General features: G+C 44.5%; 51 protein-coding genes and 1 pseudogene (2 of these 52 cut by a window edge). 6 read left to right on the top strand and 46 right to left on the bottom strand.

All coding sequences use genetic code 11. The features are described from left to right. The 12 genes and pseudogenes from ACFQZR_RS11650 to galU form a co-directional block, all read right to left on the bottom strand. A protein-coding gene (locus ACFQZR_RS11650; protein WP_379345943.1) for an S-layer homology domain-containing protein crosses the window boundary here: on the bottom strand, positions 1–258 show its beginning. Its footprint begins 2049 nt before the window's first position; the window shows 258 of its 2307 coding nt (coding positions 1–258); it begins with the start codon at positions 256–258; its stop codon lies off the left edge, out of view. 282 nt (positions 259–540) lie between these two features. Continuing rightward, a pseudogene (gene tagH, locus ACFQZR_RS11645) lies at positions 541–1305 on the bottom strand (teichoic acids export ABC transporter ATP-binding subunit TagH); the annotation flags it as partial. 14 nt (positions 1306–1319) lie between these two features. Then, positions 1320–2123, bottom strand: coding sequence for an ABC transporter permease (locus ACFQZR_RS11640; RefSeq protein WP_379345941.1), 804 nt, complete (start codon positions 2121–2123; stop codon positions 1320–1322). After that, entirely contained in the window at positions 2120–3406 is a 1287-nt protein-coding gene (locus ACFQZR_RS11635) for a nucleotide sugar dehydrogenase (RefSeq protein WP_379345939.1), read from the bottom strand. Before ACFQZR_RS11635 ends, ACFQZR_RS11640 begins: the two co-directional genes overlap by 4 nt. A gap of 238 nt (positions 3407–3644) precedes the next feature. Next, positions 3645–4670 (bottom strand): accessory Sec system protein Asp2, encoded by a 1026-nt coding sequence (locus tag ACFQZR_RS11630; protein WP_379345937.1) that lies wholly within the window; start codon positions 4668–4670, stop codon positions 3645–3647. A 16-nt stretch (positions 4671–4686) separates the two neighbouring features. Next, on the bottom strand, positions 4687–6672 hold the full coding sequence (locus ACFQZR_RS11625) for an alginate lyase family protein (RefSeq protein WP_379345935.1): 1986 nt from the start codon (positions 6670–6672) through the stop codon (positions 4687–4689). Between the two features lie 51 nt (positions 6673–6723). Continuing rightward, positions 6724–8859, bottom strand: coding sequence for a glycosyltransferase (locus ACFQZR_RS11620; protein WP_379345933.1), 2136 nt, complete (start codon positions 8857–8859; stop codon positions 6724–6726). Between the two features lie 12 nt (positions 8860–8871). After that, on the bottom strand, positions 8872–11037 hold the full coding sequence (locus ACFQZR_RS11615; RefSeq protein WP_379345931.1) for a CgeB family protein: 2166 nt from the start codon (positions 11035–11037) through the stop codon (positions 8872–8874). Beyond that, complete coding sequence (locus ACFQZR_RS11610) at positions 11034–11453, bottom strand: hypothetical protein (protein WP_379345929.1); 420 nt, start codon at positions 11451–11453, stop codon at positions 11034–11036. Before ACFQZR_RS11610 ends, ACFQZR_RS11615 begins: the two co-directional genes overlap by 4 nt. Further along, on the bottom strand, positions 11454–12752 hold the full coding sequence (locus ACFQZR_RS11605) for a glycosyltransferase (RefSeq protein WP_379345927.1): 1299 nt from the start codon (positions 12750–12752) through the stop codon (positions 11454–11456). Then, entirely contained in the window at positions 12706–13950 is a 1245-nt protein-coding gene (locus tag ACFQZR_RS11600; protein WP_379345925.1) for a glycosyltransferase family 4 protein, read from the bottom strand. The genes ACFQZR_RS11605 and ACFQZR_RS11600 overlap by 47 nt, the downstream gene beginning before the upstream one ends. Before the next feature lie 49 nt (positions 13951–13999). Then, positions 14000–14896: a UTP--glucose-1-phosphate uridylyltransferase GalU gene (galU, locus tag ACFQZR_RS11595; protein ID WP_379345923.1), complete on the bottom strand. Its 897-nt coding sequence runs from the start codon at positions 14894–14896 to the stop codon at positions 14000–14002. 578 nt (positions 14897–15474) lie between these two features. On the opposite strand from galU, the gene ACFQZR_RS11590 reads away from it, so the two are divergent. Together ACFQZR_RS11590 and ACFQZR_RS11585 are read left to right on the top strand one after the other, a co-directional pair. Beyond that, a complete protein-coding gene (locus tag ACFQZR_RS11590) occupies positions 15475–16140 on the top strand; it encodes a hypothetical protein (RefSeq protein WP_379345921.1) in 666 nt (221 codons plus the stop codon). Between the two features lie 107 nt (positions 16141–16247). Beyond that, the gene (locus tag ACFQZR_RS11585; RefSeq protein WP_379345919.1) at positions 16248–17339 is read left to right on the top strand and encodes a M24 family metallopeptidase; all 1092 of its coding nucleotides are present in this window, start codon (positions 16248–16250) and stop codon (positions 17337–17339) included. A 112-nt stretch (positions 17340–17451) separates the two neighbouring features. On the opposite strand, the gene ACFQZR_RS11580 is transcribed toward ACFQZR_RS11585, so the two are convergent. From ACFQZR_RS11580 to ACFQZR_RS11570, 3 genes are read right to left on the bottom strand one after another with little or no spacing between them, the layout of a single operon-like run. Further along, the gene (locus ACFQZR_RS11580; RefSeq protein WP_379345917.1) at positions 17452–18420 is read right to left on the bottom strand and encodes a sugar phosphate isomerase/epimerase family protein; all 969 of its coding nucleotides are present in this window, start codon (positions 18418–18420) and stop codon (positions 17452–17454) included. 21 nt (positions 18421–18441) lie between these two features. Beyond that, complete coding sequence (locus tag ACFQZR_RS11575) at positions 18442–19527, bottom strand: Gfo/Idh/MocA family protein (protein WP_379345915.1); 1086 nt, start codon at positions 19525–19527, stop codon at positions 18442–18444. Positions 19528–19578: 51 nt separating this feature from the next. Next, positions 19579–20337, bottom strand: coding sequence for a sugar phosphate isomerase/epimerase family protein (locus ACFQZR_RS11570; RefSeq protein WP_379345913.1), 759 nt, complete (start codon positions 20335–20337; stop codon positions 19579–19581). A gap of 130 nt (positions 20338–20467) precedes the next feature. Here ACFQZR_RS11570 and ACFQZR_RS11565 point away from each other — a divergent pair, with 130 nt between their 5' ends. Next, a complete protein-coding gene (locus ACFQZR_RS11565; RefSeq protein WP_379345911.1) occupies positions 20468–21310 on the top strand; it encodes an AraC family transcriptional regulator in 843 nt (280 codons plus the stop codon). A gap of 123 nt (positions 21311–21433) precedes the next feature. After that, complete coding sequence (locus tag ACFQZR_RS11560) at positions 21434–21877, top strand: DUF441 domain-containing protein (RefSeq protein WP_379348803.1); 444 nt, start codon at positions 21434–21436, stop codon at positions 21875–21877. Between the two features lie 62 nt (positions 21878–21939). Here ACFQZR_RS11560 and ACFQZR_RS11555 read toward each other — a convergent pair whose 3' ends face one another. From ACFQZR_RS11555 to iolD, 13 genes are all read right to left on the bottom strand, one after another. After that, entirely contained in the window at positions 21940–22701 is a 762-nt protein-coding gene (locus ACFQZR_RS11555) for a sugar phosphate isomerase/epimerase family protein (RefSeq protein ID WP_379345909.1), read from the bottom strand. After that, positions 22691–23662, bottom strand: coding sequence for an aldo/keto reductase (locus ACFQZR_RS11550; RefSeq protein ID WP_379345907.1), 972 nt, complete (start codon positions 23660–23662; stop codon positions 22691–22693). The genes ACFQZR_RS11555 and ACFQZR_RS11550 overlap by 11 nt, the downstream gene beginning before the upstream one ends. Then, on the bottom strand, positions 23663–25135 hold the full coding sequence (locus ACFQZR_RS11545; RefSeq protein WP_379345905.1) for a leucyl aminopeptidase family protein: 1473 nt from the start codon (positions 25133–25135) through the stop codon (positions 23663–23665). Further along, complete coding sequence (locus ACFQZR_RS11540; RefSeq protein ID WP_379345903.1) at positions 25132–26082, bottom strand: carbohydrate kinase family protein; 951 nt, start codon at positions 26080–26082, stop codon at positions 25132–25134. Before ACFQZR_RS11540 ends, ACFQZR_RS11545 begins: the two co-directional genes overlap by 4 nt. Positions 26083–26120: 38 nt before the next feature. Beyond that, positions 26121–27131 (bottom strand): LacI family DNA-binding transcriptional regulator, encoded by a 1011-nt coding sequence (locus tag ACFQZR_RS11535; protein WP_379345901.1) that lies wholly within the window; start codon positions 27129–27131, stop codon positions 26121–26123. 12 nt (positions 27132–27143) lie between these two features. Continuing rightward, a complete protein-coding gene (locus ACFQZR_RS11530; protein WP_379345899.1) occupies positions 27144–28034 on the bottom strand; it encodes a CehA/McbA family metallohydrolase in 891 nt (296 codons plus the stop codon). Positions 28035–28058: 24 nt separating this feature from the next. Next, positions 28059–28985, bottom strand: a complete 927-nt coding sequence (locus tag ACFQZR_RS11525) for a carbohydrate ABC transporter permease (RefSeq protein WP_379345897.1) — start codon at positions 28983–28985, stop codon at positions 28059–28061. Positions 28986–29064: 79 nt separating this feature from the next. After that, on the bottom strand, positions 29065–30813 hold the full coding sequence (locus tag ACFQZR_RS11520) for an extracellular solute-binding protein (protein WP_379345895.1): 1749 nt from the start codon (positions 30811–30813) through the stop codon (positions 29065–29067). 45 nt (positions 30814–30858) lie between these two features. After that, the gene (locus ACFQZR_RS11515) at positions 30859–31806 is read right to left on the bottom strand and encodes an ABC transporter permease (protein ID WP_379345893.1); all 948 of its coding nucleotides are present in this window, start codon (positions 31804–31806) and stop codon (positions 30859–30861) included. Positions 31807–32060: 254 nt separating this feature from the next. Next, complete coding sequence (locus ACFQZR_RS11510) at positions 32061–32771, bottom strand: glycerophosphodiester phosphodiesterase (protein WP_379345891.1); 711 nt, start codon at positions 32769–32771, stop codon at positions 32061–32063. Between the two features lie 29 nt (positions 32772–32800). Then, positions 32801–33802, bottom strand: a complete 1002-nt coding sequence (iolC, locus tag ACFQZR_RS11505) for a 5-dehydro-2-deoxygluconokinase (protein ID WP_379345889.1) — start codon at positions 33800–33802, stop codon at positions 32801–32803. Beyond that, positions 33777–34622, bottom strand: coding sequence for a 5-deoxy-glucuronate isomerase (iolB, locus tag ACFQZR_RS11500; protein ID WP_379345887.1), 846 nt, complete (start codon positions 34620–34622; stop codon positions 33777–33779). The genes iolC and iolB overlap by 26 nt, the downstream gene beginning before the upstream one ends. Before the next feature lie 17 nt (positions 34623–34639). Then, complete coding sequence (iolD, locus tag ACFQZR_RS11495) at positions 34640–36505, bottom strand: 3D-(3,5/4)-trihydroxycyclohexane-1,2-dione acylhydrolase (decyclizing) (protein ID WP_379345885.1); 1866 nt, start codon at positions 36503–36505, stop codon at positions 34640–34642. 195 nt (positions 36506–36700) lie between these two features. Between iolD and ACFQZR_RS11490 the strand changes: the two genes are divergently transcribed. Further along, positions 36701–37885, top strand: a complete 1185-nt coding sequence (locus ACFQZR_RS11490; RefSeq protein ID WP_379345883.1) for an MFS transporter — start codon at positions 36701–36703, stop codon at positions 37883–37885. Positions 37886–38259: 374 nt separating this feature from the next. Here ACFQZR_RS11490 and ACFQZR_RS11485 read toward each other — a convergent pair whose 3' ends face one another. From ACFQZR_RS11485 to ACFQZR_RS11440, 10 genes are all read right to left on the bottom strand, one after another. Beyond that, positions 38260–38397, bottom strand: coding sequence for a hypothetical protein (locus ACFQZR_RS11485; RefSeq protein ID WP_169445382.1), 138 nt, complete (start codon positions 38395–38397; stop codon positions 38260–38262). Positions 38398–38448: 51 nt separating this feature from the next. Continuing rightward, positions 38449–40005, bottom strand: a complete 1557-nt coding sequence (locus ACFQZR_RS11480; RefSeq protein WP_379345880.1) for a flotillin lipid rafts scaffold protein FloT — start codon at positions 40003–40005, stop codon at positions 38449–38451. Between the two features lie 15 nt (positions 40006–40020). After that, the gene (locus ACFQZR_RS11475) at positions 40021–40539 is read right to left on the bottom strand and encodes an NfeD family membrane protein (protein ID WP_379345878.1); all 519 of its coding nucleotides are present in this window, start codon (positions 40537–40539) and stop codon (positions 40021–40023) included. Between the two features lie 150 nt (positions 40540–40689). Beyond that, positions 40690–41853 (bottom strand): iron-containing alcohol dehydrogenase, encoded by a 1164-nt coding sequence (locus tag ACFQZR_RS11470; protein ID WP_379345876.1) that lies wholly within the window; start codon positions 41851–41853, stop codon positions 40690–40692. Positions 41854–42041: 188 nt separating this feature from the next. Further along, a complete protein-coding gene (locus ACFQZR_RS11465; RefSeq protein WP_379345874.1) occupies positions 42042–43334 on the bottom strand; it encodes a homocysteine synthase in 1293 nt (430 codons plus the stop codon). Between the two features lie 100 nt (positions 43335–43434). Beyond that, positions 43435–43899: a MarR family winged helix-turn-helix transcriptional regulator gene (locus ACFQZR_RS11460; RefSeq protein WP_379345872.1), complete on the bottom strand. Its 465-nt coding sequence runs from the start codon at positions 43897–43899 to the stop codon at positions 43435–43437. An 86-nt stretch (positions 43900–43985) separates the two neighbouring features. Continuing rightward, a complete protein-coding gene (locus tag ACFQZR_RS11455; protein WP_379345870.1) occupies positions 43986–44855 on the bottom strand; it encodes a hypothetical protein in 870 nt (289 codons plus the stop codon). Next, positions 44852–46453 carry a UDP-glucose--hexose-1-phosphate uridylyltransferase gene (locus ACFQZR_RS11450; RefSeq protein WP_379345867.1) on the bottom strand — a complete coding sequence of 534 codons (1602 nt, stop codon included), beginning with the start codon at positions 46451–46453 and terminating at the stop codon, positions 44852–44854. Before ACFQZR_RS11450 ends, ACFQZR_RS11455 begins: the two co-directional genes overlap by 4 nt. A 4-nt stretch (positions 46454–46457) precedes the next feature. Then, positions 46458–47444, bottom strand: coding sequence for a UDP-glucose 4-epimerase GalE (gene galE / locus ACFQZR_RS11445; RefSeq protein WP_379345865.1), 987 nt, complete (start codon positions 47442–47444; stop codon positions 46458–46460). 20 nt (positions 47445–47464) lie between these two features. After that, positions 47465–48646, bottom strand: coding sequence for a galactokinase (locus ACFQZR_RS11440; protein WP_379345863.1), 1182 nt, complete (start codon positions 48644–48646; stop codon positions 47465–47467). Positions 48647–48839: 193 nt separating this feature from the next. On the opposite strand from ACFQZR_RS11440, the gene ACFQZR_RS11435 reads away from it, so the two are divergent. Further along, positions 48840–49721 carry an AraC family transcriptional regulator gene (locus ACFQZR_RS11435; protein ID WP_379345861.1) on the top strand — a complete coding sequence of 294 codons (882 nt, stop codon included), beginning with the start codon at positions 48840–48842 and terminating at the stop codon, positions 49719–49721. Between the two features lie 49 nt (positions 49722–49770). On the opposite strand, the gene ACFQZR_RS11430 is transcribed toward ACFQZR_RS11435, so the two are convergent. The 8 genes from ACFQZR_RS11430 to ACFQZR_RS11395 form a co-directional block, all read right to left on the bottom strand. Continuing rightward, positions 49771–50538 carry a polysaccharide deacetylase family protein gene (locus ACFQZR_RS11430; RefSeq protein ID WP_379345859.1) on the bottom strand — a complete coding sequence of 256 codons (768 nt, stop codon included), beginning with the start codon at positions 50536–50538 and terminating at the stop codon, positions 49771–49773. Between the two features lie 197 nt (positions 50539–50735). After that, the gene (locus ACFQZR_RS11425) at positions 50736–53942 is read right to left on the bottom strand and encodes a DEAD/DEAH box helicase (RefSeq protein WP_379345857.1); all 3207 of its coding nucleotides are present in this window, start codon (positions 53940–53942) and stop codon (positions 50736–50738) included. 184 nt (positions 53943–54126) lie between these two features. Continuing rightward, complete coding sequence (locus ACFQZR_RS11420; RefSeq protein ID WP_379345855.1) at positions 54127–54516, bottom strand: DUF350 domain-containing protein; 390 nt, start codon at positions 54514–54516, stop codon at positions 54127–54129. Beyond that, on the bottom strand, positions 54513–55205 hold the full coding sequence (locus ACFQZR_RS11415; protein WP_379345853.1) for a signal peptide protein: 693 nt from the start codon (positions 55203–55205) through the stop codon (positions 54513–54515). The genes ACFQZR_RS11420 and ACFQZR_RS11415 overlap by 4 nt, the downstream gene beginning before the upstream one ends. 3 nt (positions 55206–55208) lie before the next feature. Continuing rightward, on the bottom strand, positions 55209–56408 hold the full coding sequence (locus ACFQZR_RS11410) for a glutathionylspermidine synthase family protein (protein WP_379345851.1): 1200 nt from the start codon (positions 56406–56408) through the stop codon (positions 55209–55211). Next, positions 56405–57064, bottom strand: a complete 660-nt coding sequence (locus ACFQZR_RS11405; protein ID WP_379345849.1) for a hypothetical protein — start codon at positions 57062–57064, stop codon at positions 56405–56407. The genes ACFQZR_RS11410 and ACFQZR_RS11405 overlap by 4 nt, the downstream gene beginning before the upstream one ends. 38 nt (positions 57065–57102) lie before the next feature. Next, complete coding sequence (locus ACFQZR_RS11400; protein ID WP_379345847.1) at positions 57103–57327, bottom strand: hypothetical protein; 225 nt, start codon at positions 57325–57327, stop codon at positions 57103–57105. 143 nt (positions 57328–57470) lie between these two features. Next, positions 57471–57671: the 3' portion of a DUF1904 family protein gene (locus tag ACFQZR_RS11395; RefSeq protein WP_379345845.1), read on the bottom strand. The gene runs 135 nt beyond the window's last position; 201 of the gene's 336 nt are visible here — the last part of the coding sequence; its start codon lies beyond the right edge, outside the window; the stop codon is at positions 57471–57473.

Below are 57671 nucleotides of genomic sequence, written 5' to 3'. Positions count from 1 at the left end.
AATCTTGTCAGGTGTTTCTAGTGCAGCTATGACCTTATCTACGCTAGCTTTATCCAGATCGCCTTTGGCTAGCTCTGCATTAATTTCATCAAGCTTCACTTTCAGAGTAGCCTTTGTAAATTGTGTACTAGCCGCATAAGCAGTTGATACGCCTAATGCTTCCTGCAACCCCTTGGAACTAAGAGGAATACCTGAAAATGTGCTTAATACCATTCCTGCTGCAACTGTTGTTAATACTATTTTCTTACTAAACTTCATGTTGTCACCTCTTACATATATTTTGAAATAGGCCTACACAAGTGCAGGCCCATATCAATCCAAATTGACTATTCTATAACATTCAAAAAGCATACGATTTCTTCTGCTTCTGAACCGGCTCCCAAGTAAGAATCCGCTAGAACACGCGCGCTTCAGATTTAGAGAATGCGAAGCAATTCGCCTTTGCGAACCTAACGTAAAATCCCTTCCTCATGCTGCTCAAGATAATCTCTTTAAAATGGTCTTCAATTTATCAACTTTATTAATGCACTATCACCAGTGTTCATCGCGAATCTTCTGTTTCTCCTGATTAGATAAATTGTTGTAATCTTTTAAAAACGTATTATATTGTTGAATAATTTCATCTACATCACCGTAACCCCGTAACTCTCCGTAATGAAGCCATAATGCCTTATTACAGAAACTTTTGACTTGAGATAATGAGTGACTTATGAAAAATATTGTCTTTCCTTTTTCCTTAAATTCATTAACTTTAGCAAGACATTTGTTCGTAAATGTCTGGTCTCCTACGGATAAAGCTTCATCAATGACTAAGATATCTGGGTCAATGTGTACTGAAATCGCAAAACCTAATCTTGCTTTCATACCACTCGAGTAAACTTTAACAGGCTGTTTCATGAATTTCCCTAGTTCAGCAAACTCTATGACATGTGGTGTAATTTCTTTAATCTGCTGCTTCGTTAACCCCATCATTAGACCTTTTAATTCGATATTCTCTAATCCGGTAAGTTGATTATTTAATCCTGATGAAATAGCTATTAGTGCAGCAGAACCATTAATTTCGACGCTACCTTCTGATGGTAATGTCACCCCTGCGATGAGATTAGAAAGTGTGCTTTTACCTGATCCATTGAGTCCAATAACACCAATTACTTCTCCTTCATCAACGTCAAATGTAACAGCTTTAAGTGCACAATGAATTTTTTTTGTCCGCTTTAATGATAGTAATTCTAATAATATATCAGTGTTTTTTTCATATAATTTAAACTTTTTTGTCACTTGCTTGAATCTTATTTTATAAGTCATACTATTACTCACCTTCATGAATAGTCGACAAAGTATCTTCGAAATTTAACATGCAATATAGCACCAAGAATGAATAATACAAATGTTAAACACCAAAACAATAAACTAGGTACTGACCATATCGTAACCTCACCCCAAATTAAAGAAGAGCGGTAACCGGAAATAATATAATTTAATGGGTTCATTTCTATTATTTTCTTCAAAAAAATCGGAGTATTCTCACTCATGGTCCACATTACTGGAGTTAAAAAAAACAACATACGGCTAATTGCCTGAACAATCAGTTGAATGTCTCTTACAATACTTGATAATGTTGATGTTACAAATCCAAGTGCAATAAGAAAACATGTCAGTGATACCACATAGTAAATAAGCCCAAATAATGAAATTACCGAAATCCCATGAATTATGGAAATCAATATTATTACAAAAATCAGCAAAATCACATGAGTATATAATTGAGCTGTAATAACAACCGTTATAATAATACTTAGTGGAAAATTCATCTTTGAAACCGTTCCAATACGACCATAAATCGAATTTGAACCTTGTGTAATTCCAGATGATACAAAAAACCATGGAATCAGCCCTGATAATAACCAAATAAAAAAAGGAACACCATTGACCGGTGCTCCTCCTCGTATACCAAGACCAAATACCATCCAATAGACAAAAATTTGAATTAAAGGGTTTAGTACCAACCATACTAAACCTAGTCTGTTTGAGATGTAATTTTTTTTAAGTTCATACGCGGACAATCTTGAAATTAGATATATGTTATTAACATGCTCTTTAATTATTACTTTTATTGAATTCATGCTAAAACAGCTAACTTATTGGCATCTTTTACGTATATATTACCAAAATTAAAAACTTTCATTTTATTATATAAACTTGGGTTAATACAATTTCGAGTATCAAACATCAATGGGTGAACCATATTATCTGATAATAAATCATAGTCGAGATTTTTGAATTCACTGTGATCAGTTAATAATAGAATTAAATCTGAATCTTTCGTTGCTTCCTCCAAATTCATAAAACGTGAGTCTATCGTTTCAACATGTGGATCATAAATCGAGAGATTGTAACCAGCATTTGTTAATAAGTTAATTACATCCATTGAAGGACTTTCCCTCATATCATCTACATCTGCTTTATAAGTGACTCCAAACACAGTAATTTTAGGTCTATTAATATAACCTATCAGCTCTTTAACTTTATCATATACAAAATAAGGCATACTAACGTTTGTCTCTCGTGATAAATGTATGATTTTTGCTAAATCCGGAGTCTTTGCAACAATAAAATATGGATCTACAGCTAAACAATGCCCTCCTACCCCTGGCCCAGGTTGATGAATATTAACACGAGGATGTTTATTGGCCATCTCAATAACTTCCAACACATTAATTTCAAGATCATTACATATTTTCGTCAACTCGTTTGCTAACGCAATATTAACGTCTCGAAATGTATTTTCCATTAATTTAGACATTTCTGCTGTTTTTGCATTTGTCTTAATAATTTCACCTTTAACAAAAAGCTCATATACTTTAGCTCCAGCCTCTGAGCAAGCTTCTGTAACTCCGCCAACAATTCTATTATTAAAGACAATTTCATGTAGAATTTTACCTGGTAATACACGCTCTGGGCAATGAACCAAATAAATATCTTTACCAACAACAAACCCCGCGTCCTCTAATAGAGGTTTAACATGGTCATCCATGCTTCGCGGGGCGATTGTCGATTCTATTATTACTACATTTCCTTTTTTTATATAGGGTAAGATTTTTTTTGTAGCTTGTAATACAAAGCTTAAATCACACGATTTATACTCATCATCATGATTTGGAGTAGGAACTGCTATTATATATACATCAGCAGCTTCAGGATTTAATGATGCTTTAAATTTCTTATTATTTACAACTTCTTTTAATACGTCTCCTAAGCCAGGTTCTTCAATATGAATTTCTCCAGCATTCAGTTTCTCTACAACATGTGAAAGCAAATCTACCCCTACGACATCTGCGCCATACTTTGCAAACATAACTGAGGTTGGAAGTCCAATATAACCAAGTCCCATTGTGCAAATCTTCATAAAACATCCTCCTAATCCTATATATAATAATAATGAACTAAAATAAGTAGAACTAATCGTCATAAACCACAAAAAAAATACACTCATTTTTCGAGTGTATTACATGATCTGAACTAGTTAAAAATATGACGAGAAGCAAGTAAAAAAGCCATATATCAAATTAGTAAGTAACGATTGATATCATATACTAATCTATCAAAGTATTTAACTAGTTCCAGTTGAATGGATGATACTATTTTCAACTTAAATAGGGAATTTCTTCACTCATCTGAGTATATTTCTTATTTTCATGATCTTTAACAAATACTTTACACTTGTAGATTCCTTTTTTTGATATCCTATATTCCAATACATTATCAAATGTATAAAATATTTTTTCCAGAATAACTCCTTCTAAATATATATAATATGCATATTGTACTTTAGATTTATCATTACATTGTATTTCACACTCAACTCTCAGAATTTCGGAATCTATTTCAATGTTTACATATTTAATAACATGAAATTCCTCTGTAGGTATATTTAAAATACTACTTAATGATGACGAGATGAAAAAAGGGAAATACTTCCTAATCCCGTCGTGACTATAATATTCTTGAACATCTAGAATATATCTATTTTCACCTAGCTCATCCAATTTCCTAACCAAAGGATTTACATGATTCTTATAATGATGATCTCCTATACCAACATGCAAATATATTTTTGGTAAATTATCTTTTTGCTGCGGTAGAATTTTAAACAATAGATCATTCAATCTCTGTTTCCCTTCAATAGATAAATCGCCTAAGATAAATTCTGCAATATTATAGTTTTCCCCTTGGTCAAATAAAAAGTCTCCTAACTTTGTTTGTGGTCCTCCAGCAATAACACTACCATAAGAATATTTTATCGCATAATATAAAGCCGCGTAACCACCCTTTGATGACCCTATCGTAATTACATTTCCTAGCTTGATTTCATACTTTTTTATTATTGAGTTTATTAACGAAACTACAGATGTTTCTATTGAATGACTATTATTTTCACCTAAATAATATGCCCCCTGCTCCCCATATTTATCAAGAATAAATAATTTATTAACATTTAAATATTTTAGTGTGTTTATATAATTATAATTAAATACATTAGGTGGATTAACAGCAGAAAAAATAATAACTAAATGTTCCTTAATAGTGCCTTCCTCAAAATAATATGAAACATTATCTAAAGAACAAAATACTTGTTCTATATTACTGATCATATCTTCAGTTTTCTCCATAATGCCACCTTCTTTGTTAAATATTAATACTAGGATTTTCTTTATCTATTATTTTATAAGTGTTATTTTTTTTACTTCTTACAAAAGTCCACATAGTTAAACTTCCTTTAGAGGTAATTTCATAATTAAATATTGGACTATCTTGATATTTGAATTTCTCCATAATTTTATTATTTATTAATATATAACAGGCGTATTCTAAATCATTTCCCACACCTTTAATTTCTAATCTTATTACATCTCCCTCTCGGTTTATATCAGTACCTTCTAGTTTCATTACCTCACTTACATCAGTTTTTGTTATCGAATATATTATTGATTGTTTATTTACTTTAATAAATAAAACCACAGTCTTTTTATTTACTTCAATAATTTCACATGCTTTTAATTCAGATTCATCTTCTTCTGAATTATTACTTACAGTAATATGAGTAATACATTCACAAGATTTTCTATCTTTGTATATAAATTCGACATTATGACAAGGATTCAACTCTCCAAATTTTATTGATCTAAAGCCTCTAATAGAACGATCATCTTTCTTCCCATAACTATATATCACATTATCTGGAATTAACGATTGATCTAGTACAACGCTTGTACCACTATCATTAACACAAAATCCAAACATACCCTTTTCGATGAAACGCATTTCAGCGTTAGTATCTACATTAAATATCAGTGAATAATTATGATTCTCATTTGATATCATTTCATCAAATATAATCAAAACATTAGGCTTAATAAATAATAAATTCCTTGTAATCTCTACTCCTTGATAAAGATTATTGATTAATTCTATTTTATCTACATGTTCTGAGATTACATAAGATGTAATTTTAGCTTTATTAGCATTTTCTTTATTAATACTATAATTTTCTCCATCTACAACTATTCCATTATGAGCATATGCGGAAATAATGTATTGTCTTAACGGATCTTTGTTATTGTAATTATATTTCCCACTATCAATAAATAAATTTACCCCTTTATATGAAAAGGTAAATGATATATCATCATAATGTTTATGACTAGTATTTATATATCCTGATTTAATAGTTAAGTAACTATTATTCGTTTTCAAAATAGCTAAACCAGAATCCGGGAAAACTATCGAATTCCCTTTAAAACCATTCCCAGGAAAGGTCTTCTCAGTTGTATCCCCTATTAATGGGTAAGATTGGTTTTGATTTAGCATCTCAAGATGATTATTAAATACTTTATCAAGAGTAGATTGAAACTTTTTATCAGTAACTTCTATTTTATTTAGTACTAGAAAATTTGATAATTCCTCAAATAGGAGATATGTATGATAGTGATACTCAGGTGAGTTCTCTACATTAATATAATCATTTGTAAAACTATCTTGTAATTGTTGGTTTATTCTATATAAACTCTTATTGTACCACTCATCAAATTTGTAAGTATTCTTAAAAAACAATGACAATTGTAGTAAGGCTCTGTCCATCATGAGACCATGATTATTGTCTATATAATTATTTTCTTCACATAAAAAATCGCCATGTTGCAGTAGTGAATTAAATAATAATATTTTAAAAGCATCATCTAATTCAAATTGGGCTTGTTCACAAAGGTATAAAAAATGTGTAATAACAATAGTTCTATTTGCTACTGAAAAATCATACCAAATGAACTGACTATTTTCTTTATTATTATAATTTAACCATCCTAATATCACTTCTTTAATTCTGGTTAAATACTTTATATTTTTAGTAACTTCATAACCATTATTCAAGTAACTTAGAAATTGAAAAGAATGTAAATATACTTGATAGGTATTTCTAGGCTCCCCTTGTAATTCCCATACTTCATTAATTGATTTTACAGTATGTTCTACAAGTGATTGATGTAGATAAATATTATTACTATAGATACTCTCTGCTCTATCTATAGCAGCCGTACCAGTAGCATGAGTTCTTTTTAAGATACACTCTAATTTTGCAGAGTAAACAGTATTTAACATTTCCACTTGTGAGGACATTGAAAATAATGTGCCTCCTTTCGATTGAGAAAATAAAAGGTTTGGTATTATTCAACCTAGTAATAATTGATTTTCGATGCAACTTATTATTAACTCTTTAGCGAAATTCATGTTAGGATATCTCTTTAAATTTTCTCTCATATCAGTTGTATAATTATTATTTTCTTGTACATATCTAACGATCTCTTCTTCACTATTAAATATAAATTCCTCGGGATAAATAGTTTCAGCTCCTACCCAGTGCAACACAAGGGGAATACTGCCAGATGCCATTCCTTCCATCGGAGCAAGATGAAAACTTTCAAAATCGCTTGTGGATAATACAAATCCTATTTTTTGAAACCAATCATCCATATCATTTCCTGGCTTATCAAAAACAACATTCTTTTTCCACGGCGCTTTATTAATTCTATCGAATACATCATTATAATATTTGCGTTCTTCTTCGCGTTTCATTAGCCAAGGTAGTTCTTCAGGCTTTTTACTCTTTACATACAAAGTATATCTATTATCGGTATTCCACAAAGTTTCAAATATATTTAAAGCTCGATCCAACCTTTTACGGCTGGGCAGTATTCCACAAATTCCAATATTGAAATTAATTGTCTTTTCAGTACGTTTAGGTTTATTAAAAAATTGGGTATCAATCATATTATAAATCATTTTCATTTTCACTCTTGGAATATGACATACACGATGAAATTCTTCGTATATATACGGTGAAATAGCGATAAATTCATCAATATTTTCAATACAGTATCTGTTTGGAAATTCCGTCTCTCTTTCTTGTAAATGCATTCTCACGAACAATTTCTGACCTTTTTTCTTATTGTTGGAGTACCAGACAGCATTACCCAGTCCCCATTCGCAAAATATGATATCTGCCCATTCTAAACAGTCTCTACTAAATATTTCATCATGTTTATCATGGCCCATCCATTTGTCTATTTTCACTTCAAAGCCATCATCATTGTCAAAATAATCGATTAGCATTTTAATAAATTTCAAATCATGTCCTGCAAAAAGAAGTTTTATTTTTTCGGGATGATAAGACCATAATATTGGTTTTAACCTTTTGTATGCTTCAGTAAAAGTGTATTTTCTACATGATTCATATATTTGTTTCGCTGTTTTTCTATATAAACTTGGATTATTTAATATTTCATAACTTTTATTAATGAATTCTTCTTCATTCTCGGCGAATAAAAAATAATCTTTGCCTAGCAGTGATTCATGCATTTTTGTTCTTCGCACTAAAGCTGGTTTACCCAAACTCCCATATTCTAATAGTTTTGTGGAAAGTTCTACACTACGATCATTATCGATTTCTTCACTTCTCCATCCAATACCTAAGTCAGAATCATTTATCAATTGATAAGCATCAGAACGAGATAGAGAACCAACCCAATTTATCCCTTCTATCGACTTTAAACGATTCGTTAGAATTTCCTTTTTCTTAATCAGATCTCCTTGAAATTTATTCCCAGCAACATTTAATGAAATACTATTATCTAAATTATGTAATTTCTCATAAGCTGAAATGATTTCTTCAGTGTACCATTTACTTTCAAATTTCCCACTGTACACAAGTGTATTATTAATATTTTTAAACTCCGGTTCTTGCCCATAATCGGGTATCATTGGTAGTAACTCAACAAATTTTGCACCATCAATACCTAACATTTCTACAAGTAAACTTTTCATTTGTTCTGTCTGAACAAACATTTTTCTTACTGAATTATAAAGTGTACTTAACATCTCTTTCTCATGATCCAATAATAAAGCTGGATCATGAGTAAAGCTCGTAACATATGGTATCGTTTTTGTTATCAATCGAGAATTCAACATTTCTTTTGCAATGTCAAATCCTCGAATGATAATACAATGATAATTATTTTTATTATCATACTCTTCCATATAATTAACAGCTTCTTTAACAGTTAATCGATTGTTATTAAAGTGCATGAAATTAGTAGAATTGTCGTATGAATCAATTAACTTAATTTGACTCAATTTCTCTATCTCAGAAAGCAATAGTTTATTCTTGATACGTGATTTTAATAACACATCTACCGTTATATTTTTATCATTATTTAAAACATTACATAATGATGTTAACCATACCGATGATCCATCAATAATATTTAAATCAACATCACCATATACAAGTATTTTCAATGTTCTCATTTAAGAAATCACCTATCTCTCTATCTTATTGTACTTTTCAAGTACAATGTTATCCCCTAATTTAACATAATTATATTTATCAGAACTAAACAATCGAGCACCCTTTTTGAAATAATCTGTCATCAACTCGTTATTCTCCATTTTCTGAAGCACTGATACAATATTTTCACCGTTAAATATATCTACGGAAGCTACTGATGAACTAAAGAATAATTGACTTACATATGTATACTCGTTTTCCTGTCCACTCTCTTCAATATTGTTAGTTTTCTTATCGTATGCAAATACATTTCCTTTTCCAACAATATCGGCTTTACTGTACTCTATAGCAATTGCCAAATCTAGCATATAATTCTCACCATAAAAATCATTTGGATTAAGAAAAGCTATATACTCATCTTGAATAATCTCACTAATCCTAGAATATTGATTGATGTAACTATAAACATAAGAATTAATATTCCCAACATTATAATTATTTAAAAGTTCTATATATCCATCGAATCCCTTAAGGAATACCACTAAATTCTTTCTTTTCCATGTCTGTTGGTTAAAGTAATGTAATACCCTTTGAAATTCATCTTTTGAATTAACAATGGATACAACGGAAACATTAGGATAATCTATATTTATTTTTACCCCTAATTTATTAATGATGTATTGAAGCCTGTGTTTATACATATGATTCATATAAACTTCTCTTATCCCAGCCAAGGAAATATTCCGATAAAAATCTTCATCATTCATTAAATTTTGGATGTGATTATTTAACTCTTCTTTATTATCTGTACTCAAAACTATGTTCTTAAACAACATGTTAATGCCTTTAGAGTACGTACTTACTATAGGTGTACCGCTTGCTAACCCTTCAAATACTCTACGTGAAAACATCGTAGGAGAATTCTTCACGCTATTTACATTTAACATGACTTTATAGCCCTTATACGCTTTTGCAATTTCGTCATACTTCAACTTTCCAACAATATTATCTCTAAACTGAGGAGGATAACTAAACTGAGTTGTTCTCCCTTTATTCTCGTCAAAATTGCGGTCATATATTTCCAATCCATACTCTGAAGCCACTTCCAGTAACTCATCCATATCAGATTGTCGATCCTTGTGTCTATTAGAATAATAAGAACCTGCAAAAGAAATCTTATTACTTCTACCGGTAGAATATCTAATCGGATTATGTAACGACGGCTCCGCCGAAAAGGACAGGGCATATACTCTATCATGCTTCACATATTTTAGATATTCACCTATCATGTCCTCATCAGTTGTATATATATAATCAAACATTTTTGCTGAATCTATAAACTTTTCAAAGTGTATAGGGTCTTCTTTATTCCAAAAAATTGTTGGAATTTCCCTATGATTACACCATGCAATCAAATTATTTAGTGGTTCTTTATCTTGATTATTGTATTTTGCAATTTTGTACTGCCATGATCCAAAATTACCTTTCCACGCTGATTCAACAAATAAAATATCTGGAACCTTCTCTTCTAGAACTGTTTCCCAATTGTCAGGAGTAAAACTGATAAGGTTTGCTACTTTCTCATAACATGAAATTGTAAATTCATCAAAAATACAAGCTATTTTTAACTCAGACAAATTATTAATAACATTATTCTTCTTTATCTCAGGTAATTTACTTGGGAAAACAATCTTATTATTTTCTTCCATCAATTTGCGAGTAACTTGCAATTTATCTATTACAGCTAACCCTTTTCCCGAAACTCTAATTGCTATGCGTACCTTCTCAGTACTTGGCGAAGTATGAATCATGGTTGATTGGTTTAATTCTATTAAGTACTGCTTAATCTTCTTAACATGAGAATATTCAATGATCGCCAAATGTATTTTTATATTTTTAAATTCATCACCGGTAAAGGTAATTTCAAAAGTTTCATCAGGAAGAACTAACAAATCGGTTTTAGGTAATTGAACAAAGCTATTGTTATTTTCTTTGTATGAGATATATTCATTTTTTGTGTTTTCATAGGAAATAATCATTTTGTCATTATGATTCTCTAGTAGGACATTATCACTAGATACATACCAATTCTGTACATTAAAATCTACTTTAGAATTAAAGACGAATGGTTTTAGATCATTTAATATTTTTTTTTGAAACCCAATTATCTCAGACTTTAACACTCCAACGTTGTTCACTTACTATTCACCCGTTTCAAAAAATGTTTTCTAAACTCCCAATATTTCTGTGCTAGTCTACCAAATTTTGATTGTTCAAGCGCATTCAATCTTCTATTTATTTTCATGTTTTTATTTTCAGCATCTCTTATTTTTTGATTTAGTTTGCTTATTTCATCTTTAAACTTTTTCGTTACTATTTCGTATTGCTTATTTTCTTCTAGTGTTTTTTGAAGCTCACTATCGATGCTATCAGCCCTACTTCTAATAATATTTAATATATCTAAGGTTTCCTCTTTAAATGAGAAGAGCTGTTTATTTAATTCCATATTAAGTTTCTTTTGCTGAATAAGTTCTATCTTTATTTGTTCTTTCTCTTGCATTTCCTTTTTTAATTGTTTTCTTATATCCTCTATTTGTTCCTTCATTAACACCATTTACATCTCCAGACCATTATATATTTTAATGAAAACATTACTTTCATTAGTCCAGTTGTATCTATCTCTTGCTCGCATACAGTTTTCTTTAATAATTTCTATTAGATCGTCGTTGTTTAGTAAATGATTTACTCCACAAGCTATTGATTTAGGATCATGCGAATTAACACAAACACCTATATTCTCTTTATCAACTACTCGCTGAATTTCCGGAAAACTACAAGCCACTACTGGGACAGCACTCATAATATATTCAAATAATTTATTCGAAGATGCGGAATAGTGATTGAAGCATACGTTGTTAAGAATTTGAAATCCTAGATAAGCATTTCTCGTATAATCAAGCAGATCTTCAAGTGGAACCTTTGGAAGAAATTTCACTCGATTCTCTAAACCCATATCTCGAACCATTTTTTCTAATTCAGGTTTTATTCTACCATCACCAATTAAGACTACTACACCACGCTCAAACATAGGTGTAGCCTGGATAAGTTTATCCAGGCCACGTCCAATTTGAATCCCACCTTGATATAATAAAATCGGTTCATCTCTTGGGATATCCAATATACTATATAAATCTATCTTCTTACTTGTCTCTGGTTGCATAGGAATCGGATAATTATGAACAACTTTAGGATAGAAGCCATACAAGTCCTCAATATACTTTGCACGCGTATGATTTTCCATGATCATAATATCTATATGCTTTATAAAGAATTTCTCTGCGATTCCATATATTTTGCTATTGTACCCTGTACGACTCGTCTGTACCTCATGAGAATCATAGATAAGCTTTCTTTTCCTTAAAACTCTTGCACAAATAAAACCTTGTGGTAATGTATTTAAATCATTCGAATGATATATATCATATTTTCCAGATACTCCAACTCTTATCATTTGAAACGCAATATAAGTACGTAGGTAAACCGTTCTCATTTTATGAGGAGCAATTAAGATCATTAATAACAATAGTGATAAAGTGATTAAAGGCACGCTCCACAAACCAAGTAGAACTATCCCCAAAGTGATTAATTTAGTAATTATATTACGCGATAGCAAACGTCTTAGTCGTTCAGCAGGTCCAGCTATAAGACTAAGTAATCTCAGTCGATTATTCACACGAATAATATTAAATCCTTCGTTTCTTTGTTCTCTCTTCTGCAAATCATTATCTTTCCAATCATGAACAGCAATTAAATCCACTTCAAAACCAGCTTCTATTAATGCAGTACATTCTCGAAACACACGAGCATCATTTGTGAAGTGGTTCCATACGAACATGCACACTTTCTTTTCCATATTTCGGCTCCAATAATCTAGTTAGTACTACAATATTCTTATTCCAACTATAATGACGGGTCGCAAATTTATAACCGTTCTCACCAAATGTATTTCTTAATTCGGGGTCATCCACTAATTTTTCAATGTATTCACAAATTTCATCAGTCTGTCGCTCAAGTGATATGTAACCACATTCTGCACGCAGAATAGTATCTGCAGCATAGCCTGACACAGCACCAACAATAGGCTTCCCCATACACATATAGTCAACAATTTTACCTGGAAGTACAGTATCGAACACTTTCTGATTAACTAAGCTGACATAAGCTATGTCCGCAGTTCTTGTAGCTTCAGTCGCTTCTCTTCGATTCTTCGGCCTGACGAAATCAACATTTAATATTTTTTTCTCCCTTAGTCTTTCCCTTAACTCCTTACTCCGATAACCATATCCTATTATTTTGAAGTGAACATTGGACCGGTGCTTCATTCTCTCAGCTATATCAATTAATTGATTGACATCTTGGGCTAATCCAATATTCCCAGTATAAATGATAGTTACTTTATCATTGGGTACCTGCACTTTATCCGTCTTATTTAGCAATTCATCTTCCGTTAATGAATTCGGCATAAAGCTTATTTTTTCATTTGATATTCCTTGATCTATAATATGCGGCAAAAAACCTTCACTATTTATAATTATATTGTCTGAACCATGATACAACTTTTTTTCTAATAGACCCGCCATCGAAATAATAGGTTTAAATGTAAATACACCTACTCCTACTAGTGAATCTGGCCACAGATCTCTCACATCCAATATTAATGGACATTGAAACTTTTTCTTAGCATTCAGCCCTGTTAAGCCAACGAAAATTGCCGGAGTCGTAGCAATCACAAAGTCGAAATTCCCATCCAATCTTGCAATTGCTCTATTAAATTTAACCATCATCTCTAGGTATAAAAAAAACCTATTAAAAATATTATTACTATACCTTCTAACATTTGTTGTGATACGAATTACATCATTTTCAAGTTCTTCTTCATTCCAATATTCAGAATCTTTGTAAATATTCCGATTAGGATATTTAGGATCAGTGGTTAATACCTTAACCTCATATCCTTCATTCGTTAACTCTTTATATATATTCTTTATTCGATTAGCTGCGCTTCCAATTTCGGGATAAAAATTTTGTGTGATTATCAGGACTCGGCTCATTGTATCAATCCTCACTTGTTTGATGCATTCACCTTAGGAATACAATAGCTTACATATTAACCGTACTGGGCAGTTGATTTCTCAACACCAAATATTCAAGTTGTTTGAGTAACGGTTCTTTTAATTCTTCATTTTGTAAAGCAAATTCAACTGCAGTTAATATAAACCCTAACTTTTCACCGACATCATAGCGTTTCCCTTCGAATTGGTACGCATAGACTTCTTCCACTTCATTTAATCGCTGAATTGCATCTGTTAGTTGGATTTCGCCCCCAGCACCAACTTTTTGTTCAGCTAAAAAACCAAAGATTTTTGGAGTAAGTACATATCTCCCCATAATTGCCAAGTCCGATGGAGATGTACCGGGTTTCGGCTTTTCTACAAGTTGTTTAACAGATGCCAACCGACCGTTAATGCTCAATGGATCAACGATCCCGTATCGATATGTCTCTTCATAGGGAACCCTTTGAATACCTACAATTGAACTTTGGGTTGTTTCATATGTATCAATTAATTGTTTCAAACATGGAGTTTCTGCTTGGACAATATCGTCACCAAGGAGAACTGCAAACGGCTCGTTCCCTATAAATTTCCGAGCACACCATATGGCATGACCCAATCCTTTAGGTTCGGATTGTCGAATATAGTGAATATTCGCTAATTGAGAGGATTTCACAACCTCCTCTAGCAATTTTAATTTATTGTTATCAATCAAACTTTGCTCTAATTCGAAGTGACTATCAAAATGATCCTCAATTGCTCGTTTTCCCTTACCAGTCACAATAATTATATCTTCAATACCAGATTCAACTGCTTCTTCAACAATGTACTGTATCGTCGGTTTATCTACGATCGGAAGCATTTCCTTCGGCATCGCCTTTGTGGCTGGCAAGAATCTGGTCCCTAAACCCGCTGCTGGAATAATTGCTTTTCTAACTTTTTTCAACTCCTACACTCCCCCTCTAACATAAAAAAACTCCAAACGATGTCACGCTACATCATCAGGAGCATATAAACTATTTCATATACAGTAGAAATCCGATCTTCTATCGTTTCAACGTACGTATTGTAAGCGCTACCAGTTATTTTCGTACACTCAAACCATTAAAGATTTCCTCTACTTTTTACGCAGGCATTTAACCTAACCTCACACCGTACCCTTGGCGATCAACGCCTAAGGAACTATGCTTTAGCTCCCACAGAACGGCCGAGTGCCTCCATTGATAACGGAAAGGATGACATCTCCGGAATATTTCCTGTGTATCAATATGTCGATCTAATCATTTATTTGCAGTTTTTTGTCAAATACATGCACACTACAACATATTCCAACATACTACTATCATTTCCTAATCCATACAACCCATATTGTCGACTCTTTAGGTAATCTTTAAGTTCTACAAACCACTTCTAGAATTAAAAACTTTATCTGCAATTAAATGTTAAAAAGTATATGATTTGTACCTCGTTTTATGGTATCGTAACTGAAAACTACTAATATTCTACAAAGGAGTAAAATATTCAATGCGCAAAAAAACACTTATTGTCATTTTAGGGATTGTCTTGATATTAGGAGGAGTAGGCTTATATACCTATAATTATTTGTTCAATCGCGATGTTACAGCGGATGAAATTCATGCCGATGCTGACTTTTTTGATTTTTCCAGTGTGCTTGACCCTGGGTTGAATACTGGGGCTGACACCGACAAACCTAGCGACCCTTCAAAAGAAACATCAGACGAGAATTCGACAGCATCAAATGACAAAAAAGCTGGAAAGGAGGCCAAGCCTGTGGCTGCCAAAGCAGAACCTATTTCGAAAGAAGAAGTGAATAAACTGATCGAAGGAGCAACATCTGCAAAAGAAAAAGAAATTTCGGAGAAATATGCTTCAACATTTGTCAAGCTGCAGAGTATGGCCGTATCCAAGCTCGATATTCTCCTCAAAAATGCTAAAAAAGATTACAAAGGGTCTGATCGGTCGAAGTCCGAAATTGCTTCTATTTATATGAGCGCAGCCAAAAAATTAGAGAAGAGTGTTAATGGTGTGTTCTATGACATTCTGGATAAAATGAAGCAAGAATTGAAAGATGCAGGATTATCCTATCAGATGGCTGATAAAGCAGAAGAAGCCTATAAATCAACGATCAGCAAGAAAAAATCAGAAATGATGGACAAAGCATTAAGCTAATCATCAAATGTGATCTACATAACCCATCAACATCATTGGCATTCCCGCTTAAAAAGTGGTATCGTCGCTATATAGAATCTCTAGTTAGCGAAAGGATGAAATCCACAATGACGAACCGCATCAATCAACTCTATACCCTTATGCAAGCAAGCGGCATGTCCACTCTATTAATTACGGAACCGAAGCATGTTTACTACTTCACTGGATTCGCCTGCAATCCGCATGAGCGTTTCCTCGGTCTTATCATCTCTACAGAGCAAGAGCCAGTGCTGATCGTTCCTGCACTCGATGCAGAAGCAGCTTCGCAGGAATCTTCAGTGAAGCGAATTGCGACACATACGGATACGGATAATCCATATGCCATCTTAAAACAACACCTGCCAGCTTCGATCCACACGCTCGGGATTGAGAAAGAGCACCTGTCCGTCGTTCGTTTTGAAGCATTAAGCGCCGTCGTGCAAGCGAACGCGTATATCGACGCAGGAGATCAGCTGCGCAGCATGCGCATGCGTAAATCCGCAGACGAGATCGCGCGAATGAAGGAAGCCGTGCGGCTGGTTGAGGCAGCATTACATACCGTCGTCAGCCAAGTGAAGGTCGGCGTAACCGAGATAGAACTCGTCGCTGAGCTCGAATACCAGATGAAGAAGCTGGGCGCTGACGGGCCTTCCTTCGATACAATGGTGCTCGCAGGAGAGAAATCCGCATTGCCGCATGGGAATCCAGGCACACGGAAAGTGCAAGCCAATGAACTGCTGCTCTTCGACCTTGGCGTCTATGCGAATGGTTACTCTTCGGACATCACACGGACGTTCGCTGTAGGCGAGATTGATGATCAGCTCAAAGAAATCTACAATACGACGCTTCAAGCGAATCTGGCAGCCATCGCAGCCGTCCGTCCCGGCGTCACCTATGCCTCCATTGACCGCGCTGCGCGTCAAGTGATTGAAGATCAAGGCTATGGACAATATTTCATGCATCGCCTAGGTCACGGTCTCGGCATGGATGTACATGAATATCCAGGCGTTCATGCGAACAATGAAGATCTCCTGCAAGAAGGCGTCGTATTCACGATTGAACCGGGCATTTACTTGCCAAACCGAGGCGGCGTGCGTATTGAAGATGACGTCGTCGTGACGGCAGACGGAATCGAAATTCTGACGACATATCCAAAAGAACTAACGATCATCGGAGGGTAGCCCTACGCTTCCCATCTAACCCAATTCATCTAAATCAAAAATCCCCTTTCCTCACAGTCCCAACAGACTGGAAGAACGGGGATTTTCATTTATTCCCCTTCGCGACGGGGGGTTATACCCACCACATCTCGCCAAGCGGCTCTCTAATCAAGACTTGATTCAAGTTCTCTACGGCTTTTGTGAAGCCTTCTTCCACCGACATCAAGCCATCTTCATGCTCAATACTTACGACATAGTCATAGCCGACCAGACGAAGCGCACTCATAATGTCCGCCCATACCTTCATGTCATGACCATAGCCCACCGTACGGAACTGCCATGCACGATCAAGCATCAAAGCATAGGATTGCATATCCGTCACACCATGTTTGTTCACATTGATCGGATCGATCGTTGTATCCTTCGCATGGAAATGATGAATCGCATTCTCGCGTCCAAGAATATGGATCGCTTGTACCGGATCAATACCTTGCCACCACATATGGCTCGGATCGAGGTTCGCGCCGATCACTTCCCCAACCGCTTCACGCAGACGAAGCAAGTTCGCTGGCGTATGCACCGAGAATCCGCCGTGCAACTCTAATGCGACTTTGACTCCACGATCCGAAGCGTATTTCCCCGTCTCCGTCCAGTAAGGGATTACTTTGTTCGACCATTGCCAGTCGAGAATTTCTTGATAGTCACCCGGCCAAGGTGCAACCGGCCAATTCGGGTATTTCGCACCCTCATGGTCGCCTGGGCAGCCTGAGAATCCGTTAACCACAGGTACTTCAAGACGCTCCGCAAGCTCGATCGTACGCATGAAATCATCATGGAACGGCTTCGCGATATCCTTCTGTGGATGCAGCGCATTGCCATGACAGCTAAGCGCACTGATCGTTAATCCACGGGAATCGAACGCTTGCTTGAACGCTTTTAATTTGCCCGCGTCAGCTAACAGCTCTTCCGGTTTGCAGTGACTGTTCCCCGGATAGCCTCCTGTACCAATTTCGACAGCTTGCAGCCCTTTGCCTTGAATATAATCGAGCGCTTCTTCAAGCGGCTTTTGACCAAATAATACAGCGAATACGCCTAATTTCATCTTTCAACGCTCCTTTGCTGATTAGTTGTTGAAGTAGACAGCTTTGCCTGTTTTGGAAGATTCGTAGATTGCTTCAAGAATTTCAGAAACAACGCATGCTTGCTCAGCTGTTACGACAGGATCTTTATCCTGCTCGATTGCTTCGATCCATAGACGCATTTCTACATCTGGAGCATCTTCCGAAGCGCCATCATAGAAAGCTACGCCACTTGCACCAAGTTGAATCTTCTGATCATACAATTTGCTGTGCTTCTCGCCGTTGATTACAAGACCATCCCACATGTCTGCGCCGCCTTCCGTACCGCATAGCGTACAGATTGCTTCACCGGATTTCACCACGTTAAGCGCCCAGCTGGATTCGAGCATGATCGTTGCACCGTTCTCCATCGTAATCATTCCGAATGCTGAATCTTCAACGGTGAATTTCTCTGGATCCCATGGTCCCCATGCATTTGCTGCATTTTCACGGCTCGAAAGCTTATGGAATGCCGTTCCTAGAACTGCTTTTGGCTTGTAGTTATTCATCATCCACAAGGTTAAGTCAAGCGCGTGTGTACCGATATCGATAAGTGGTCCGCCGCCTTGTTTCTCTTCGTCCAAGAATACGCCCCACGTTGGTACAGCACGACGACGAATCGCATGAGCCTTCGCAAAGTAAATTTCACCCAAATCGCCTGCATCACATACTTCTTTCAAATAACGGCTGTCTGTACGGAAACGGTTGTTGTATCCAACGGTAAGCTTCTTGCCAGTCGACTTCGCAACTTCTACCATACGACGCGCATCTGCTGCTGTCTTCGCCATTGGCTTCTCACACATAACATGTTTGTCCGCTTCCATCGCAGCAATTGCAATCTCAGCATGGGAATCGTTCGGCGTACATACGTGTACGATATCAATTGTCTTGTCTGCGAATACTTCGGTGTAATCTGTGTATACTTTTGCACCTTCAGCACCATATTCTTCTGCTGCTTTCTCTGCACGCTCAGGAATGATATCGCAGAAAGCTACCATCTCGATATTTTTCAATTTCTTAAGACTTGGCATATGTTTGCCGTTCGCGATACCACCACAGCCGATAATTGCAATACGATAGATTTTTGACATGTTAGAACGCCTCCAATAGTTTTATAGAATATATTATAGTTAAATTATACCTTATTTTCGGTGCGCGCGCGCCCATTGCATACTCTGCGTTACACTCTCGATCGGATCGATCTGGCACATATCCTGCTCAACGATCAACCATTCTACGCCCGTCAACTTCGCTGTCGCAATCACTTCATCCAGCTCCATCTCACCGGTACCGAGAATAACTGTCTTCGCGGATCCGTCTTCATTCGTCACCAAATCTTTCAAATGGACGAGCGGCACACGACCCGCATATTTCATCATATATTCGGATGGATCGAACCCTGCATGATGCACCCAGCAAGCGTCAAGTTCAACGAACATCGGCGCTGGAGCCGTCAATTCGAAGATCGAATCGAACACCGTCTTGGTCCCGATTTGCTCCGTAAATTCGAAATCATGGTTATGATAACCGAATTGGAGGCCATGCTCCGCGCACTTGCGGGTTGCGTCTTTGAAAATCTTCGTAATTTCCATCAAAGAACTAAGCGTCCCACGCTCTTCAGCGGATAAGTACGGGCAAGCAATATATTCACTTCCAAGAATTTTATGGAAAGCGATCTCTTCATCTAAATGATTGCGAAGGCGATCCAAGCCCACATGAGCACCAATCGACACAAGATTCAATTCATCAAGTAATGCTTTTAGTTCTTCCGCAGCCATACCGCCATAACCTGCAAATTCGACACCTTCATAGCCAATTTCTGCAACTTTACGCAAAGTTCCTACAAAATCACGACTTGTCTCCTCACGTAACGTATATAACTGTAGCCCAATCTTCATCATTGCAATCCAACTCCTATGAAAAGGTTTTCCTACGCTTCTATTCTAGACAAATTATCGATATAATGGGAATGAATGATATGACCTAATCCTGAACTATTTTGCTACACTTGATCATAAAGGATGATGAAAAATGACCATAACAGAGACCCATACAGGTACGCTCGAAGTGCTGCTCGTGGACTATGCCAAACATTATAGACCTTACGATAATCGGGAACGCAGCCGTCTACCTTACTACCTCATTCGTCTTCAGACCGAGGGCTCTGCCCATGTATGGATGAACGATCACTTCGAATCAGTGGAACCCGGCGACCTGCTGCTCTATAAAGAAGGCGATATCTATGAACTCAAGATAGGATTTCAGCATCCAGTCTCGAATCAGATTCTACCAAAAATTAATAGTATGGACTACTTCCTCATGGTCAGAGGCAGCTATGTGGAAGAATGGTGGAACTCGCGCGAACGCAATCCGAAGACGCGAATTCGGCTGGACGAACGGCTTATTACGTTGTGGCGCCAGATGATTCAAGAGAAACGGCGTTTCCATGATTCCATGGAGGAGATCGTCCAGTATCTCACCAAGTCCTTCTTCCTGATGCTCGACCGTCTATTGGAAGAATCCAACCGATCCAGCGCGAAGTCCAAATATGTACCGATCTGTAATCATATGAAAGATTATATTGAGCAGCATGCCGCTGAATCGATCACTTTGCAGGACGTCGCAGACCATGCGAAGCTCAGTGTATCTCGCGCTGGCCATCTGTTCAAAGAGGTATTCGGTCAGACGATCATGGATTACGCGATTGAGGTCCGGATCTCGACAGCTCGTGAACGAATTGAATATAGCAAAATGACATTGGAGCAAATCGCCGAACTGTGCGGGTTCCAAAGCTATACGTATTTCCACCGCACCTTCAAGACGCGCACGGGCTTAAGTCCGAGCGAATATCGTGAGTTGAATACGCGAAAATAACGGCATATGACGGTGTTCATTTTGATTTAACAGGCGAATATGCTATCGTGGTAGGGAAAATACTTTCAGTTCAACACGTTGAATTATTAGCACCAAGAAAGAGGAATTCATCTAATGACCAACATCGACACCCCCTCCCTGATCCTATTGCTATTCGCGGCACTCGGCCTGTTCAGTGGTAACTCCACCGTCACCATCGCGATGGTCGTTCTGCTACTTTTACGTGTGACGCATATGGATCAGGTCTTCCCTTGGATTGAGAAATATGGGCTTACAATCGGAATCATCATTTTAACGATTGGCGTGATGGCCCCCATTGCGAGCGGCAAAATAAGCCTAGATACGATGCTTCATTCCTTCTTGAACTGGAAATCGATCCTCGCCATCGTGATCGGCGTCCTCGTCTCCTACCTTGGCGGACGCGGCGTCACGTTGATGGGCAATCAGCCCACGCTCGTCGCAGGTCTCCTAATCGGGACCGTACTTGGCGTAGCAATCTTCGGCGGCGTTCCGGTTGGACCGCTCATTGCGGCAGGAATTCTATCGATGTTAATCGGCAAAATGTAACGGTATTTGCACGCACCAGCATAGCGCCCCTCAAGGCTTCTACATGAGGGGCGTTGTTCGTTCTATTTCGAATTCGTGAGCTGCATTAGATATTCGAATGACTGGGCCAAGCTGTCGAAAGGATTGCCCGGGCAATAATCCTGCTCAATCGCGTAATATTCGACACCATTCGCTTCGCCCCACGCTAGAATCGGCTCAAAATCGATACATCCAGCCCCAATTTCCGCAAAATATTGTCTGTCATCCTTCGTCATATCTTTGAAATGCAAAATCGGCAGCTTCCGACCTGCATACGTTGAAATGTATGCGAGAGGATCGCGCCCCGCTTTCTTTATCCAGTAGGTGTCCAATTCGGGGATCAAAGTCCCTGTTTCTTCCGGTTCAAGCACGTAATCCAACGCTGCCTTCCCATCAACAACCGTATGGAATTCAAAATCATGATTGTGATGACCGATGTAGAGTCCCTTCCCGCGAACCTTTCCCGCAATGTTCAGCAGCTCCCGCTTCAATTGACGATACCCTTCCTCATCCTGCAATGCACCGGGTACTGAATTACAGTAAATATACGGCGTGCCGAACCATTCCGCTTCGCGTATCGCCGCATCCAGCTCATGATTCATCCGGGCTAAGCTCACATGCATACCTGCAACGGAAAGGCCCGTTTCTTGCAGCACCGCAGCGATCTCCTCTGCTGGGTATCCGTGCAGTCCGTCAATTTGTACAGCTGACCACCCCATCTGCCGCAGCGTACGCAATGTCCCATAGAAATCCTCCTTGCATGCTTCCCGCAATGTATATAATTGAGCGGCGAACTTATTCCGCATGCCCTTCACCTCCTTCAAGCAAATCCAGCCACCGAACCTCCTGCTCGGTTATCTCGATCGCGAGTCCATCTACCGAAGATAACACTTCCTCAACCGTCTCCATCCCCACGAGCGCCGCGGTCGGAAACGATTGGTGGAGTACATAAGATAATGCGATCTGCATTCGACTTACTCCCTTCTCCTCAGCGAGCCGATCCGCGCGGGCATACCGCTCCCAATTGTCTGGGGTATAGTACACGTTAACCATCTCGGCATCATCCCGCCGATCCGGTGTGAATCGACCAGTAAAGAACCCGCTAGCTTGCGATGACCAGGACAAAAGCGGCATCCCATTGCCTTCATGCCACGCACACATCTCGCGCCCCGCCGAAACGCAGCCTTCCCACCGAGGCACCCTGCACTTGGCTAGGCTAAGATTCGGACTATTGAACGTAAATCCGATTAACCCGTGGGACGACGCATAATCATTCGCCGCTTGGATCCGCTCATGCGTCCAATTTGATGCGCCAATGGCATGAATTCGCCCGCACGCGATATGTTCATTCAACACGTCGATAATGGGGCCGACCTCGACCGTCGGATCATCGCGATGCAGGGCATAGAGCTCCACATGGTCGGTTCTCAATCGTTCCAAACTTTCTAGCAAATCATTTGTTATCGCCTGCGGATTCACGCGCGGTCCCGGTTCACCATCGTCATGATGCGCACCTTTGGTGAGAATCATGAGTTCGCTGCGTCTGCCCGACGTATTCAACCACGCACCGATCTTGCGCTCGCACCGACCATACTGATGCGCCGTATCAATCAGATTGCCGCCAACGTGAAGGAACGTATCGAACATCCGATCGATATGCTCCATATCATCCCGTCGCAAGAAATTTCCCGAGCCCATGATCAACTGGGAGACGTTATACGTGATGGGACAACCATTTTTCACGCCTTCAATCGCAATCGTCTTCATTCACACCTCCTCCTTCCCTTCATGCTGAGCTGCACGATGGAGTGCCCATTCTGCGAGCAGACGCGTGCCAAACCCTGTCGCTCCTTGCACAAGATATCCTTTGGCTGCCGATACCTCCTTCAGCCCAGCCATATCGAGATGCACCCATTTCATCGACGGATGGGCGAATCGCCGCAGGAACAACGCTGCGGTAATCGCTCCCGCCTCACCCACGCTGCTTACATTGCACAAGTCTGCACAATCGCTATCCAAATAACTGTCATATTCATCGGCTAGCGGGAGCTGCCATACCTTCTCACCTACTAGCGCAGCGACCTCTTGCATCGTATCGACCAAGGCCTGATCACCCCAGACGCCTGCGTATTTGGAGCCAAGCGCTCCGGTGCAGGAATACGTTAACGTCGCGATATCTGCGACTTCAGCCGCTCCGAGACGATGGGCATACAATAGCGCATCCGCAAGGACGAGACGGCCTTCCGCATCCGTATTGCCAATCTGTACCGTTAGTCCGTTGGTATACGTTAGAATTTCACCAGGCAATAACGCATTCCCACCGGGCATGTTCTCTGCTGCTGGGACCAGTGCAACGACATTGAGCGCAGCTCCACTTCGTGACAAGACCTCCATTGCCCCAATCACGGACGCCCCGCCGGCCATGTCCATCCGCATATCACTAATATTGTAGTCCCTCTTCAGCGAAATCCCGCCCGTATCGAACGTGATGCCCTTGCCTACGAGTGCGATTAATGGTTTGGAAGGATCCGTAACATACGACATCTTGATCAGTACGGGTGGATGCACGCTCCCACGCCCGACCGCTAACAGCCCTGCCATCCCTTGCAGCTCCAGGCTGCTCACGGGCAGCACTTCAACTCGAACTAGCGTATCTTCAAAATGCTTCTGAACTCTGCGTGCAAGCGTCTCCGGACGAATCGCATTCGGCGGTTCATTCGCTAGATCGCGAGCAAGCATCGTCCCTTCTGCACGACGATTCGCGACCCGGATCCGCTCCTCCACCGCCTCCGATGGCTCCACATCTAAGTACACCACCGGAACAACACGCTCCGCCGCCGATGATTTGTATCGATCAAAAGCATATGACCCGAGCAACCATCCTTCCATCCACGCGCCCGCCGCTTCAGCTGCCGACAGCGAGCATAGCGTTAACCAGCCAAAGGATACTTGAACCTGCTCCAGCTTGTCGCGCATGACCGCTCTTCCTGCACAACCCGCATCATGCCGCACACACTCTACGTCCACACGCACCCGTTCACCAAGGCCAATGAACAGCATTCCCGGACGGTCCGACGGACTACACACCCAAGTGAGGGCTTCTTTATCGCCCGCCGATGGACGCAGCTCCAGCTCAACCGGTTCACCCCCTACCATCATGCCGCCATGCACGACATCCTCCTTACAAATCGGAACAATGATCACTTGCGCATCCTCTGAACACCCGATGATCCCCTTCATTTCGCACTCTCCTCGTCAATACGATGCGATTCAATGAACTGCATCAACGCTGTAAGATCGACTGCACCCGTGCTGCCGCCATAATTCTGAACCGACAGCGCACCGCAAGCATTACCGTATACGAGGCATTCCCCTACCGACATGCCAGATAGGTAGCCGTACATAAAGCCCGCGTTAAAAGAATCCCCCGCACCCGTCGTATCCACGACTTCAACCACATAGCCCGCGCAATGCGACACCTTGCCTCCGATGATAGCCGTTGCTCCTTGCGCGCCTCTTTTCACGACTACATTCTTCTGCCGCTCCTTCAATTGCCCAATACTCTCTTCGATCGCTGCACAACCCGTATAATGCAGAGCCTCCGTCTCGTTCATGAAGAACACATCAATCCCATCCATCAGTTCAAAGACACCCGGATACCACTCCCCGGTATCATCCCAACCAACATCAAGTGACACCGTGATGCCAGAGGCCCTCAATTGGCGTACAATCCGCATAAAAGCTTCATGATTGCTGCTCCCCCTGTACCCCGTAAGATGAACATGTCGGGCTGGAATCGGTTCCAGGTCTGCAACGTGATCGACTTGCAGCTCCGCATTCGTGCCCGCGTATGATATAAAGGAGCGATCCCGCTCCGGATTAATCGCAATCGAAATGCCCGTCGAATTCTGCTCGCTTCGCTTCGTATAGCTGGTATCGATACCAGCGAGACGGAATTGATCCAGAACATACTGACCATAGTAATCTTGGCCGACGATCCCTTTGAAAGCCACCGTCTTGCCCAGCTTGGCAAGGGTTAAACTGAATAATGCTGCCCCGCCCCCGACATGCAGAGACATGTCCTGAACGAATATTTCTTGTCCGGGAAGCGGTAACGTGTTGCAGCCGACAATTACCAAATCAACGTTCGCGTCACCAATGACCAAGGCATCAAATGTCTTCAACATTTCTCCCTCTCCCTGTATCTTCCTGCCGAAACACTCCCTTACATCGAGCGCTGTCTACAGCTGTCTCGAACTTCCAATCGGTGGCCTAGTATGATGTCCTCATCCTGTTCAATCTCGCCTCGAATGAGCTGGAGTAACGTCTCAACGGTAACGACCCCCATGTGATGAATCGGTTGTTCCATCGAAGTAATTCTTGGCCGAACCAGCTCCGTCATTTGACTTCCGTCGAAGCCCATGACCGAGATATCTTCGGGAACGCGCATGCCGTGATCAATAATGCAATTGACCGCGCCGATCGCCATATCATCACTCACAGCGAATACAGCCGTTGGCCATTGCTCGTATTTCAGCAGCTCCCCCATCCGTTCGTATCCGCTTTTCACTTTGTAATCCCCGAATCGAATCCGTTCGTGAATGATCTTGAGCCCATGATCCCGAAGAGCATTACAGTAACCAACATATCGGTTCTGACCCGACGTAATATCCCGCATGTCGCCCCCGATGAAGCCAATTCGCTCATGACCTAACTCGATTAAATACCGCGTCGCATCATACGCAGCCGTATAATCATCGACGATCACCGAGATGAACGATTGATCCATCGGTTTGACGCTCGAGAAAATGACCGGAATCTGCAAGCTATTAATGAATCCACGAATCTCTTCGTTGATTTTCTCATGCATGATAATGATGCCTTCGACCCGCATTTCCTTGAAAATGTTCAAATACTTCAATTCCTTATCGATATCTTCGTTAATGTTGCACACCAGCAGATTGTAGCCGTTCGAGGTCGCCGTCTGTTCGATGGAACTGAGAATCGTCGCATAGAAGCTTGAGGTGAGATCAGGCACGATCACGCCAATGAGATCCGTCTTGTTGCGCACAAGACTTCGGGCAATATGGCTCGGCGCATACCCCAGCTCTTCAATCGCGTCATTTACCCGCTTCTTCAGATCTTCCTTCACATACTTCTCCCCGTTCAATACCCTGGAGACCGTCGTGGTCGAGACCCCTGCTCGAATGGCAACGTCTTTGATTTTCACATTCATTTCGACCTCATCCTAATCCTTCATAATAAACAAGGGCTGCGAAAACGCCGCATAACCTCCCTCAATATAGGCACTCACGCGCACATACTCTTCATCCCCTTGGCACTCGTACTCCACTTGCTTTATCCGACCTGTCGCTTCATGCAGCACCCTGCCGTCCTTCCCGAACAAGGTGACGTATTTGTACATCTTATCCAGCAGCGCATTCGATCTGAGATTAATCGTTATCTTCGAACCCTCGCAGTGAACTGCGTCAAAACCGTACCCCGTCGACACGTAGAAACTCCCCCCTCGAATCGCATCCAAAATCGCTTCCTGCGAATGATCGGCGGCGAGCACCATGTTCCAAGCCTGCTTCTCCTGCCCGTAGACATGAGAGTCATCATTTCCGAAGCCCCAGACTTTGCGCCCAGCCGAGAGCAGCGCATCCCATTTATCGAAGGCGATATCGTATTCTACATTCCCGTCCCCGTTATAAATCTCCACCCCGGTATAGCGCTCCATCTGCAGCATGTCTTCGATCGTCCAGAAGTTGGAGAAATAGCGATTCGGATGCACCAAGACGCAAATGCCGCCATGATCAAGCGTTGCATCGGCAAGCTGTTGATAATTCGCAATCGTAAATTCGTTGCTGTACCCTTCCATGATCGAATGCGGGGGCTTGACGAGCAACATATGCGGCTTACTACTGCTGACCTCAATCGCTTCGAATACGGTAGGAATCCTGCATTTCGCCTCTAGATTCGTAATTTTGTCATGATCGGATATGGCTAGAAAATCATAGTCCGCGTACATCTTGTAGACCGTCTCGAGCGAGAACCAGCCGTCGCTGTTATTCGTATGATTGTGGAAGCTGCCCCGCAGCCATGTGCCCTGCTTATCGTACGGATTGTCAATGCGCATGCGATTCCTCCTATACCCAGTCCTCTATTCCTTGATCGATCCGATCATCACGCCTTGCGCAAAATACTTCTGGATAAACGGATAAATGATGATAATCGGTGCGATGACGATAATAATCGTAGCCATTTTCATCGAATCGCCTGTCACCTGCATCTTATCGAGCATCTCATACTGCGTCGTTCCCGCTGCCGACTCCAGCTTGCTTCGCATCGCTTCCGCCCTGGTGAGCATTTCTTGTAGCAGCGTAGAGAGTGGCCGGAGATCCCCCGATCTGACGAAGAAGGCGCCCGTGAACCAATCATTCCAATGACCTACGGCGTTGAATAACGTAATCACTGCGATCACCGGTTTACTGAGCGGCATGATGACCCGCATGAAAATCGAGAAATCATTGTATCCATCGATCCGTGCCGACTCTTCGAGACTGACATGAATTTGCTGAAAGAACGTCCGCATAATGATCAGGTTCCATGCACTGTAGAGGGATGGGATCACATACACCCAGATTGTATTCGTCAAATGGATGGATTTCAGCAGCATATAATAGGGAATGATGCCCCCGCCGAACAGCATCGTGAAGAAGATCAGCATCGTAAAAAATCGAACGCCCGGCATCGTCTTACTCTTCAAGGTATATGCAGCCATGGCCGTTAGGAATACACTTGCTAGCGTTCCGACAATGGTCCTGAACAGCGATATGCCGAACGCCGAGAGCATATTGGCTGAAGTCAGCACCTCCGCGAAATTTTGAAGCGACCATACACGCGGCCAGAAGTAAATCCCTCCGCGTTCCGCATCTTTACCCGCATTGAAGGATAAGGCCAATATATTGAAGAAAGGAAGGATGATGGATAGACATAGCGCCGTGATACATAGATAAATGAAGACTTTAAAGACTTTTTCCCCGAATGATGTCTTGTAGAACTCCCTCAATCTCGGTCTCCTCCTCATATTGGCGATTGAAAGGTGAACAAGTAGGGCCGGTTCAGCGAAGCTTGAATCGAGCCGACCCACCCTTTCCCGTGTCGGATTAGAACCTCACATGCGTCTTTGGATCAGCATCTTTCGTCTTGAGCAGTTCCAGGAATTGCTGTAATCCGGTTGCTTCCAGTTGTTTGGAGGCAGAATCGAGAATTTTCTTCGCTTCGTCCGTGTTCTTCGCATAGTACGCCCGAATGAGGCTGTCATCGTAATTATCAAGTGCTGCTTTTAATTCCGTTCCATGCTCAAATTCACCAATAAAAGATAATGGGGTATATCCGTCCACCATCTTGGCATTTTTGTGTTTCTCTTCCCAGCCCCAGTATTCGGCAATCTTGAGTGCACCCGCGTTGAGCTCCGGCGCGACAGCGTCCCCGTACTCCATCTCGCCAAAGTCCGCCATCCGGTCAATATCGGTACCGCCGAGCAGATCGCCCCAGGAATTGCCTACGCCTGCGAACCCAAGCTTCTTGGCTTCTTCCGGATTACTTACTTTGAGGTCAATGACTTCTTTCTTCGCAAGCGGATTACCCTTCGCATCCAGCGTATAGTCTCTGCCTTCCAGTCCATACTGCCACAGCAGCTTGCCTTCACGACTTGCCAGGAAATCCGCCAGCTTCATAATATCTTCCGGGTTCTTCGTTGTCGCAGGGATAGCCCAACCGGAATATCCCGATTTGAAACTCATTTCCATCTGATAGGGACGATCCACGAAATCGATCGGACCAAGCGGCAAGTAATGCATATCGCGGTTGAATTCTTGATAGTTGTGCGCATTTCCGATAATACCCCATGTCCCGTTCAACGCTCCCTCGGTCGCGCGACTTTCGTCCATGGTGAAGAATTCTGGATGGATGAGCTTCTCTTTTAGCAGCTTTTGAATGTACTCTACTTTTTTCAATGCATATTCGGTCTGACTTTCATGCAAAATGTTGCCGGACGAGTCCTTCTTAATCCGCTGATCGTCACTGCCCCATTCCAGATCATTGAACAGGACGCCGATCTCTTGACCGCCCCAATAGTTAGGCCCGATCGGCACGACATCTTTTCCGTTATTGTCTTTGAAGCTGCCTGCTTTGATTTTCTTCGCAAGCTCATACAGCTTCTCCGTGGTATTGATCGTGCGAGGATCGACTTTCAGTGCATCGGCGATATCTTTGCGAATGTAAGGGCCCCCAGCAGCTTTCCACGTCGCATAGCCGCCTTGGCGTGCCACATTCATGTGGATGAAGTAAGTAGAACCATTGAATTCTGGGCGGAACATGACGCCATATTTCGTATCGAGCGGCAAGTAGTCATCCTCCAAATATTTGCTGTACACCTTCGTATCCTTCATCAGCGGCGTAAGATCCGTGAACATTTCTTCCCTTGCAGCTTTCAAAAGAACAGGCATTTCCGGACGACCGCTGTTATTCAGATAAAAGGTGATAAAGTCCGGCAAATCGTTCGATGCCAGCCCTGCGATAAGCCCGTCGATAGAATGATCTGCGACCATAATTTCAACTTCCAAGTCGATTCCTGTTAATTCCTTTAATTTCGCCTTGATCTCCGCGTTCATATCCCCGGTGTAATCATCCGTCCCCATGAAGACAAGCCCTTTAACCTTCCGATCCGCGATCCATGTTGCAGGTTTGCCGCTGTCCGCCGATCCTTTGTCCGTCCCTTGATTCGCCTTGTTGTCCTGAGGCTGTGCGCCCTTGTTGTCCGAACCGCTGTCATTCCCGGTGCATCCTGCGAGGAGCATCGTCAAGATGAGCGGTAAAGCAAGCAGTCGAAGCCACCTTTTGTTACTAAGCATGCCATCATCCCTCTTTTCATTGGTTTAGTCATTCCTCTGGAATCGCTACCATAATGAAGTGTCTGATACCTTCTTAGAAATCCGATTTGCTGCGACGACGAGTATTAATCCAATCACCCCTTGCATGAGACCGACGGCTGTCGCATACCCATATTGACCGCCTTGAAGTCCGACCCGAATGACGTACGTGTCGAGAATCTCGGCTAATTGCATGTTCCCTGGTGTTCGCAGGAGATACAGCTGATCGAACCCTGCAGATAAGATACTTCCGAGTGATAGAATAAACAGAATGAGAATGGTTGGTTGGATCGAAGGAAGTGTAATATGCCAAATTTCTCGGGTCCTGCTGGCCCCATCCATCTTCGCCGCTTCATACATATCCTGATTCACACCTGCAATCGCTGCCAGATATATGATAGAGTCCCAGCCGATCGATTTCCAGATATGACTCCCGAACATGATTTGGTAGAAATAATGCGGCTCCATCATGTAGAATACGCTGCTGTCGCCGCCGAAGAAGCCGACGATCTGATTCAGTAAACCGTTATCTGGTGCAAGAAGACGTTGGGTTAATCCAATCACGACAACCCAGGATAAGAAATGAGGTAGATAAGAGATGCTCTGTGCGATATTGCGGAAGTAGCGATTTTTCACTTCATTGAACATCAGCGCGAGAATGATGGGGAACGGTAAGCCGATGAACAGCTTCATACACGAGATAATCAGTGTGTTCTTAATGAGCATGCCGCTCTGGTAATCATTAAAGAATCGTTCGAAATATTTGAATCCTGCCCAGGGGCTCCCGAGAATCCCTTGGTTGAACTTGTATTCTTTAAAAGCCAGAATAATGCCGGTCATCGGAATGTAGGAAAAGATAATAAAAAAGACGAGGCAAGGCAGTAACATGAGGTATAAGTATTTATGCAGTAGAATATTTCTCCAGCGTTTGGATCTCTTCGAAGTGTTCACCGCTCGGTTCACATGTGTTGTCATGAATGATCAATCACCTTCTCATGAGTTAGTGGGTTCTATACAATTCGTCCAATCTTAAGCGTATGGCTCATCTCCCTTCCATTGCGGTTTGATGATCATTATATCGATGAAGTGTTAACGCAACGTCATGTACGGCTTAATTCTTTGTGAAGATAACAATAAATTCCAATGCGGGTAAAATAACCTGCTTATTAAGCCATATTCAATCTATATGGTATCGATACCATATTTTTCGAAAAATTTTTAAAGCGCCTTCATTTCAGCTGTATCAGCGAGCTTACATTTCTCGTTGTGATCGCATCCACGCCCATCGAAATACACTTCGCCATCCATGCCGATTCGTTCACGGTATACACCCATACCACCAAACCGCTCGCGTGGGCACGATCCACAATCTCCTGACGGCAGGTTAGGTAATCCATATTGAGTCCGACGTATCCTTCCTTTCGTGCCTGCGCACAGATTGCATCAGCAAATGCCTCGTAGTTCGCCTCATCTTGGTCCGTCAATGCATCAGGCGTATTCATCATCACCCAAAGTCCTGCCTGAAGACCCACAAGTCCCTCTGTGCATCCCGTGAAATAGACACATTCTGCGGCTTGCGTCATCTGAATCGCGGCCAACGCGGGTTCAATGCTACGGTGGTCTTTCATATCCAGGTTTAGCTTCACTTGGTGCTTCATCGCAATCTGTAAAATTTGTTCAAGACGTAGAATGTCATGGTGTGCATAGAGGGGATTGAGCTGGGTGCGCATTTCCCGAGCGTTCAGCTGCTTGTAAGTATATAGCTGAAGCAGCGGTGAATCATCATGAAGCAGGATTGCAACGCCATCCTTTGTCGATCGGACATCGATCTCGACCATATCAGCTCCGCTGTTTACTCCTTCGAGGAATGAGTCCATCGTATTGTCCGGGGCATTGCCCGAACCCGTGTGCGCTGCAACCCAAAAATGAGAATGATGCATGCGTCTAACCTCCTTGGAAACGGGCTGTCCTACAACCCTTGCTGAATATAGCGATCGATTCGTGCTTGAATCTGTTCTACCGTAGGCATCGCGTCCGAGCAGCTATGGCTGGACACCACAATCGAGGCGGCAGCGCTGCCGAATTGCTGACATCGGCTTAAGCTCCACCCTTGCATCAGGCCATAAATAAAAGCACCCGCAAAGGAATCCCCGGCTCCGAACGTCTTGACCACCTGGGCAGGGAATACATGACCTTCGGAGCGTTCCCCTTGCGCGGTAAAAGCGACCGAGCCGTCCCCACCCCGTTTGACGACAACCACACGAGCGCGATGATGAAACCACTGGCGTGCTGTGGCATCGTCGTCATGACGCAGCGGGCCATCCAACGCTTCGATCAAGTCGAATTCTTCTCTGCCGCCGATAATGACATCCGACTTCTCTGCGACAAGCCTGCAGTAGATCCCTGTCTCCTCCTTGGATGTCCACGTATATGGGCGATAATCGATATCGAAGATGATAGCGACTTGGTGTTTGTGCGCTAGCGTGAGCGCTTTGAACACCGCTTCACGGGAAGGACTCTGCGCAAGGGCGGTCCCCGAGATTAGTAAGGCTTTTGCTTGGCGAATATAGGCTTCACTCACTTCGGATGGCGTCAGCTTCAGGTCGGCCACGTTGTCACGATACATCAAAATGCTGCAATCGGTAGGCGATTTGATCTCCGTAAAAGCAAGCCCTGTCACGCTGCCCGTCTGATCCACACGAATGCCGTCCGTATTGATATGCGTCTTCTGCAAATAGTGGACAATAAAGCGCCCATGCGCATCATTGGCGACTTTGCCGATAAATCCAGTGTTCATTCCGAGGCGTGCCATCGCAATCGTGATGTTGGCAGGTGAGCCTCCTACATATTTCGTGAAGGTGACGGTCTCCTCCATCGGGCGATGAATCTCGTTCGCATTCAAGTCGATACACAATCTTCCTAAACCGATCAAATCGAGTGGTCGGTTATTCTGACACGGGATTAGACTCATGCACAGACGCCTCCTTCCCCGGTCTCAATAACCATTCATGCTTCGGATCATTATGGAACTTCCATGTGCGCATCGGTCCAGCCATCACATTCAAGTAATAGACACCATATCCCGGTGGTACTGAGACGGGATGATATCCGCGCGGGACCATGACCGAATCGCCGTCGTGAACGACGATCGATTCATTCAGAGACAAGTCGTCGGTGTATACACGCTGCATGGCAAACCCTTCTACAGGCGTAATTTTGTAATAGTACGTCTCCTCCAACAGCGATTCGTGCGGCAGATCATCCTGATCATGCTTATGCGGCGGATAGCTGGACCAGTGCCCGGCTGGTGTGAACACTTCGACGACGAGCAGCCGCTCGGCTTCTTCCCGTTCCGGCAGGATGTTGTGAATCGCTCGCTCCATCGCGCCGTACCCTCGTTGTTCAACGCCTACCTGCTCTGGCGTAATCAATCGCGCTTCCAATCGGCCTTCAGCAGGTGCTGCGCATATGGCGATTTCGAGTTCCGTCATTGCTTCAACATGAATTTCGTCTCGTGCAGGCACGTACACGGAAAAAGGCGGCGTCTGCTCGAACACGCTCATGCGGCGGCCAATCTGGTTGTAACGCTCATGCTGCGTGAATACATTGGCGATTCCGCTCAGCACCACAACACAGATCTCGTTCGCTCCTGTTTCTTGGCTTAAGCATTGGCCGGGTCGCAGCTTATAGACTTGAAATCCGACATACTGCCAACCCGCAGATTGTGGTGTTATTGTCAGGGTGTTCCCCGCTGCGTCCGGCTGCTTGCCTCGTATAAGTAGATTCGACATTGCATTCGCTCCTCTCCTTAGATGTTTAACGCCCGATTCGTCTTCTCATGCATCCGCTGGTAGGCACGCTGGACCTGATCACTCGTCGAGACTTCCGGTACATCCACTCTCCACCACGATTCATAACCGCCTGAATTTGTCCCCGGCAGCACCTGAACGGCGATTAGCGTTGAACTTTTCTCTTGCTTCGCTTGATGAAGGGCCTCTCTTAATTGCTCGATGTTCGTCACGGTGTAAGCTGTTGCGCCCATACTTCTCGCATGCGCTGCGTAATCTATCGCAATATAGTCCCCTGTCAGACCGCCCATTTCTCGACTGCGATATCTGAATTCATTGCCGAACCCATCGCTGCCGTGATCCTTCTGCAAGTTGTGAATACATTGAAACCCATGATTGTCTAGCAAAATAACATTAAGCTTCACACCCTCTTGGATGCTCGTGACAAGCTCAGAATGAAGCATCAAGTAACTGCCGTCCCCGATAAGCGCATACACTTCTTGATCCGGCTCGGCTAATTTGACCCCAAATGCGCCTGCGACTTCATACCCCATACAAGAGAATCCGTACTCCATATGGTAGGATTTCGGACGTTCGGCGCGCCACAGCCGATGAAGATCCCCCGGCAGACTGCCTGCCGCCGCCACAATGACTTCATGGCCGTCCATGAACCGATTGATTTCACCAAGGACGTACGTCTGCGACAAGCCTTGTTCTAGCTCCACTGCATACAGTCGATCCACTTCTCGGTTCCATTCTGCCTTCTTCGCTACAAGCTCCGCAGCATCATAAGACGATTTATACCCTCTCGCTAGGAGTACATCCGTTAGTTCCTTTAATGCTTCTGCTGCATCTGCAACCAGTTTGACGCCATTCATCTTCCCCGCGTCGAAGTTGTTTATATTGATATGGATGAATTCCACTTCCGGATGAAGGAAAGCTGACTTCGATGCCGTTGCAAAATCCCCTAACCGTGTTCCGACACAAATGATCGCATCTGCCTCCTTCGCTAGCTGATTGGCTGCGAGTGAACCTGTCGTTCCTATGCCACCCATATAGAGTGGATGATGCCAAGGTACGGCACTTTTACCCGCTTGGGTCTCGGCTATGGGGATGCCAAATGCCTCAGCAAATTGAAGAACCGGCTCATAGGCAAGGGAATAGTGGACACCGCCGCCTGCGATCAGCAATGGCGTCTTTTTACGCGCGAGTAATTGAACGGCTCTATCACAGGCCGACTTACTTAGTGGCATCCGATCAATCGAATGGACTCTTTTCGCGAAAAAATGCTCCGGATAATCATAGGCTTCCGTCTGTACATCTTGAGGCAAGCAGATCGTCACCGCCCCTGTCTCCGCAGGGTCCGTCAACACGCGCATCGCCTGCATCATCGAGCTCATCAATTGCTCGGGCCGAGTGATTCGATCCCAATATTTGCTCACAGGCTTAAACGCATCATTCGCCGATATCGTATAATCCATCGGATGTTCAATCTGCTGCAGCACAGGATCCGGTTGTCGACATGCAAAGATATCCCCCGGCAGCAGCAGGACCGGGATTCGATTCACCGTCGCTGTCGCAGCGGCTGTCACCATGTTCAAGGCGCCCGGTCCAATGGATGACGTGCACGCGAATATTTCGAGTCGATTTTTCTGCTTCGCATATGCGACAGCGGCATGCGTCATGCCTTGCTCATTTTTCCCTTGAATGAATTGCAAATTTCCCGGCTCCCGCTCCAACGCCTCGCCGATCCCAAGTACATTGCCGTGTCCGAAGATGCCCATGACGCCTTTTACAAATTTCGTTTCCTTCCCGTCACGCTCTACGTACTGTTGATCAAGAAACTTCAGCAACGCCTGTGCCATCGTTAATCGAAGCACACCCATTTCATCTCACCCTCTCGTTCTATGATCGAGCTATGCTGGTATGAAACAACCCGCTCCCTTCTTATATGCCGGATTCTAGCATGCTATGAGAGAATGTTTGGGTAGGGTGAGGAATAAGCCTTCAAGAATATTAATATAATCGTGCGTATAAAGGGATGTGCGATAATCTATCTCGAAATTGAGGGGGGATGCTTCTTGCCTCGAGAGGAACATCAGGGCGTGAGCGCCTTTACCAATCGTTGGACGGTCTTGCTCAGCTTCACGCTGCTAGCAGGCATAAGCCAGATGCTCTGGCTGAATTTCGCGCCGCTCATCACGACGCTGGAGGAACGTTATCATGTATCCGAAGAAAGCATGAACTTACTGTTAATGGTGTTCCCGCTCGTCTATGTTCTCCTATCCGTACATGCGGGAATCGTCATCGATCGACGAGGCTATCGATTCGGGGTAGGGATTGGCGGATTGTTCATGGCCATTTTCGCTTGTGTTCGGATCTTCGATCAGCAATTCATCTTCCTCGTCATTGGTCATATCGGTATTGCGATCGGTCAGCCCTATGTCATGAATGGCATTACCAAGCTAGTCGCAGATTGGTTCCCACGAGATCGACAAGCGATGGCAACGGGGCTGGGCACCGTAGGCATGTTCGCAGGGATGGCCCTCGCGCTAGCAACCACGCCCATCTTTGTGGCAGCAACGAATCTGCAAGTTACGATGATTATTTTCGCCGGGCTCTCTGTGCTTGCTACCCTATTCTTCTGGCTTGTTGCGTATCCTAATCCCCAAGGCAATCAACAGCAAGCTGAGCCTTCCGTACGATGGAAAGAACTCCTCCCCTTGCTTCGTAATCGGCAATTGCTTCTCATTTGCATCATCGCCTTCCTTGCGCTCGGCTTCTTCAACGGCATTACCTCCTGGCTCGAACCGATCTTGAAGCCCTATGGGGTGAACGCCGAACAAGCCGGACTCGTCGGTGGCATGCTCATCATCTTCGGTATGTTGGGTGCCGCGATCATTCCTGCCATCTCGGATCGTTATCGTCGACGTAAGCCATTCCTCATCCTCTGTTGTGCGGTGGCGCTGCTGCTCACCTACCCATTATGTTCAACAGGAAATATGGGTACCCTGCTGCTCTTCAGTGGTTTACTAGGTTTTATGTTCCTTCCGGGGTATGCCTTACTGCTCTCCATGACCGAAGAAATCGCCGGCGAGAAGCATGCCGGTGAAGCGACAGGACTGATGATGCTCGCAGGCAATCTAGGTGGTGTACTCGTGATCGCAGCGATGCAATGGGTCAAGGGGGCAGCGAATCCTGGCTCTCCGCCGTCTATCTCATGGTCGCGATTTTGCTCATCTGCACCATGCTCGCTTGGAATATGAAGGAAGGACAGAAGCGTCTGGGGGATTAGCGGGCGTGAACAGGGTAGGTTACTTTGAAGGTAATCCAATCCCCCAACATCCCGTTAACGAACCCAGCAATCCTTATTTGCCCCAAATGTCGCGAATAATTTTTCTAACGAACCTCACGATCGCTATTCAGCCTTATACCGCCCTTTTCCGCTCATTTTGATACGAATAGCATGACTACGGTTCGTTAGCTCAAAATTCACTGCATTTTCGCATCAATAAGCGTTTTACGATTCGTTAGACGGAATGCGGACCATGGCTCGCTTGAACCAACACGATGCTGGGCCGCCACCTACACGAAACAAAACAAAGCCATCCCCGCTTCAGCTGGAGATGGCTTTGTTCATTTAGGAGTCCTGCTTGGATATGTTATTCAAGCTTGGAGGACGACGGGACGCCTTTTCAGTACTTGAAGTCACGGCCTCTTCTTTCAAACGCGACTTGTTGTGCTGATCGTTGATTTTCTGCGATTTGTTATGTGGCAAGGAAATCACCTCCTCACCATAGGATGTCAATTCATCCAAGAATTACTCATCCTATTCTTGCGCCTTTGGCTTCTGTTCAGCGACCAGCGCAGTTAGAGCAGCCGGTACAGATGACGTTGCAGCGATTTCGCTCGTCTCGTTACGCTGACCCACTTTCGCCGTCATCCCTTTGATCAGCGATTCGACGTCGATACCTGATACGCTTTTCAACATTTCTGGCGCTGTCGCCATCAGCTGGGTTACATAATTGCTGACGCGTGCAGCGCCGGCACCATTCCCCGTATCTACAACCGTCAACTTCTCGATCGATGAGATCGGCTCTGCGATTTTACCAGCAAGCTCTGGGAGCATTTTCACGATAATATCGAGGACCGCTGCCTCACCGAATTTCTGGAATGCTTCGGCCAGCTTCTCTTTCGCTTCGGCTTCCGCTAGACCGCGAAGTCGAATGACTTCCGCATCGGCAGTACCTTTCGCACGTTCCGCGTCCGCAATCGCCATCCCTTCGAGACGCTTCTGCTCGGCGTTTGCCTTCGCTTGCGCTTCGATGGAATATTGCAATGCTTCTGCTTCCCGCATCTTACGCGCCTTATCGGCTTCAGCCGCTTGTTCGACCGCGTATTTATCCGCATCGGCTTTCTTCTTCACTTCCGCATCATATTGCTTCTGACGCACTAAGATTTCCTTCTCTTGAAGATCGATCTCCCGATCCTTACGTACGAGCTCAACTTTCATCTGCTCTTCAACCATGAGCTGCTTGGCTTTCGCTTCTTGGATCTGGTACGCTTGGTCCGCTTCCGCCTTCGCTGTATCTTGCTCCTTCTTAAAGGATGCCACTTTGAGCTCTTTTGCTTTCCCAGCTTCCGCAATATTTGTATCACGAATGAGTTCGGCTTTCTGTCCTTCTTCTTCTGCCTTTGCTTTCTGAATCCGCGCATCCCGCACTGCTTCAGCTTCGGCGATCTCCGCATCCCGCTTCACCGCTGCAATTCTCGGCTTCCCGAGTGCATCCAGATAGCCTTGCTTGTCGCGAACATCCTTGATCGTGAATGACACGATCTGCAGACCCATCTTTTTCAAATCACGCGCTGCAACACCTTGCACCTCTTGTGCGAATTTATCGCGATTTCGATATACTTCTTCCACCGTCATCGAACCAAGGATTGCACGCAAATGGCCTTCAAGCACCTCCTGCGCTTCCCCTTTCAGGGCTTCAATCGGCTTGCCAATGAACTGCTCTGCGGCGGTCGCCACGTCTTCTACGGAACCACCGACCTTAATAATCGCTACACCGTCCGCAATAACCGGAACCCCTTGTTCCGTATAGACTTCCGGTGTCGAGACATCGAGCTTATGTGAGAGTAAGGATATGTACTGAGACTGTTGGAAAATGGGCCAAATGAATGCGCCTCCGCCGCGAACAATTTTTATTTTGCGACCCGAATCATCCGTTGAAATCGTTGACCCGCCACCTAGAAAAGAACCCGTAACGATCATGGCTTTATCAGGACCTACCGTTTTGTAACGCGCCCAAAAGGCTAGACCAAAAACAATAATGACGGCAACCACAATACCTGGAATGATGAGGAAATCTGGAATTTCTGACATACAATCTCTCCTATCTTAGAGGGTTATTGGGGATACATAGGCTACGCCTTCACGGATCTCAACCACAACAACTTGGCTTCCATCCGCGATATTCACTGCATCGAAGCTCGCTGCAATCTGATTCGTATGCCCTGCTCCGATCCGAACTAACACTTCACCAAATCCGCTAGAAGGAATAGCGACCGTGACCTGACCGATTTTACCTTGCAACTCTTGGATCGAAAAGCCTGTCGAATTCTCACTATTCTGCATCGGCTTCACATAACCGAAATACACGGCGACCGCTAACAATAATGCAATGATGACGGCCATGCCTAGACATACCAGTGTCGTAAACGGCGAATATTTCGTGAGAAGAATTCCCGCGCCGCCAAGTGTCGTCACCGCCGTAGCGATAACCATCGGCTGTAAGAAATCAATCGATAAAAAGTCGAGCATGCCATCGAACGCACTGCTAAGAATGTCCCCCAAGACAACACTTATGAGTGCAAATAAAGCGCCAAATGCTAGACAGCCCCAATAAAATGCGACCATTTCACACCTCCTTCATCGTATCAGATCTGACATATATGTATTACGCAAATATTAGGAAATTGTTTCAAAAAATGAGAAAAAAGCGTAACAAGCAGGGACAATCCCGCATACTACGCTTCCTTCCTTTGATACATATTATACCATTCAAGCTTACAATGATGCGCGATAAATCGCGAGTACATCCTCACGATTGAGCTTCTTGAAGTTGCCAAATGGACCGAATTTCATCGCTTTATCTGCCATGGCTTCAAGCTTGGAATCATCGATATTATAATCTGCTAACCGGCTAGGCGCGTCAATCGAATTCCAGAAGCTGCGAAGCGCCTCAATCCCTTCGAGTGCGACATCGCGGTCGCTTTTGCCTGATGGGTCAATACCAAATACATTCACTGCCATCTGTTTGACGCGTCCTACATTCTCATCCAGCACATGCTTCATCCAGTTCGGGAACAGAATTGCAAGTCCGCCGCCGTGCGGAATATCATAAACGGCCGATACCGCATGCTCGATGTTATGCGTTGCCCAGTCCCCGTTATATCCCATGTTGAGCACGCCATTGAGTGCCATCGTTCCGCAGTAGAGAATCGTTGAACGATGCTCATAGCTCTGCAAATCTTCGAGCAGCTTCGGCGCCGTCTCTATGACCGTACGCAGCAGCGCCTCACAGAAACCATCCTGCAGCAGTGTGTTCGGCTCGTGATGGAAGTAGTGCTCGAACACATGCGACATCATATCGACCATGCCATAAATCGTCTGGTCACGAGGCAATGACTTCGTATAGTTCGGATCCAGAATCGAGAACTTCGGATTGACGAGCGGGGTGCCCCAACCCAACTTCTCCTGCGTCTCCCAATTCGTGATTACGGAACCCCCATTCATCTCGGAGCCTGTCGCTGCAATCGTCAACACCGTACCCAGCGGAAGTGCATCTTGCGGAACAGCCTGGTGGGTCATGAAATCCCATGCATCGCCGTCATACTTCGCGCCAACCGCAATGGCTTTCGCACAGTCAATGACACTCCCCCCTCCAACAGCCAGAATTAAGTCAACCTGTTCTTTTTTGCAAATCTCGACGCCTTTATGTACCGTAGACAGCCGAGGATTCGGTTCGACTCCACCAAGTTCAACGACATAGGCACTAACGGCTTCTAATTGCAGCAATACCTGCTCATAGAGGCCATTTCGTTTGATACTGCCTCCGCCATAGAGCAGCAATACACGCGAACCATACTTCGGAATTTCCTGTGTGAGCATCTGAATTTGGCCTTCACCAAATATCAGTCTTGTTGGATTATGAAATTGAAAGGGTTGCATACGTATCCTCCTCATGCGATTAAATGCGATTACTCTCGCCTTCCCTAGTATACCACTGTATCCCGTTCTACTTCTAATGAGAAAAACTCCGATCGAAGTACTTTCAAAGATGAGCGACCGCGTCAGCGAAACTAATAAATTCTATTGTGGTTACAGAAAAAGGAGCCTAGCGGCCCCTTCTCTAATCATTACGCTTGGCTTGCAGCAATAGCTTGCCCCAAGTCATGCAAAATATCTTGAATCGATTCCGTACCGATGGACACCCGAATCATGCCTGGATGAACCCCTGCGGAAATTTGCTCATCTTCGCTGAGCTGCTGATGCGTTGTGCTCGCTGGATGGATAACCAATGATTTCGAATCGCCAACATTCGCAAGGTGCGAGAACAGCTTCACGTTATTGATCAGCTTACGTCCAGCCTCCAAGCCACCCTTGATGCCAAAGGTCATGATCGCGCCTTGACCCTTCGGCAGATACTTCTGAGCAAGCTCATAGGAGGAATGGCTTGGTAGTCCTGCATAGTTCACCCACTCGACGGCATCATGTGCTTCTAGGAACTGTGCTACCTGCAACGCATTCGAACTGTGGCGCTCCATCCGCAGATGAAGGGTCTCCAGTCCTTGCAGCAGCATAAATGCGTTAAATGGCGACAATGTCGCACCCATATCCCGAAGCAATTGCACGCGTGCCTTGATAATATATGCAATCGGACCCACTGCATCGGTATACACCACACCATGGTAGCTTGGATCCGGTTCTGTTAAGCCTGGGAACTTCCCGCTTGCTTTCCAATCGAATTTCCCGCCGTCGACGATGACGCCGCCAATCGATGTCCCATGTCCGCCAATGAATTTGGTCGCAGAATGAACGACGATATCTGCGCCGTGCTCCAATGGACGAAGCAAGTACGGGCTTGGGAACGTGTTGTCGACAATTAACGGAATACCGTTCTCATGCGCAATCGCTGCTACCGCCGCAATGTCAAGTACATCGCCTTTCGGATTCCCGATCGTCTCCGCATAGAGCGCCTTCGTGTTCGGTGTAATGGCTGCGCGGAAATTCTCAGGATTACTCGAATCCACAAAATGCACTTTGATGCCAAGCTTAGCGAGTGTCGTTGAGAAGAGATTATAAGTCCCACCATATAACGTTGAAGCAGATACGATCTCATCGCCAGAGCCTGCGATATTCAGGATCGCGAGAGTAATCGCAGCTTGTCCCGATGCCGCCGCGAGCGCAGCTGGACCGCCTTCCAGTGCTGCAACACGCTTCTCGAACACATCGGTCGTCGGATTCATTAATCTCGTATAGATGTTACCGAATTCCTTCAATGCGAATAAGTTCGCAGCATGATCGGTGTCGCGAAAAGCGTAGGAAGTTGTCTGATAGAGCGGAACTGCACGTGATAATGTTGTCGGATCAATTTCTTGACCGGCATGAATAGCAAGTGTTTCAAAATCAAAAGGACGTTCTTGAGACATATTTAATTCCTCCCTGCATCTATAGGATTTATGGGTATTACTCCCCCTATTCTCGCATAGTTCTGCAGGCTTGGAAAGACTTTCCTCTATAATTTACTGTTTATTGATTTTTAATTTTGGATAAGATTTGATGCAAACACTCAATTTCATCCGTTCCTACATGAGAAAAAGCAGCCTTCAATCGTTCGGAACGCGCATTGCGTAATCGCATATACGTCTCGCGGCCTTGATCACTCAAGGACAGGAGTACGACGCGCCGATCTTCCTCGGATCGCTCCCGATGAATCAGTCCCATATAGAGCAGCTTGTCTGTCAGCCCTGTTACAGCACCAGATGTAATTTCAAGGCTATGCGCAATATCCGAAGCACGGCATACCCCTTTCTGATACAAGGCATTTAATACATACATGGATCCCGCGCCCAGGTGCTCCACATCCCGAAGGTAATGGCGGTCTGGTGAATTCTTCTGTAGAATAACCTCCATCATGTCATGCAATTGATGTAATAATATTTCACGTTCTTCTTGTTGTTTATTCGATTCTTCGAAATGATTGGACGACTCCACGTTGATCCCCCTACTACGGTAATGACAATTCTCCTATTATAAGATAATTTCCAGTTCAAAGAAAGAAAAACCTTTCTGAGCTAGGCTCAGAAAGGCAGTTGTTTCAAACTATCTACAATACTGTCACTGCGTTCGATCGTCCACCATTCATCATGCTGGATCGACTCGTTCGGCAGGATCGTTACAAGCGGCCCAAGGGACTCAAGTTCCAAGAAATCTTCATTCGTATACAATTCAAAAGAACAGCCGAAATCCGGGTAGTTGGCTCCTTCGCGATGTTCGAATGTTTTCTGGAACAAGACACCGTCATTGTAATATGCAGCCCATTGCTTCACTTGATTCATCCCGAACTTGAATGGTACCGTATTGCTGCGTTGTGCAACCGTAATGACGTCTTTGCCCCAATGAACACGAGGATCGGACATATCTGTATATGGCCACACAATCAACTTGCGGTTCGGCAGCAGATCGGCATAACTATCCGGCTGCGGCACCAATGCCGTTCCCCCCGGTGCCATCATAGATAATGCCCATGCCGCATGCTCGATAGCCTTCTCTCCCACATTCGTCACACGATGTCTGACATGAACACGGCGATCGATGAAGGAAATGACAATCTCCTTCTGCGTCGAAGTCACATCATCGACACCCGATGTAAAGACGAGGCCCGCTTCGGTCTGCTTCCATTCTACTGGCGATAGGGCAGGTTCATACGTATCCGGATAAATCTCTGGACTCAGCCAGAAACGGTGACCGCCGCACAAGCGAAACCCATTCTCTTCATGGTATTTGTTATTCGGATCTTCAAAGAACAGGTTCTTGCCATCTACTAGACTGCAATGAATAATACGAGGGCCATAATTCAAGGTCACGAGGAGCTGAACATCTTCGTTCACAATTTCTAGACATGGTCCCCATACCTCATGATCAACTTGTTGATATTGCATTGTACTCATACTTCTGTAGTCTCCTTCCAACCCATACTGTGAACGAAGCGATTAAATGCTGCAATGCCCTGCTCCGTTCGTTTGTACACACCCGCACACGATAGAATTTCAACGAATTTGTCGCCAACTTCCTGTTCAACAATACGCATCGCCTCGTCCTTCGACGACAGCTGGCCATGTGTTGCACGGAGCTGTTCCACCCAAGGAATATGCTCAGCAATGCTAGCATAGCGGTCCTCAGCACGCTCATGCGTCCAAGGCAATTCTCCGCTCAGAATCAGCGCAATCTGCTCCAGCTGTGATTTCAGACGGCCTGGTAGAATCGCGACACCCATCACTTCGATAAGTCCGATATTTTCTTTTTTAATATGATGCAAATGACGATGTGGATGATAGATGCCTTCCGGATGATCCGCGTCTGTCCGATTGTTCCGAAGCACCAGATCCATCTCGTATTCACCCTTCACATTATAGCGAACAATCGGTGTTACCGTGTTGTGAGGGACAAGCTGTCCGTCACGTTCACTATATGCGATTACATTCGCGTCCTCGTCACTATAGGACTTCCACGCATCGTAGACTTCATTCGCCGCGCCCAATAACGCTTCCCGCTTCTTGCTCGTTAGACGAAGCACGGACATTGGCCATTTCACACGATGAATCTGAACCGCAGGATGTACATCATGCGAGAATCTCGTCTCAAGTGAAGATAGCTCAATCGGGAATGTATGCCGTCCGCCTTGGAAATGATCATGTGTCAGAATCGAGCCGCCAACAATCGGCAGGTCTGCATTCGTTCCCACGAAGTAATGCGGGAATTGATCCACAAAATCAACCAGACGCGCGAACGTCTCATGCGTTAACTTCATCGGGACATGTTCGCTGTGGAACACGATACAATGTTCATTATAGTACACGTATGGAGAGTACTGGAAGAACCACGGCTCTTGCGTCAGTTCGACGGGAATAACCCGTAAATTCTGGCGTGCTGGATGATTCAATCGACCTGCGTACCCCACATTCTCCGCGCATAATAGACATTTTGGATAATGCGAAGGAGCGGCTTTAAGCGCCATCGCAATCTCTTGTGGATTCTTCTCTGGCTTAGATAGATTAATCGTCATTTCGATATCGCCATAATCCGAAGGATGCCGCCAATAGCTGTTCTTGCGAATCCGTTCCATTTGAATATAATTCGAATCAATACATAAATTGTAGAAGTCCTTCGTCGCGTCCTCCACACCTTGATCCTTCGCCGTATCGCGGAAATTCCGCACCACTTCCGAAGGTCTTGGCATCAGGAGCCCCATGATTTTCGCATCGAGTAGATCAGCGTAGGTCGTATTAAGTTCTGGCATGAGCCCAATTGTAAAACCGTAATTGATTAACTGTGCGAGGAGCGCATGCGGTTCATCCGCAGGGACCTCATCTGCACTCCATTCACCAATGTAAGGCGCATGAAATTGAAACAGATCCAGCAATACATTGCGCGCGTAGTTCACATCCTCCGCAGCAATCATCTTCTTATGCGCTGCGAACTGAACAAGACGCTCAATCGCGACTAAGGCCTGCTCCGATTGTACATGGTTCTCCGTCTGCGTCATCATGATCTTACTCCCCGTAGCCATTCGGATGCTGACTGTGCCAGTTCCATGCGGATTCAATAATTTGCTCCAACCGTTCACGCGTTGGGTTCCATCCGAGAACTTGTCTTGCTTTGGCCGAAGAAGCAACTAATACGGCAGGATCCCCAGCGCGTCGTTCTTGCATTCGCACAGGTATGTCGAGCCCCGTCACCTTCTTCGCCGTCTCAATGACCTCACGAACGGAGAACCCGTTTCCGCTGCCAAGGTTAAAGATATTACTGTCACCGCCATCGCGTAAATATTGCACTGCGCGAATATGCGCGTCCGCTAGATCTGTGACATGTACATAGTCACGTACACAAGTCCCGTCAGTCGTTGGATAATCTTCTCCGAATACAGCAATAAATTCACGCTGCTTGAGCGCTGTCTGTAATACCAGTGGAATCAAATGTGATTCCGGTTCATGATCTTCGCCAATAAGGCCGCTCTCATGCGCCCCAGCTGCATTGAAATAACGAAGTGACACGTATTTCATACTGTGTGCCGTATCGAACCAACGCATCATCCGTTCCATGGTAAGCTTTGTCTCGCCGTACGCATTCGTCGGCTCTGTCCGATCCGTCTCTTCAATGGGTACCTTCTCCGGTTCACCGTACGTCGCTGCTGTCGAGGAGAATACGATGTTTTTCACATCGAACGCATTCATCGTTTCGAGCAAGCACAGTGTACCGTAGACATTATTGTCGTAGTATTTGCCCGGATTCTGCATGCTCTCGCCAACCAAGGAATTCGCTGCAAAATGAATCACCGCATCAATCTGGTTCTCACGGAACACTTGCGTAAGGAAATCACGGTCGCGAATATCCCCCTCGTACAGCTTCCCGCCACGTACCGCGCCGCGATGCCCTTGGTATAAATTATCGACAACGACAACATCCTCACCGCGCGTGACCAATTCCATTACCGTATGTGACCCAATATATCCTGCACCGCCTGTTACCAAAACTGCCATCGTTTCTCCACTCCCTCTATTTATTTCGTCAGTTGCTCGACGCCATTCCCTACATCACACACATAGAATTCCCCTTGGATTCCTGTCTTCTGCTCATAGACTTCGCCAACCTGTTGAATGAATTTCTCTACTTGATCCTCATGAACAAGCGCTACGGTACATCCGCCGAAGCCTGCGCCCGTCATCCGTGCGCCTAGCACACCTGGCACTTTCAATGCTTCTTCGACCATGACATCCAATTCAAAGCAGCTTACTTCATAGAGATCCCGCAATGAGTTATGCGATGCTTGCATCAATAGACCAAAATTCACGAGATCGTCGTTCGTCAAGTACGCCACCGATTGCAATACGCGATCGTTCTCTTCAATTGCATGACGTGCACGGTTACGCACCGTTTCATTCGTAATATGGTGAGCCAGCGGCTCAAATGCTTCGCTCGACAATTCGCAGAGTAATTTCAGCCCTGGCACATGCTGTGCTAGAATTGCTACGGCTTCATCACATTCTTGGCGGCGTTCATTATATTTGGAATCCACCAGTCCTCTGCGCTTCTTCGTGTTCCCGATCACCAGCTTATACTGTCCCGCTTGGAAAGGAACAAGCTTCTCTTCGAGCGTATCACAATTGAGCAGGATCGCATGATCCTTGCGTCCATTCGCAACCGCAAATTGATCCATAATGCCGCAATTCACGCCGACGAATTGATTCTCCACCTTCTGTGATAACACCGCAATTTCTTTACGGTCCGTCTTGTGACCTTCAAGCGATAATAATGCATACATCGTAACTACTTCAATCGAAGCGGATGAGGAAAGTCCTGAGCCGTTCGGAATCTCCCCGTGGAAGAGCATCTCATACCCCTTCGTAATCGGATATCCAGCTTCCTGCAGCGTAACGACGACCCCTGTCGGATAATCTGTCCAAGCATTCGATTTAGATGCTGGAAGCGCATCTAATGCGATTTCACTTGTGCCATCGAAGTTCGTTGATCGCATCACGATCTTACGATCCGTACGCGGGCGAATACACAATGTGGTTCCGAACTGTAATGCGGCCGGGAACACGAACCCACCGTTGTAGTCAATATGCTCACCGATCAAATTCACGCGACCAGGGGCATGGAACCACTGGATCGCTTGATCGCTCGGACCATAATATTGTAAAAAGCTGCTCTGCAATGTCTCATGTAACGTGTTCGACAATTGAATTCACCTTCTCTTTTCTCCGCGGGATAGATTCATAGTCGCCATTTCCAGCGCATCTATGAATTAACCTTAGTATACAGGAATATGCTGCCATTGAATATAAAACGATGTTGCTTCCACATGGATTTATGTGACTTTTTGAGATAGAATAAATATCAAATCCAACCTACTAATCGAGGTGATCGTCGCGATGCGCACCTTTCCAAATTATACCTATGCTGTCGCATCCAATCCTATTTTTCAGGATCGAAGTGATTTCCACGTGCTATTCTCCGGGGAAAGCCAGACCAAGCCCCAACATAAGCTAGGACCCAAAGTCTATGATTATTATTTGCTGCACCATATTATTTCTGGTCGTGGCTTGTTCACCATTGAGCAGCAATCGTACGCACTCGAGGCAGGCGACAGCTTCCTCATCAGTCCCGAGCAGCTCGTCAGCTATGTATCCGACGAAGTGGAACCGTGGCATTACCGCTGGGTCGCGTTCGACGGGACTTCCGCAGAACAAATTCTCCGTGATGTCGGATTTACATTGCACCACCCTGTCGTCCGTATGACGGATGCAACACCCATTTTGTCGCATATGCATCAGATTCAGCAAGTTTTCCAGAGTCGTAAACTAAGCAGTCATCTAACCGCAACGGGTTATCTGTATCAAATTCTTGCCACATACCACGACATTTTGAACCAAAGCGAAGAGCTTATCACGGCCGACCAACACAGCCAGCAAGCCGTCACACAAATGATCCGATACTTATCCACGCAGTATGCCCAGCCGATTTCGATTGAAGATATGGCAGAAAGTCTAGGCTATAATCGAGCCTACCTCTCACGTATTTTCAAGCAAGCCACCCAAATGTCACCCGTCACCTTTCTACTGAAGCTGCGGATTGACAAAGGAAGACAACTGCTTCGGGAGCGCACGGAGCTAACCATAGAGCAAATTTCCGCTTCCGTCGGTATCCAAGACGCGCTCTATTTCTCACGCCAATTTCGCCGTTTCTATGCCATGTCTCCAACAGAATATCGTATTGCTACCACACAAAAAGCCTCCAACGCACACCAAGAATAGCTTGGTGCCGTTGAAGGCTATTTTACGATTTTTCATCGAGAACATCCCATTATTTCTTCGCTGGAATGGTCTTTGTATTCTGAATGAGCTGCGACACGGTAACGAATTTATATCCGCGTTCTTTCAGTTCGGGAAGAATAATCTTCAACGCCTCTACCGTCTGGCTGCGACCTGAACCCTCTACAGAGTCATGGAACAGTATAATGTCGCCGCCGCGTACATTGTTCAGCACTTTACGAACGATATAAGAGACACCCGGAGAACGCCAATCCTTCGTATCTTGATGCCAAGACCATAGGATAACGAGGTACCCTTTCTCCTTGGCCATCTTAATCATTCGTTCATTGTAGAACCCTCCTGGCGGACGAAACAAGTGGGGACGCGATCCATTTACTTTCATAATCGCATCACTTGTGGCATCAATCTCATCGCCAAGCTTCTGACTCGATACATTCGCATTGAAATATAAGTGATTGTACGTATGATTCGCAATTTCATGGCCTTCGTCCGATTCCCGCTTCAAGAGCTCGGGATGCGCGGTTACCTTTTTGCCCATCACGAAAAAAGTCGCTTTCGCTTCATATTGCTTGAGCAGCTCAAGAATTTCCGGCGTCTGTCTCGGATCTGGCCCATCGTCGAAAGTGAGTGCCAAGAGCTTACGCTCCATCGGCACCTCCCATACAATCTCGCCACGAGCTTCATAATATTGCCTACTCTTCGCAGGTCCTTCCTGCAGCCCAACCGGGAACGGCGGGTCTGCTTGAAAGATACTAGCCCCTACAGTGAGCGTCCATAACAAGGGAAGATACGATAACATGGGTTTATTCAACACTCCTATGCCCTATCCTTAATCCTAATCAACAATGCATTATAAGAGTGTCCCCATCCGATGGCTATTTTACCACAATTGAATTTATCAAATTTTTGACATCTCAAAACAAAAATGCTATTTGGCGATAAAAACTGCCTCTAACCGCGGTCGCTCAACTTGAAAGGACTTCGATGAAGGTTTTCTCATGTAGCGAATTCTCCATTCCATGCATCATCTTCCTCGAGTGCCTCCTCGCGGAGTTCGAGCAAATTCCGTAAGTGCGCCGTAGATAACTCGGTAATCCACATCTCACCGGAACCCACAACCTGTTCAGATAATGCTCGTTTCGATTCAATCATCTCATCGATCCGCTCTTCGAGTGTACCCGTACAGATTAATTTATGAACCTGAACATTGCGTGTCTGACCAATGCGGAATGCACGATCCGTTGCCTGGTTCTCCACTGCGGGGTTCCACCAGCGATCGAAATGAATGACATGATTCGCTCGGGTTAAGTTAAGACCGACGCCTCCCGCTTTGACAGAGAGGACGAAGATATCCGGACCATTCGGCTGCTGAAATTCATCCACCATCAGATCTCGGTCCTTCTTCGGTACACCACCATGTAGGAACAATGGCGTCTGCCCCGTTTCTTTCCGCAACTGCTCGACGAGCAAATGCCCCATTTGAACATACTGGGTAAAAATCAAGACCGCTTCACCTGCTTCGCGAATGCTGCGTACAAGCTCCAATAGCTGCTCCATTTTGCCCGAGCGCTTGCTACTTGATTGATTGTCTTGCAGGAACAACGCGGGATGATTACAAATCTGCTTCAGTTTCGTGAGGCTGGCCATCACATAACCCTTCCGCTTCATTCCCTCAGCTGCATCGATCTGTGCGAGCATATTTCTGACCGTCGACTGATAGAGAGCAGCTTGTTCCTTCGTAAGGTTGCAATACGCTTTGGTCTCGATCTTATCCGGTAGATCCTTGCTGATGTTCGGATCCGTCTTCACCCGCCGGAGCACGAAGGGTGTGACTAATCGTTTAAGACGTTCAAGCCTAACTTCATCATGATCCCGCTCAATCGGCGTTGCGAATCGACTTCGGAATACGGAAGCGGATCCCAAGTATCCTGGATTTAAGAAGCGAAAAATCGACCATAATTCACTTAGTCGGTTCTCCACTGGCGTACCGGTAACCGCAACGCGGTAATGCGATCGAAGTCTTAGAATACTCTGCGTCTGCTTCGCATGCTCGTTCTTAATATTTTGCGCCTCATCCAGTATGATGTATGTCCAATGCAACTGCCGAAACGTTGCTTCATCTCTGCCAATTAAATTGTAAGTCGTCAGAATCACATCATACTGCTGGACCTGTTCCATAAAAAGCTGATCCTGCAGCCTGAAGCTGCCGTGGTGAATATAAACCTTCAAGCTAGGTGCGAATCGTGTAAGCTCACGCTGCCAGTTGCCAAGGAGTGAGGTCGGACAGATAATAAGTGCCGGTCCCATGCCTAATGGCAGCGCATCTTGCCGATACGAGCTAAGGAGCAAAGTAATAATCTGAACGGTCTTCCCAAGTCCCATATCATCCGCAAGACAGGTCCCAAACCCCAAGTCTCGCATAGATGTAAGCCACTGATATCCTGTAACCTGATACGTTCGTAATGTGCCTTGCAGCGTCTCTGGCACTTCACGATCCCGCATTTCATGCATCCAATCCCCGTCCAAGAACGTTCGAAGACGGTTCGGTAGCTCGTAACCAGAGATCGGAATCCCGTCGAACGAAGCACTTCCGTAAGCACTCTCAGCAGCGAGATGCATGAGCTCTCCGAGCGTCATATCTACCTTCGTACGCTCTTTCAGAAAATGAACGGCACGATCAATATCCTTCGAATTCATCTCAACCCAATGACCACGAAAGTGAACAAGCGGAAGCTCCTGCTGCGTTAATTGTTCCAATTCTTCAAGGGTAATCGGTTCGTCCCCTACTGCCGCCTGGGCATCGAATTGAAGTAGCTGCTCGAGTCCGAACCGACTTGGAGAACCATTTACCGTCACGTCTTCAAGTTGGCGATCTTCCTGATTCGTAAGACTTAACTTAATGCCAAGCCGCCTACGCCCTGCTTCGGTCCACCAAGAAGGCAACTGAACAAGGACGCCGTATTCCTCCAGAATATCGGCGTATCGCACCAAGAATTGATAAGCTTCCATCGTATCCATACTTAGCCCATCCGAACCGTCCGCCTCGTCGAACACACGTGATAATGGCGGATAAATTCGAGCTGCATCTCTCAGCTTCTTTCGAAGCACCTCTTGAATATGTCGAAATCGACGATGGAACCAACGTGTCTCTGAACGCTGTTCCTGCCAAATCTCTGCCATCGGTATCATCAAATTAGGCTCGTCTTCAGGCTGCATGAAGATATGAAGACGCCAAGTCGGTATCGCTTCTGACTGTTGTTGATCGGTAGACTCGCTATCTTGGTCTGCCGTAAGACGAAGACCGAGCTGTAATGCCGCTGTCTCCTGCGGTGAACGAAGTGGATGATAGGCCCGCGTCCAATGCTGAATATCGGCTGCCAGCGCCTCCATCTCTTGCGCATTCGCTGAGAACGTTACCGCTTGCTGCGCGGATAACATCTGCTTCCACCACATCTCCGCCATCCGATTCCCTGCCATCAGCTTCGGCAGAACAGCTCCGCCCCAGGTAGCGCCAATCGCTTCCGTCATAGGTAGCCGCTGCCTGGTTATCGCATGAATCCGTTCTCTGACGGTACTATCGATTATCGCAATCAGGAAGGAGAAGAGCGCCTCTTCGGGTGTTCGCCACGACGTCGCCCCATCTTCACGTCCTGCCATAGCAAGGCTCGCAATCGGCATCGCCTCCGCTAACCGATAGAATTGCTCCATGTCAGCTTCACGATCCAAATTCGGCCGCCAGGTAGCTTTTCCCGTTTTCAGTCCGATTTCGACATCCGGAACCCAGCATTTGCGATCGATCAAATCTTGCGCGAATAGCACCGCTCGTCGCCAATAATGCAGGTCCCGCCCTAATAATTCTTCCTCTTGTACACCTAGAATCGTCTGCAATTGTTCAGCATAGTCCGCTTTGTTGAACAACTGTAGAATCGAATGAGCAGGCAACGTAAAGCCAATGACCTCACGTCGCTGCCCACCCGTAGTACGTATCTCCTGCCCGGTCGAATCAGGATATCCGCCCATAGGAAAGCTGAGCTCTACCCGTCGCTGTACCCAAGGCCGCCACAGTCGTTCACCCGTCTCTTCCGCACGCATTCGAATATCCTCTAATGCCTCATCCAAATTCTGAACATCTTTCCAATCCCATCTATAGCAAAAAAATCGATCATGGAGCCATAGTCCATTCCATTGTTCGTCTCTAACCAATATGTGATTCCCCTCCGCCAAAGTCCATTAACGACTCTTGTGTTAAGCGGCATCGATTTCTATCCACTGTTCTTAAGTATAACCCACAATGGGCTAAAAATGTTCATTTCTACCTAGATAATTGCGATAAATAAGCATAAGGACCGTTCACAATATACGTGAACAGCCCTTCGTATGTTACCTTTTATATGATTAGACTGCTTACAGCAAAGCTCATCCCGATGAACACGAAGCAGAGCAGAATTCCGACTGCAATATTCCCGTTCTTCAAATGTTCAGATAGCTTCAGGCCCGGCGTCACCCATTCAAATATCCAATAGGCGGCGATGAGACAAATGTATCCCACTGCGAACCACAGCATCATATGCCAGATCGAAGCATTGGTATAGGCCGACACGCCAAGCAGGATCGCTGTTCCAAAAAATTTGCCGCCCATGGCGAGCCCCACAGCCGCATTCCCTTTCTTCAATTCTTCCAGATCATTATACGGCGTCATTAAGCTGAAAATAACCATGCCAAGCAATTGCAAGATAACGATCACAACAACACTTATAAATATATTTAATACGATCATTTCGCCCATCCCCTAAACTTGGCATATGTCACATCATAATTCGAGAAATCGTGTACTTCTTCCAGTATGATGTTCACTTTTTTCAACGACTTAAATGATTGGTATCGATCCGCATCAATCGGCTGCTTCACATGCTGTCCTGATGGAAGCGTAATGACCGCGAATTGACGCGTCTTACCTTGGTATTCTGTCTTGTAGACGCCTACCAAATCAACTTCCGTTTTTAACTGAATTTTCAGCTTATCGAGGTCTTCTTGTGCAGCTTGCTTGGACTTGAATGTCTTGAGCGATTCCCAAGCAGTCAGCGTCACATCGGCCCGATCCTGCGAATTCGTGTTCATATCAGCTTCCATCGCTTGCAGCGTCCATACTTGATCCCCGGTGCCATAATTATCATCATTTGGAATGAGTTCATTATCCGGCAGAACCGTCATATCACTGCCGATCAGATCGCCCACGGTCCCTTCCACAATGCGATAATCCCAAGGAACTGTGTTCGTATTCGAAGACGAATCCTCTGTGTATGAAGATGAAACAGATGAATCCCAATCATCATTTTGGTTCGAGCATCCACCCGAAGCAATTCCGATAAATACTAAGACAATAATGCCAATGATGACAAATTGAATGAGACGCGATGCGGTATGATCCGCTTTGGAGTTTGATCCTTTCCTTCTATACTGACTCATCTTCTATCCTCCTACCCCTATCGCCACAAAATGACTTGCATTCCCCGTAATCGGTCCTCCTGCACGCCCAAGCAAGCCGCAAGGCTCTCCATTGATCATGAACATCCCCGTTAGCAAATGGAAGCTCCCCGATTCGAGATGAATTTGCGCTAATTCGGCTCTTTTCTGATAGATTAACGGAAATAGCCGACTCGTATCGAATCCCGCTTCATCTTGAACTTCCAATTGTCCGCTGCCATCGAATATTTTGACCGATCCGCCCTCGCGACCGAACATCGATTTGGAGACAAAGCTGCCGTCGAACACCGCTTTATTATACGTGGGCAGCATATATCGTTCGATAACCGACTTCTCGTCCGGCGTATACAATAGATTTAATTCATGCAGCCCCCAGATCAGAGCTTGCAGCCCTTTGGATTGTAATAGAATCGCATGCGGCGGATTGAACAATTGCAGATAACCCATCTCCATGGAATACGCCAAGGCATCCCCGCCATCATCCACAGCCATCCATTCTTTCGGATAAAGTGCGAACATTCGCTCAATTTGTCTGCCCGATGCATCACGAACAATTCCTTCATCGATCCACAAATCCAAACAATCCACACAAGTGATATCGAGCCCGCTATGCCGAACGAGCATATTTATCGTTCCTGAGTCTTCGGCATGCTGCCCATAGGCGACACATGCTGCGGTATCAGGACGCTCTACGGCCCAGGCCTCTTGAATCCGCTTCGCCATCTGTTCATTCGGGGAATCTACCCCATACTGCCTGCACATCCAGGGGGTCGCAACGGCTGCTTCTACGTAGCCTGTCGGTGTATCCGCATTCAACTCCAGCAGCTTGATCTCACCCGTGCCCGATACCGCAAAATCAAATCTTGCATAACGGCTCAATAGGCCAGGTTCGTTCATGAGCGTTGTATCAAGACTCTCCCATAACACCTCCGGAATGCTTATCATTTGATATAAATCATGTCTGCCGCAGACAAATCGAACGGCCTTATCGAAGATCGCCCATAGCTTTCTGGATGCTTCTTCAAGCTCCTGATAAGTACCCCTGTTCATGACGACTAACTGATCAATCCAATATTGTTCTTGGTCGAGATTCGCCCATGTAAATCCGAGCGCCTCAAGCTCATTCACCCGAGCTTGCCGATTGGCCTGTGGAACTCCTCGAACTTCAATTACACGATTGCTCATCCGCCGAACCCACCGCTGGAATGGGATCCACTTGAACTAGACGAACTGAATCCGCTTGATTTGCCGCCAATGCTGCCACGTGAGGAGGAAGTCGATCTTTTCGTAATCGATCCCGTCGTTCTTGAAGTCTTCGGCGTCATGGCAGAACCGGATACCGGCTTGTTCTGGAATGTATCTGATGTGTATGAACGTGGCCGATAACTCTGGCCGCTGCGGACATCATATGCCGAATGATTCGAATACCAGCCCGAGGAGGAGTAAGAATTACCGCGGTTAAAGATCATGTGGTATAAGAGCAAATCGTCCCAACCGAACCCAGACGTTGTATGTACAATCGTTGTGCCGCTTGACGACGAGCTTCCCCCCGTCACTGCCCCACCGTTGCCCTCTTCCTTCGTTTCCTTCTTCAGTTCTGGAATGTTCCAGTCCATTTCAGCATCAAAATACTTCTTCACTTCATCAGAAGACCATTCGACGAGTTTGGGGCCATTGGCGCTACTGTTATCGGCAGCAGCGCTTCCATGGTCCATTGGAATAATCAGGACATTCGCTAATAACGCGATGCCTAGCGATGTCGACAAGACACGAAGCGGCTTGCCTTCTTCCGTAAATAATAACTTTTTAAGCGAACGATTCGATTTATCCTCTTGATTCATTCGAAGTTAACGCCCCTTTCTTCAACACGAGCATACCCCTATGTAAGCTCGCGACTCCTAACCGCAACAATGAGCAACTCCATCGTCTGCTTCTCTACATTCAATCTTCCTTCAATCGTCTCATATTCATGTCCTTCTAAAGTCAAATAGTTGATATGATGAAGCGCTGCAATCATATCTTGGCTCCACAGACGCTCATCGCGCTCTACGAGCGAGCCATCCGATTGCTTTTCAATTAATTGAACGATCATTCCGCCTGCCATAAGACAACTCCTTTGTAAAAATTTGTACACGATCATTCATACGATCTTATCGCCATAAATGTTTCGTTTTCATGTATCATACATCAAAAAAGCTATCCCGTCGTCATCCTTGTGACCATCGGAATAGCTTTTTCTGCATTTGATTAAAGTCTGTCGCAGCGCACGCCATCGATATAGTACGCCTTCTCTTCATATGGAATAAACACAACTTCCACCTCGGGAATTCCTAGCGACTTCACCCGTCGTGTAACGGCTTCGGCGAAAAGATCCCGTACCTCATCGCCACGTTCGAACCAGCCCACCTGAATGAAAGAAAAGGATGATGTCGTATCTCCACCTAACAC

The sequence above is a fragment of the Paenibacillus sp. GCM10027629 genome, assembly GCF_042676425.1.
Taxonomy (GTDB): Bacteria; Bacillota; Bacilli; order Paenibacillales; family Paenibacillaceae; genus Paenibacillus_K; species Paenibacillus_K terrigena.
The sequence above is the reverse complement of the archived record's forward strand: the minus strand, read 5'-3'. Positions and strand labels throughout refer to the sequence as shown.

Bases quoted from the DNA above. Each gene is read 5' to 3' on its own strand.
- ACFQZR_RS11565 (WP_379345911.1), top strand. From the start codon at position 20,468: ATGACCATAACAGAGACCCATACAGGTACGCTCGAAGTGCTGCTCGTG.
- ACFQZR_RS11535 (WP_379345901.1), bottom strand. From the start codon at position 27,131: ATGAATGTGAAAATCAAAGACGTTGCCATTCGAGCAGGGGTCTCGACC.
- ACFQZR_RS11580 (WP_379345917.1), bottom strand. From the start codon at position 18,420: ATGAAATTAGGCGTATTCGCTGTATTATTTGGTCAAAAGCCGCTTGAA.
- ACFQZR_RS11540 (WP_379345903.1), bottom strand. From the start codon at position 26,082: ATGTTGAAGACATTTGATGCCTTGGTCATTGGTGACGCGAACGTTGAT.
- ACFQZR_RS11585 (WP_379345919.1), top strand. From the start codon at position 16,248: ATGACGAACCGCATCAATCAACTCTATACCCTTATGCAAGCAAGCGGC.
- iolD (WP_379345885.1), bottom strand. From the start codon at position 36,505: ATGGGTGTGCTTCGATTAACGATGGCACAGGCGTTGCTGAAGTTTCTT.
- ACFQZR_RS11410 (WP_379345851.1), bottom strand. From the start codon at position 56,408: ATGAGCAATCGTGTAATTGAAGTTCGAGGAGTTCCACAGGCCAATCGG.
- ACFQZR_RS11400 (WP_379345847.1), bottom strand. From the start codon at position 57,327: ATGGCAGGCGGAATGATCGTTCAATTAATTGAAAAGCAATCGGATGGC.
- ACFQZR_RS11525 (WP_379345897.1), bottom strand. From the start codon at position 28,985: ATGAGGAGGAGACCGAGATTGAGGGAGTTCTACAAGACATCATTCGGG.
- ACFQZR_RS11465 (WP_379345874.1), bottom strand. From the start codon at position 43,334: ATGTCTCAAGAACGTCCTTTTGATTTTGAAACACTTGCTATTCATGCC.
- ACFQZR_RS11475 (WP_379345878.1), bottom strand. From the start codon at position 40,539: ATGGTCGCATTTTATTGGGGCTGTCTAGCATTTGGCGCTTTATTTGCA.
- ACFQZR_RS11620 (WP_379345933.1), bottom strand. From the start codon at position 8,859: ATGAGAACATTGAAAATACTTGTATATGGTGATGTTGATTTAAATATT.
- ACFQZR_RS11435 (WP_379345861.1), top strand. From the start codon at position 48,840: ATGCGCACCTTTCCAAATTATACCTATGCTGTCGCATCCAATCCTATT.
- ACFQZR_RS11555 (WP_379345909.1), bottom strand. From the start codon at position 22,701: ATGCGGAATAAGTTCGCCGCTCAATTATATACATTGCGGGAAGCATGC.
- ACFQZR_RS11635 (WP_379345939.1), bottom strand. From the start codon at position 3,406: ATGAAGATTTGCACAATGGGACTTGGTTATATTGGACTTCCAACCTCA.
- ACFQZR_RS11510 (WP_379345891.1), bottom strand. From the start codon at position 32,771: ATGCATCATTCTCATTTTTGGGTTGCAGCGCACACGGGTTCGGGCAAT.
- ACFQZR_RS11515 (WP_379345893.1), bottom strand. From the start codon at position 31,806: ATGACAACACATGTGAACCGAGCGGTGAACACTTCGAAGAGATCCAAA.
- ACFQZR_RS11530 (WP_379345899.1), bottom strand. From the start codon at position 28,034: ATGCGCATTGACAATCCGTACGATAAGCAGGGCACATGGCTGCGGGGC.
- ACFQZR_RS11480 (WP_379345880.1), bottom strand. From the start codon at position 40,005: ATGTCAGAAATTCCAGATTTCCTCATCATTCCAGGTATTGTGGTTGCC.
- ACFQZR_RS11605 (WP_379345927.1), bottom strand. From the start codon at position 12,752: ATGGAAAAGAAAGTGTGCATGTTCGTATGGAACCACTTCACAAATGAT.
- galE (WP_379345865.1), bottom strand. From the start codon at position 47,444: ATGGCAGTTTTGGTAACAGGCGGTGCAGGATATATTGGGTCACATACG.
- ACFQZR_RS11570 (WP_379345913.1), bottom strand. From the start codon at position 20,337: ATGATGAAGATTGGGCTACAGTTATATACGTTACGTGAGGAGACAAGT.
- ACFQZR_RS11610 (WP_379345929.1), bottom strand. From the start codon at position 11,453: ATGGTGTTAATGAAGGAACAAATAGAGGATATAAGAAAACAATTAAAA.
- ACFQZR_RS11415 (WP_379345853.1), bottom strand. From the start codon at position 55,205: ATGAGTCAGTATAGAAGGAAAGGATCAAACTCCAAAGCGGATCATACC.
- ACFQZR_RS11450 (WP_379345867.1), bottom strand. From the start codon at position 46,453: ATGATGACGCAGACGGAGAACCATGTACAATCGGAGCAGGCCTTAGTC.
- ACFQZR_RS11420 (WP_379345855.1), bottom strand. From the start codon at position 54,516: ATGATCGTATTAAATATATTTATAAGTGTTGTTGTGATCGTTATCTTG.
- iolB (WP_379345887.1), bottom strand. From the start codon at position 34,622: ATGTCGAATCTACTTATACGAGGCAAGCAGCCGGACGCAGCGGGGAAC.
- ACFQZR_RS11625 (WP_379345935.1), bottom strand. From the start codon at position 6,672: ATGTCCTCACAAGTGGAAATGTTAAATACTGTTTACTCTGCAAAATTA.
- ACFQZR_RS11575 (WP_379345915.1), bottom strand. From the start codon at position 19,527: ATGTCAAAAATCTATCGTATTGCAATTATCGGCTGTGGTGGTATCGCG.
- ACFQZR_RS11640 (WP_379345941.1), bottom strand. From the start codon at position 2,123: ATGAATTCAATAAAAGTAATAATTAAAGAGCATGTTAATAACATATAT.
- ACFQZR_RS11520 (WP_379345895.1), bottom strand. From the start codon at position 30,813: ATGCTTAGTAACAAAAGGTGGCTTCGACTGCTTGCTTTACCGCTCATC.
- ACFQZR_RS11470 (WP_379345876.1), bottom strand. From the start codon at position 41,853: ATGCAACCCTTTCAATTTCATAATCCAACAAGACTGATATTTGGTGAA.
- iolC (WP_379345889.1), bottom strand. From the start codon at position 33,802: ATGAGTCTAATCCCGTGTCAGAATAACCGACCACTCGATTTGATCGGT.
- ACFQZR_RS11405 (WP_379345849.1), bottom strand. From the start codon at position 57,064: ATGAATCAAGAGGATAAATCGAATCGTTCGCTTAAAAAGTTATTATTT.
- ACFQZR_RS11455 (WP_379345870.1), bottom strand. From the start codon at position 44,855: ATGAGTACAATGCAATATCAACAAGTTGATCATGAGGTATGGGGACCA.
- ACFQZR_RS11545 (WP_379345905.1), bottom strand. From the start codon at position 25,135: ATGAAGGGGATCATCGGGTGTTCAGAGGATGCGCAAGTGATCATTGTT.
- ACFQZR_RS11430 (WP_379345859.1), bottom strand. From the start codon at position 50,538: ATGTTATCGTATCTTCCCTTGTTATGGACGCTCACTGTAGGGGCTAGT.
- ACFQZR_RS11590 (WP_379345921.1), top strand. From the start codon at position 15,475: ATGCGCAAAAAAACACTTATTGTCATTTTAGGGATTGTCTTGATATTA.
- ACFQZR_RS11630 (WP_379345937.1), bottom strand. From the start codon at position 4,670: ATGGAGAAAACTGAAGATATGATCAGTAATATAGAACAAGTATTTTGT.
- ACFQZR_RS11600 (WP_379345925.1), bottom strand. From the start codon at position 13,950: ATGAGCCGAGTCCTGATAATCACACAAAATTTTTATCCCGAAATTGGA.
- ACFQZR_RS11550 (WP_379345907.1), bottom strand. From the start codon at position 23,662: ATGAAGACGATTGCGATTGAAGGCGTGAAAAATGGTTGTCCCATCACG.